Origin of the sequence: Paeniglutamicibacter quisquiliarum (assembly GCF_019084045.1) — a bacterium.
Taxonomy (GTDB): domain Bacteria; phylum Actinomycetota; class Actinomycetes; order Actinomycetales; family Micrococcaceae; genus Paeniglutamicibacter; species Paeniglutamicibacter quisquiliarum.
Genome location: NZ_JAHRED010000004.1, coordinates 115343 through 173013, shown reverse-complemented (window position 1 = coordinate 173013; position 57671 = coordinate 115343). Strand labels below are relative to the sequence as shown.

The following is a 57671-nucleotide window of genomic DNA, read 5'->3' as shown; positions in this document are numbered from 1 at the left end:
GCTGTGGGCGCGCTTGAGGCCAAAGCATCCCTTGTCGAACTTCGTTTCCCCGGGCGCGGAGGCGTGGATCAAGTCGCCGCTGGGGGCATAGGTCCAGGAGTGGTAGCCGCACACGAGGTTCCCCGTGGTCCCGGCCGACTCGGTCAGGACCCGCGCGCCGCGGTGGCGGCACACGTTGTGCAGGACATTCACGCCGCCCTCGTCGTTGCGCAGCACGATCAGTGAGTAGGGTCCGTAGTCGACCGTCACGTAGTCGCCCGGTTCCGGGAGCTCCGCGACGCTTGCGGCAAAGAGCCAGTGTTCGCCGAAAATGGCCTGCATGTCGATCTTGAAGATCGCCGGATCGGTGTAAAACGGCGCGTCAAGGGAATACCCTTCGCGCCGGAAGTCGAACAACTCGGCGATCTCGGCCAGCTGCTCTGCAGGCAATGACGAAGCGAGCTTGCCGCGTGAAGACAGGGGCACGTTCACTGAAGCAGACATGTGTTTACTCCTCGGAGGAATGGGGTGGCATGCGGGGTCGCGGATCCGGATGGTGATCCATGTCACCGAAATGCTGAAATCTTCTTAATCACGAGGGTAGGGATTGTCGCTCTGCAATAAAAGCGCAATATTTTGGGGATAATGATGCAGAATGGGTGCATGATCGACCCGCGACTCACCACGCTCAGAGTGTTTGCCCGGACCGGCACCGTCGGGGCAACCGCGGAACTCACCGGATACTCGCCCTCCGCGGTGTCGGCACAGCTGCGTGAGCTGCAGCGCGTGCTGGGCATGCAGCTGCTGACGAAGGACGGGCGGGGGGTGCGACTGACGGCCACCGGCAGGTTCCTCGTGACGGGCTCCGACGCGTTGATGACGGAATGGGAGCGGCTGCGGGCCGCGGCGCTTCAGGCCGGGGACCAGGTGCAGTCCCACTTCGGGCTCGGCGGATTTTCCACCGCGGCCGCCCAGCTGCTCGCGCCGCTGGCCGCGGCGCTGCGCACCTCGCGCCCGCAGGTGGAGGTGCAGGTGTTGGAGGCGAACCCGGACCGGTGCTTCGACCTGCTGGTCGCCGAGCGCATCGACCTGGCGGTCATCGTTGCCATGCAGTCCCAGACCTATGTCGAAGAAGACCCGCGCTTCGAGCAGACCACGTTGCTGAACGATCCCCTGGACGTGATCCTCCCCTCCGACCATCGGCTTGCATCGCGGGCAACGGTGACGCTCGAAGAGCTGGCGACTGAACCGTGGATCACCGAAGCCCCCGGGTCGACCTATCACTCCCTGTTCACCGCGGCCTTCACGGCAGTCGGGGTGACACCCCGGATTGCCCACGAGGCCGTCGAGTGGGAAACCCAGATCGCCTTCGTCGGCGCCGGGATGGGGGTGGGGCTGCTGCCGCGATTGGCGCCCCTGGGAAGCACGGAAAATGTGACGCGACTGCGCATCTCCGGCCAGGGACAGCCCTCGCGCAGAATCGTCGCCGCCGTGCGCAAGGGCAGCATCTCCTCGCCGCTGATCAAGGAATCCCTCGGTATCCTGCAGCGGCGGGCAAAGCGAATCCTCACCGAACGGCTGGAGGACGAAGTCTAGGACCACGCGACCCCCGACGCCGTGCCGCCGGTGAGCTGCCGGACGCCGGTGCCGACGGGGCAAGTCCTTCTGGTGGAGGCCGCCTGAAAATCCATGCGGACTAGGCCTAGAAACCCCTGCCCGCCGAGGCGCACCATGTGTGCATGAGCGAATCGTTTCTTGGGAACCCCGGGTATTACGCCCGATGCGCGAAGACCTACGACGCCATGATCGGCTCAAGGCTCTACAACAAGGTTTTCTGGGGCACCGACCCCCGGCAGTATTCAATCTTCGCCGCACAGGCGATCGGCTCCGGGCAAGGCCCGCTGCTGGAGGTGGCGGCCGGCACCGCACAGGCCACCGCGACGCTTCACGTGGCCAGCGCACGGGAGACGACGTTGGTGGACATGAGCGCCCCGATGCTGGAGCTGGCGGGCGAGTCAATCGCCCGTGCCGCCGGCGGCACGCTGCCCGAGCGGATCACCCTGGAATGCCGGGACATGCTCGCGCCCGGCGCGGACCGCCGTTACGAAACCATTCTGGGGCTGGGGCTGCTGCACCTTGTCCCGGACGTCGCCGCCACCGTCGGTGCGCTGGGGCGGCAACTCGAGGAACACGGGAAATTGTTCCTGGCCTCGTTGGTCAAGGGGTCGGCCCGGTCCAACGCCTACCTTGCGCTGCTGAAGGCCCACGGCGACATCGCGTGCATCCGGACCGCCAACGAGCTCTTTGACCAGGTGCGCGCCAGCGGGCTTGGACCGGTCACGCTGTCCCGGCGCGGGTCCATGGCCTACGTGGAGATTTCGCGCTAGCTGCGTCGGATCGGGCGGCGCAAACCGGCACCGAAGCCGCGGACGCCGCGCCGCTGAACTGCGGTATTCTGGCCGCAGAGGTGTTCAGCGTGAGGGAAAACGGGGCCTTGGAGAAGGGCCGTGAGAGTTTTACGCGGCGGGAATGGAAGGCCGCGCACGGGTACCTTGCGGCGGCGCTGGACGAGGCGCAGCCGGACGGATCAGACCTGTTGAAGCTGGCCATCGTCGCCTATCTGCTGGGCCGCGATGCGGAAAGCCGCGAAAGCCTCGAACGCGCATACCATTCCCACGTGGCCGCCGGACGGTTTTCCGAGGCGGTCCAGGCCGCATTCTGGCTGGTGCTGCAATTGGTCCTCGGCGGCGGCGCAGCCCAGGCACACGGGTGGATCGCCAGCGCCAGGCGGCTGTTGCCGCGCTGCCCGCCCGACTGCGCCGCACAGGTGCTGATGCTGGTCCCGGAGACCCTTTTCCGGCTGGAATCCGATCCCGGGTCCGCGCTCGCCGGGGCGACCACGGTGCTCGAGGCCGGGGAACGGCTGGGCGACGCGGACCTGCTGGCATTCGGCACCCTCGCGCGAAGCCAGGCCCTGATCCGGCTGGGACGGATTGCCGAGGCCCTGCCGCTGATCGACGAAGCCATGCTGGTGGTCACCCGCGATGCGGTGTGCCCGATCGCCGTGGGCATCGTCTATTGCGCCGTGATCTCCGAGTGCCGGAGGATCTTCGATGTGCCGCGGGCCCGGGAGTGGACCGATGCCCTGGGCGCCTGGTGCGACCGCCAGCCCGACTTGGTCCCGTACCGCGGGCAGTGCATGGTGCACCGTGCCCAGCTGTTGCGCCATCGCGGGGAGCTGGAGAGTGCAGCGGCGGAGGCAGCCCGGGCCGCGGACCGGCTGGCCCGGCCCCGGCACCCGGCATTGGGCACTGCCCACTACGAGCTGGGCGAACTCGAACGGATTCGCGGCGCGGCTGCGGAGGCAGAACAGCACTACGAGTTGGCGCACGGCTTCGGCGTCTCGCCGCAACCCGGATTGGGACTGCTGCGCCTGGCCCAGGACCGGGGTCGGGAAGCCGCTGCGGCACTGGAACGCGCCCTGGCCGAGTCCTCGGCCGCCACCGACCGGGCGCGGCTGCTTCCCGCGGCCGGGGAAGCGCTGCTGGCGGTCGGCCGGCTCGACCGTGCCACCGAGGTGGCCCGGGAACTGGCCGGAATCTCGCACTCCTTCGGATCGGTCCAGTTGCAGGCCGAGGCGCTGTGCCTGCAGGGAAGAATCCTGCTGGCACGAAAGCGTCCCGAGGAGGCACTGGCGCTGCTCAGCCGCGCGCGGGAGCAGTGGTCGGCACTGGACATGCCCCTGGAGGTGGCATTCACGCGGCTGCCGATGGCCGAGGCCTGCCGGTTGCTGGGGGACGCCGAGGGTGCCCGGATGGAGCTGGGTGCCGCAGGTGCGGCCATGCGCGAGTTGGGTGCCGTCGCCGCGACAGTCCGGTTCGACAAGGCGATGAAGGTCGATCCTGCAGCCGGGCCCGGGGTGTCGGAGGCATCGGCGCGGGGGAACGGCGGGCGGATTTCCGCTCGTGAAACCCAGGTGCTCCGCCTGGTTGCCACCGGGATGACCAACCGCAAGGTGGCCGAGACGCTGTTTCTCAGCGAGAAGACGGTCGCCCGGCACCTGAGCAACATCTACACGAAGATCGGGGTGGCGAACCGGGCAGCTGCCACCGCGTACGCCTATGACCGCGGCATTGCCGCAGGCGCCGGGAGGAAACGGGCCACGGACGGCGGAAGGCATGGAAACCCCTAGCGCGGCGGGCCGTTGTGCGACCCGGGGGCACCGCGGCCTGTCCAACGTCCCGGTGCCCCCGCAGCATGTGGCGGGTCTGGGTGCCGCCCTGCTGCTGGGCCGGAGAGGTGCGGCAGCAGGGCGGCATCCCACACCTCTCCGGGCAAGGGCCGCGGGGGTGGTGCTGGCAGGTACGGGCGTGCTGCTTGCCGTGACCGCCTGGCGGGCGGCACGCCCGGTTCAGTTGGCACACCCGCAGGCGCTGGTGGTCTCCGGGCCCTACCGCCACAGCCGCAACCCGATGTACCTCGCGTGGGTGCTGCTCCACGCCGGCATCGGCACCGCGGCGGGCAGCGGCTGGACAGCGCTGACCCTCCCGGCCGCCGCGCTGTTGGTGCACCGGGAGATCCTTGGCGAGGAACGCCGGCTTATCGAAGAATTCGGGAGCCTGTACGCGGACTATGCGGCCCGCACACCGCGCTACCTGCGCCTGGGCACTACACAGAACGACCCATTTGGCCGGGATGGGTGATTCGGCCGAAGCCGTCCACCCCCTCGCGCGTCTAGCCTCGGTACCAAGACCAATCGGGAACAAACCCAGGAGGACGTCATGGGCACCGAAACAGTTGACACGCTGGTGATCGGGGCAGGCCAGGCCGGGCTCGCCACCAGCTATTGGCTCAACCAGGCAGGCATCGGGCACGTGCTGGTTGACCGCCGCCAAACCCTCGGCGGCGCGTGGCAGGACCGCTGGGACAGCTTCCGGCTGGTCACGCCGAACTTCGCTCTCCAACTGCCCGGCATGCCGTACGAGGGGCCGGACCCGGACGCCTACCTGGGCCGTGATGCCGTCATCGAGCTGTTCCGCGGCTATGCCGGACGGATTCAGGCACCGGTGCGGCTGGGCATCGAGGTGACGGGGCTGGCGGTGGCCAATGGCGGCTTCCGCGTCGAAACCACTGAAACCGCGTTTGCGGCGCGCCGGGTGGTGCTGGCCACCGGCCCCTACCAGGTGCCGCGCCTGCCGGAGGTCGCGGCGGCGTTCCCCGGCACCGTCCTGCAGCTGCACAGCAACGGCTATCGGGAACCCGGCCAATTGCCCGCCGGCGCGGTGCTGGTGGTCGGGAGCGGGCAGTCCGGAACGCAGATCGCCGCCGAATTGCTGGCAGCCGGCCGCCGCGTGCACGTGGCGGTGTCCTCCTGCGCCGCCGCCCCGCGCAGCTATCGTGGCCGGAACCTGTACTGGTGGCTCATGCAGATACTGATCCAGGGCCCGAAGCTCGGCATGCAGGTGCCCACGGTGGAGGACCTGCCCACCCCGGCCGCCCGCTTCGGCTGCCATCCGCACCTGGTCGAGGATTCCCCGCGCCGCCTGGCCGAACGCGGTGCGGTGCTGCACGGGAAGGTCCGGGGGGTTGAGGGTTCCACGGTGCGGTTCGCCCAGGACGTGGCCGGGCAGGTGGCCTTCGCCGAGGCAGACTTCGACGTCCGCTTCCGGCCGATGTTCGACGCCTATGCAGCTGCCGTCGGGCTTGACCTGCCGCAGGAACCGCCGGACACCGGACACGGGCCGGTTCCGGAGGGGGAAGCCAGCGTGGATCTGGACGCGGAAGGGATTTCCGCGGTGGTGTGGGCCACCGGCTACCGGCTGGACTTCTCCTGGCTGGGGCTGCCGATCCTCGATGACTGGGGCTACCCGCTCCACCGGCGCGGCGTCACCGTCCAGCCGGGGCTCTACGTGATCGGGCTGCCGTGGCTGCATGCCGAGCCGTCGTCGGTGATCCCCGGGGTCGGCGCCGATGCCGCGCACCTGGTCCGGGAGATGGTCGAGGCCGGCTGACCGGCCGGCGCGGGGGGACTACCTCCTCAGCTCAAAGCGGTCGGCGTCCATGAGCTTGGCCCAGGCAGCGGCGAAGTCGAGCGCGAACTTCCCCTTCGCGTCGTCCGAGGCATAGGCCTCGGCCAGGGCGCGCAGCTCGGAGTTCGATCCGAAGACCAAGTCCACGCGGCTGCCGTTATAGCGGCCGTCGGTGGTGGAGAAGGTCTTCTCTTCGGCGTCCGGCGTCCATTCCAGGCCCAGCTCCAGGAGGTTCGCGAAGAAGTCGTTGGTCAGCGCGCCCGGGGTGTCGGTGAAGACGCCAAGGTTCGAGCCGTCCCAGTTGTTGCCCAGCACGCGCAGGCCACCGAGCAGCACGGTCATCTCCGGGGCGGAGAGGCCCAGCAGGTTCGCGCGGTCGATCAGCAGGTACTCGCTGGGCATCTTCAGGAGGCCCGAGTCGTAGTTGCGGAACGCATCGGCGACCGGCTCAAGCCACGCGAATTGCTCCGGATCGGTCTGTTCCTGGCTGGCATCCACGCGGCCCGGGGTGAACGGGACGGTGAGTTCGTGTCCCGCGGCCCGCGCGGCCTGTTCGACGCCCACGTTGCCCGCCAGCACCACCACGTCGGCGAAGGAGGTCTTGACCATGGAGCTGGCGTTGAACCGGTCGACGATGGCCTCGAGCGTGGCGATGACGTCCCTGAGTTGCGCGGGCTGGTTCACGGCCCAGGACACCTGTGGTTCCAGGCGGATGCGGCCGCCGTTGGCGCCGCCGCGCTTGTCGGAGGAACGGAAGGTGGAAGCGGCCTTCCATGCGGTGGAGACCAGTTGCCTCACGCTCAGCCCCGAGTCGGCGATGAGTGCCTTCAGCGCCGCGATCTCCGCGTCGCCCAGCGTCGCGGCCGGGGCGGCGGGGAGCGGATCCTGCCAAATGAGGTCCTCGGCCGGGACCTCCTTGCCCAGGTAGCGGGACTTCGGGCCCATGTCGCGGTGGGTCAACTTGAACCAGGCGCGGGCGTACGCGTCGGCGAACTTCTCCGGCTTCTCCATGTAGTCCCGGGAAATCGGGCCGTAGATCGGGTCAAGGCGCAGGGAAAGGTCGGTGGTGAGCATGCGCGGTTCGCGGCGCTGCTCCGGGTTGTGGGCCATCGGGACCGTGCCTGCGCCGGCACCGTCCTTCGGGCGCCACTGCTGGGCTTCGGCGGGGAGAGGAACATTTCCCACTCGTAGCCGAAGAGGATCTCGAAGAACTCGTTGTCCCAGCGGGTCGGGTGGTAGGTCCAGGTGACCTCAAGCCCGGAACCGATGGTGTCGTCGCCGTGTCCGCTGCCGTGGCCCGACTTCCAGCCCAGGCCCTGCAGCTGGAGCGGTGCGGCCTCCGGGTCGGGACCCTTGTGGGACTCGGCCTCGGCACCGTGGGCCTTGCCGAAGGTGTGCCCGCCGGCGATCAGCGCGACCGTCTCCTCGTCGTTCATGCCCATGCGGCGGAAGGTCTCGCGGATGTCGACGGCCGCGGCCAGCGGATCGGCCAGGCCGTCCGGACCCTGCGGGTTCACGTAGATCAGGCCCATCTGGACCGCCGCCAGCGGGGCCGCAAGGTCGCGGTCACCGGTGTAGCGCTCGTTGTCCAGCCACACCTTCTCCGGGCCCCAGTACACGTCGTCGTCGGCCTCCCACACGTCGGGCCGACCGCCGGCAAAGCCGAAGGTCCTAAAGCCCATGGTCTCCATGGCCACGTTGCCGGCCAGGATGATCAAGTCGGCCCAGGAAATGGACTGGCCGTACTTCTTCTTGACCGGCCAGAGCAGGCGGCGGGCCTTGTCCAGGTTGACGTTGTCCGGCCAGGAGTTCAGCGGGGCGAAGCGCTGCTGGCCCGACCCGCCGCCGCCGCGCCCGTCGTGGCTGCGGTAGGTGCCGGACGAGTGCCAGGCCATGCGCACGAAGAGCGGGCCGTAGTGGCCGTAGTCGGCCGGCCACCAGTCGTACGACGTGGTCATGGCCGCGGCGAGGTCCGCCTTCACTGCGTCCAGGTCCAGGGCCTCGAAGGCCTCGGCGTAGCTGAAATCCGCGTCCAGTGGGTTGGAGACCGGGGTGTTCTTGGCCAGGATCCCCAGGTTGAGCCTGTTCGGCCACCACTGGGCATTCGCGTTGCCGGGAATGGTGTGGGCGCCGCCGTGGGGAACGGGGCACTGGTCGCTCGTGGTTTCAGACATGGCTACCTTCTTAGGTTGACTTGTCGGGTTGGGGTACCGGGGCCCCGGCAGGCGGCTTAGGCATCGCCGGAGGAGCTTGGTGGTTGTCGCCCATGCAGGTACGGTGGCGGCTGGTGTTCCCGTGCCGTTGGCAGTCCAGCACGGCACCAAGGTGGAGCGCCCGCTTCAAGGAGCCGTACGCGGCCGGGCGTGGCTCCGGGCAGCGCTCCCGGTGGTCGGCAACGAGGACGGCATCGGCATTGGCACGAGGCTTGGCGCAGACCGCGGCGAGTCGCAGGGGCATCATGTTCATGGACGCCTCGCGCGACACTGGCTCGAGCTCAACCGGTCTTGTCATGCTCAACTTTTCCGCTGGTCTTCAACTGGCCCCGACGGGAGCGGTTTCGGACTGAATTATTTCGTGGAACCCCGCATCACGGCGTGCGGTCCGGGCGGGCGGGGCACCCACCAACAAGCCTAACTGCCACTCGTGCCATGCGCTACGGCTACAGCGGCGCGGTGGCGCCGAATGGCTGCACCCCCTTCCCCGGCAGGGGGAAAGAGGGCGGCGGCGAACGGGGCCCGGGCCTCGAAGCACGTCGGGAAACGCAGCAGTCCGCTGCGTTTCCCGGCGCGCGAAAGTTGCCTAACGCTCGCAGATTTCCTTGATTTCAGCGATGCACGGCTCGTTCTGCAGGCTGGTGGTGTCGCCCAGGGTGCTGCCCTCGAAAAGTTGGGTCAGCAGCCGGCGCATGATCTTGCCCGAGCGGGTCTTGGGCACGTCGGGAACGAAGACGATGTCGCGCGGCTTGGCGATGGGCCCGATCTGGGTTGCCACGTGGTTGCGCAGCTCGGCGATGAGGGCCTGCTGCCTGGCCAGCGCCTCGCCGGCCAGGTCCGTTCCAACCACCGACTTGTCGAAGGGCACCACGAACGCGGTGGCAGCGTGGCCGGTCTTGGCGTCGGCGGTCGGGCAGACCCCGGCCTCGACAACCGCCGGGTGGGTGACCAGGGCGGACTCGATCTCGATGGTGGAGAGCCGGTGTCCGGAGATGTTGATGACATCGTCCGTGCGGCCCAGGATCCAGATGTCCCCGTCGGCATCGAAGCGCGCGCCGTCCCCGGCCAGGAACCAGCCCTGCTGCGCGTACTTCTCCCAGTAGGAGGTGTAGTAGCGCTCGGGGTTTCCCCAAACGGTCCTGGCCATGGACGGCCCGGTCTTGGTCAGCACGATGTAGCCCTGCAGGTTTTTCTCCACCGTTTGCGCGGCATCGTCGACGATGTCCACCGCCACGCCCGGCAGCGCCCGGGTGCCGCAGCCGGGCTTGAACGCGGTGTCGTCCTGGCGCGGGGAAAGGATCGTCGCGCCCGTCTCGGACTGCCACCAGGTGTCGACCATCGGGATGCCGGACTCGGTGTCGCGCCCGATCTGGCCACGCAGCCAGCGCCACGCCTCCGGGTTCACTGCCTCGCCCACGGTTCCGGCCAGCCGGATCGAGGACAGGTCGTAGTCGGCCGGGATCCCCTCGGGGAACCAACCCATCAGCGAGCGCACCAGGGTGGGCGCGGTGTAGTAGCTCGTGACCCCGTAGCGCGCGATGATCTCGAAGTGGCGGCCCGGGTGCGGGGCGTTGGGCACGCCCTCGTAGATGACCTGGGTGACGCCGTTGGACAGCGGCCCGTAGATCTCATAGGTGTGCGCGGTGACCCAGGCCAGGTCGGCCGTGCACCAGTGGACATCGTCCTCGCGCTTGGCCGGATCCGGGTGGGAGAAGAGGAACTCGTGGCTCCAGGAGGCCTGCGTCAGGTAGCCGCCGGTGGTGTGGACCAGGCCCTTGGGCTGCCCGGTGGTGCCGGAGGTGTACATGATGAACAGCGGGGTCTCGGCGTCGAAGGCCTCCGGGGCGTGTTCGGTGCTCGCGGTGTCGACAGTCTCGTGCCACCACACGTCCCGGCCCTCGACCCAGTTGATGTCGGTGTGCCCGGTCCGGTTGATGACCAGCACGTGCTCGATCGCGTTGTCCCCGGAAACGGCCTCGTCGGCGTGCGCCTTGACCGGGACCGAGGTGCCGCGGCGGAACTGGCCGTCGGTGGTGACCAGGAGCTTGGCGCCGGTGTCCTCGACACGGAACTTCAGCGCCTCGGCGGAGAAGCCGCCGAAGACCAGCGAATGAACCGCGCCGATGCGCGCGCAGGCCAGGGTGATGACGATGGTTTCGATGAGCACCGGCAGGTAGATGACCACGCGGTCGCCCTTGCCAATGCCGAGTGCCTCCAGCGCATTGGCGGCCCGGGATACACGGTCCTGCAGGTCCTGGTAGGTGACGGTGGTCCTGTCCCCGGGCTCGCCCTCGAAGTGCAGGGCAACCTTGTCGCCGCGGCCGGCCTCCACGTGCCGGTCAACGCAGTTGTAGGCGGCATTGAGCTTGCCGCCCTCGAACCAGCGCAGTTCGGGGCCGCGCCTGGCCGCCTGGTCGACACCGGTGCTGGTGTGGATGGTGTGCCAGTCCTCGGACCAGCTCAGGCGCCGCGCGGCGGCGTCCCAGAATGCGAGCCGTTCGGCTTCGGTCAGGGAGGCTTCGTTGGCGATGTCAGTCGTGACGGGGTGCAGGGTTTCAGTCATTGTTTTCTCCATTGCTCCTGGCAGTAGCACCGGTCTCGGGGAGGTGCTTGTTGCGGCGTCGTGACGCCAGAAATCTGGGCCGCTCGAAACGGGTGGTTGGTTGCCCTTAGGCCCAGCGCCTGACTGCCCAGCGTTCAGCCAGGCCCACCAGTGCATCGGTGGCCTTGCCGATCACTGCCAGCAGGATGATTGCCAGAATCAGTCTGTCGATCCGGCCGTTGTTCTGTGAATCGGTGAGCAGGAAGCCAAGCCCCATGGAAGATGCGATCAGTTCCGCAGCCACCAGGAAAAGCCAAGCCTGTGCCAGGGCGAGCCGGAGGCCGGAAAATATGGCAGGAACCACGGCAGGCAGCTGGATGGTGGTCAGCAACTTGATCCCCTTGAGGCCAAAGGCACGTCCGGCCTCGATGAGGTTCTTGTCCACATGGCGTAGCGCCAGGTACACGGTGGTGAACACCGGGAAGAAGGCGCCGATGGCAATCAGCGTGATTTTCGAATCTTCACCGATCTTCATCCACAAGATCAGCAGGGGAACCCAGGCCAGCGACGGCACCGCACGAATGGCTCCAATGGTGGGGCCCAGCAATGCGTCGGCGAGCCGCGACAGTCCAACCAAGGCGCCAAATCCAAGCCCAAGCACCGCGCCAATGGCGAAGCCCACCAGGACGCGTTGGGTGGAGATGCCGATGTGCGTGCCAAGTTCCCCGCGCCCGATCAGGTCCACTGCGGCCGAGTACACCGACGTGGGGGATGGGAGCTGTGCGGAGGTGACCCAGCCGAGGGAGGTGGCGCTCTGCCACAGCACGAGGACAAGCAGCGGCACCAGTGCGCCGAGCCCGATGCGGCCCAGTGTCGAGCCCGGGATCCGGGGCCCGCTTGCACTGGCTGGCGTCGTTTCCTTGGTGTTGAGGGAAAAATCGGCAGACATTACGAACCCTTGACCTTCGAAGCGTCGGCCTTTTTGGCGAAGGAATCATCGATGAGGGAATCAAGAGCCGTGTCGACCTTGGCCTGGCTGGTGACATCGCCGGTCTCGACAAAGATCGGTCCCACGACCGTCAGGACGTCGACCAACTTTTGGCCGGGCACCGCGGAGACATCAAGATTGGAACGCTCGAGGATCACCTTGTCGGCAACCGGTGCTTCCAGCCCTGCCACGTCGGCCAGGATTGTCGCGGTTTCCTTCTGGTTCTTGGCGGCCCATTCGCGGGCCTTTTCGTAGGAGTCCACCACGACCTGGGCGATTTCCGGGGACTCCGCCAGGAAGGATTCGTTGGCGTTCAAGGCACCGTAGGTGTTGAAATCCAGGTTGCGGTAGATCAAGCTGGCGCCGTTCTCCTCCGCGCCGGCCATGATCGGGTCCAATCCACTCCAGGCATCCACGGAACCGTTTTCCAGGGCGGCGCGGCCATCGGCGTGCTGGAGGTTCTCCACGGTCACGTCATCCGGGCCGAGACCTGCCTGCTCCAGGGCCTGCAGCAAGAAGAAGTAGGGGTCGGTACCCTTGGTGGCGGCGACCGATTTGCCCTTGAGTTCGCTCACGTCCTTGATGGGTGAGTCCTTGGCAACAACCAGGGCGGCCCATTCCGGTTGCGAGTAGATGTCGATGGTCTTGATCGGGGAACCGTTGGACCGGGCCAGCAGGGCGGCGGAACCCGCGGTGGATCCCACGTCGATTGCCCCCGCGCGAAGCGCTTCGTTGGCCTTGTTCGAACCGGCCGACTGCACCCAGTTGACGGTGACGCCCTGTTCCTTCAGCGAGGCTTCCAGCCATCCCTTTTCCTTGAGCACCAGGGACAACGGGTTGTAGGTGGCGAAGTCGATGTTGAGGGTCGTGGCTTCCGCAGCGCCCGAGCCCTCGCCGGCGCAACCGGTCAGCAACGCGGTGGCGGCAACCAGCGCGGAGGTGGCAATGAGAGTGCGGCGTGAGAAAAGGTTTCGGTTCATGGGTGAATTCCTTGAATGGGTGAACGCACGACAAGAAGGACGCTCGTTCAGAAGATGCGAGTGGTGTGAAGTGACGGTGCTTGGGTGCCGGTTTAGTGGCGGTGTGCGTCAACGCCGAGCGATGCAAGAAGTGAGCTGCGCATTCGGCCGAGGCTTTCATCGTTGCGGTTTCGCGGACGTGACCCCGGGACCGTGAGGAGCTGGGTGACGGTTGCGGCTGTTGCGCCGTCCGGGCGTCCCAATACGACGATGCGGTCGGCTAACTGCAGTGCCTCGTCAACGTCGTGGGTGACCAGCAAGACCGTGGTCGGGTACGCGCTGTGGATGTCCAGCAGGAGATCCTGCATCTTCAAGCGGGTCAATGCATCCAGGGCGCCGAACGGTTCGTCCAGGAGCAGGACGCCGGGGCGTCGGGCCAGGGCCCGGGCGAGCGAGACGCGCTGGGCCATGCCGCCGGAGATTTCCCTCGGGCGCAAATCGCTGTAGGCATCGAGTTCCACGAGTTCGAGCAGCTCTGCGATGCGTGCCGCACCGGTGGTGCGGTCGGTGCCCGCCGGAAGGCCCAAGGAAACGTTGTTGGTCACGGATTTCCATGGCAGCAGGCGTGGCTCCTGGAACGCCACCGCACAGCGGGTGTCCAGTCCGTTGACAGCGGTGCCGTCGATCAGGACCTGCCCGGCGGATGGCTGGTCCAGCCCGGACACGGATCGGAGCAATGTGGACTTGCCGCAGCCGCTTGGGCCGAGGATTGCCACGACTTCTCCCGGGGTGACCTCGAGGTCGACATCGTGCAGCACCTCGCGACCGCCGAAGCTGCGGCCAACGCCCTGGAATGTCACGCGAAGCGCGTTGCTGGAAACACTTGTCGGTGCGACAAACGTCGGGTGGTCAAGCGTGGAAGTCATGATCTCTCCATCGGACTGGCGGTAGCACCGGCCTCGACGAGGTGGTTGCTGCGGCGTCATAGAGCCAGATCTCTCGGCCGCTCGGGATGGGTTATGACCTCCATCAAAGTCGATGCGGCGTCATAGGAGCAAGCCCGCCGTAATGTAACCGAATGTTCGACGAGGTGGAATTTAATGACCATGCGTCGAATTATCTACGGAAATCTACGGGACTTTCGATCATTCAACTTGTGGTGCTTTGGAGGTTTCGGGCAATCGGATCCGGTCTGGGGATCGTCCGTGTGGACCCCGGGATCTCGCGCACATGCTTGCCAAGGGTCGTGTGGGTCATTTGGTTCCGCGGCCTCCAACCGTGCACCCACCGTCGTCGAACGAATGGCTGGTGGAATGCCGGTGCGCCGGTGCTTCGCCCCTGCCCCGGCGGGCAGCGAATCCCCTTTTGCCCTGTGACGCAACCGTCAATTGTGACGAAGCGGGTTGTCACCGCTTCGCCGAGGCGTGTAGAAATATGACCAACAACCATCCAGAGCGGCCGAGAGATCTGGCTCCATGACGCCGCAGCAACCCCTCCCCTTAATTGGGCGGTAGGTGCTCACGCCAGAACCGATGGAGAGAATTCATGGCTGTCGATTCCTTTGCACATGCACACGCTGTCGAAGCGGACCCCAACATCTTTGGTGCCGTCAACCTCGACGCATTTACCGGCGACACCCCGGCCCGGCACCTGCTCAAGCTCACTCCGGGCGTTCCCCGTAATGGGCACTATGACGAGTTGGCCGCGATCTTCCGCCCGGTCTTCGCCAGGATCGCCTCCGGGGCCAGTGAGCGCGACGCCAACCGGACCCTGCCCTTCGAACCGGTTGGCTGGCTGAACCGGGTGCGGTTCGGGGCGCTGCGCATCCCCGTCGCCGAGGGCGGCTACGGTGCCAGCGTGTCCGACTTGTTCCGCCTGCTCATCGAACTGGCAGAAGCCGATTCCCAGGTGGCACATCTGTGGCGCTCGCACATCGGCTTCGTCGAATCCGTGTTGCAGCTGGAAGACGATGCCTTGCGCCACCGCTGGGTCGAGCGCATCGTGGCCGGACAAATTGTCGGCAACGCCTACACCGAGCGCGGCGGAAACCGGCTGGGCACCCTGAACACGACCATCGCCAAGCAGGGCGAGCGCTGGATCCTCAACGGCGAAAAATACTATTGCACCGGCACGATCTACGCGGACTGGGTGGCAGTCGCCGTGGCGCACCCCGCCCGTGCCGGCAGGCAGATCGCCGTGGTTTCCACGCAGCATTCCGGCGTCAAGATCCTTGACGACTGGGACGGATTCGGGCAGCAGCTCACCGGCACCGGCTCAACCACGTTCGAGAATGTCCCGGTGGACACGATCCTTCCCGACGAGCAGCAGGTCAACGACCCGGAATCCGCCATCTTCCAATTGGTGCTCCTCGGGGTCCAGGCGGGAATCACGCGCGCCGTGCTCAACGACATGCGCTCCTCGGTCCAGGCCCGCACCCGAAGCTTCAGCACCGGGACCGGTGTTCCGGTGCGCGAAGAACCCCAGGTACTGCAATTGGTCGGAGAGGTCTCCGGCACCGCATTCGCGGTCGACTCCATCGTCCTGGCCGCCGTGGCGGAGATCGAGGTCGCGCTGGCCGATGCATCGCTCAGCCCGGCCGAGCGGTTCGCGGTGTGTGAACTCGCCGCGGACAGGGCCCAGGCGGTCGTCCAGCCGCTGGTGCTCTCCGCGGCGACCAAGCTCTTTGACGGACTGGGTGCCTCGGCAACCGCCAAGGGATGCAACCTGGACCGGCACTGGCGCAACGCGCGCACCGTTGCCACCCACAACCCCGCGATCTACAAGTCTCGCATCATCGGCGACTACGAGGTCAACGGCACGGCGCCCCAGCAGCTCAACGCCATCGGCGACGTGGGTGCCACCCAGGCAACCGGCATCCCGTAGAACAACACGAGCCCCACATCAACTTGATCCGCACAACACCGGATCCGCAACTCCCAACACCTCGCGAAGGATAAACATGAGCACGACTCCCGCCCCACGCCAGATCCGCTTCAACGCCTTCGACATGAACTGCGTCGGACACCAGTCCCCGGGACTGTGGAAGCACCCCAAGGACCAGTCCGCCAGCTACAAGGACCTGTCCTACTGGACCAACCTGGCCAAGACCCTGGAAAAGGGCAAGTTCGACGGCATCTTCATCGCCGACGTGCTGGGCACCTACGACGTCTTCGGCGGCTCCAACGAGGTGCCGCTGCGCACCGGCGCCCAGGTCCCGGTCAACGACCCGCTCATGCTTGTCTCCGCGATGGCCGCCGTGACCGAGAACCTCGGCTTCGGCGTCACCGCCAGCACCTCCTACGAACACCCGTACCCTTTCTCCCGCCGCCTGGCGACCCTTGACCACCTGACCAAGGGCCGCATCGGCTGGAACGTCGTGACCGGCTACCTGCCCTCCGCCGCCCGGAACATGGGCCAGGAAGACCAGCTTGAGCACGACGAGCGCTACAACCACGCCGACGAATACCTCGAGGTCGTGTACAAGCTGCTCGAGGGTTCCTGGGAAGAAGACGCCGTGGTTCGCGACGCCGAGCGCGGTGTCTTCACCGACCCGGCCAAGGTCCACGAGATCAACCACGAGGGCAAGTACTTCAAGGTCCCGGGCATCGCCATCACCGAGCCCAGCCCGCAGCGCACCCCGGTGATCTTCCAGGCCGGAACCTCCTCGCGCGGCATGCAGTTCGCCGCGGCAAATGCCGAGGCAGTCTTCGTCACTTGCCCCACCAAGGACATGCTCAAGGCCACGGTCACCAAGATCCGCGACGCCGCCGAGGCGGCCGGCCGTGGACGCCACGACGTGCGCATCTACACCATGCAGACCATCATCACGGACGTGGATTCCGCCGCCGCGCAGGCCAAGTTCGAGGACTACAAGTCCTACGCCGACATCGACGGCGCCCTTGCGCTGATCTCCGGCTGGATGGGCGTGGACCTGTCGACCTACGGCCCGGACGACGTTATCGGCGACAACGTGAAGTCCAACGCCATCCAGTCCACCGTGTCGATGTTCCAGCAGGCCAGCGGCGATTCGGGCAACCCGTGGACGATCCGCCAGCTGGCCGAGTGGGTGGGCGTTGGCGGCTTCGGACCGATCACCGTCGGCTCGCCGACCGAGGTCGCCGACAAGCTCATCGAGTGGGTCGAGGACACCGACGTGGACGGGTTCAACCTGGCCTACGCCATCACCCCGGGCACCTTTGAGGACATCGTGGAGTTCATCGTTCCCGAGCTGCAGGCACGCGGCGCCTACCCGACCGAATACGTCGAGGGCACGCTGCGCAACAAGCTCTTCGGCAAGGGCGACCGCGTCCAGGACTCCCACCGCGCGGCGAACTACCGGTTCTCGAACGCCGAGGTCAAGTAGCCGGGAGTAACTCCCGCACGAGTTTCGGGCGGCGGCGCACCATGAGGTGCGCCGCCGCCCGGGCCGTTTAAGGGGCCGTGAACGTTCGGGACGGCCGGCAGCCTGAGACCAGGAAAGAGAGTCAGCCGCCATTTGCCCAGTCGATGAGTTCCGGGGCATGAATTTGTGCACATTATCAACATGACGCCCCGGTGAAGCAAGGCCAGGATTTTTTGCGCTTCACATTCAGTCTTATGACGTTCCGTGAAGCAAAAACGACACCTGAGCAGCTCTCTACGTCGATTTGTTTCATGGTGAGCCGCATTCTGTTGGTTCTGTCGAAGATTCTGCGACACACTGGAATTGTTCGAGGGCGGGAAGCGCCCCCACGGACGCACACCATCCAGAGCGGCTGAGAGACCTGGCTCGTTGACGCCGCAGCAACCACTCCCCTCATGGGGATCCGGTGCTACCGCCAGGACCGATGGAGATAGCCAAACTCTGCGCGGTCCGCCGAATGCTGTCATGTCTTGGACAGGTATTCGACTGATTAGCCATGTCGCGGCGTTCCTCGGGTGAACCGAGAAGGAATGAATCATGGGCAACACCAAACCACCTGCGAAGCGACGCCTTCGCGCCGGCCTCGGCGTCAAGATCCTTACCGTGCTTTCCGTGGCCACGCTGGCACTCAGCGCCTGCGGATCGGGAACCCAAACAGCGGGAAATGCAGCCGGCCCGGTAAGCAACGATCCCGTCCAGGGCGGAACCTTCGTGTATGCGGAAGTAACCCCGATCAACAACTGGCAGACCCAGGCCGCACGCTTCTACGAGAAGGCCAATGTGCTCAATAGCGTGTTGGACCGACTGACCTATTTCGACGCGGCAACCGGAAAGCTCGTTGGCTGGATAGCGTCGGATTTCACCGCCAACAAGAACCAGACCGAGTTCACCTTCACCATTCGTGACGGCGTGAGTTTCTCGGACGGAACGGCGCTCGATGCCAAGGCCGTCAAGGAAAACCTGGACGCCCTGGGCAAGGGCATCAAGAGCGCACAGATCGCACCCAACGTCGACTTCGCCGCCTTCAAGTCCGCCGAGGTCGTAGGAAAAAACCAGGTCAAGGTCACGCTCAAGACCCCCGACGCCAACTTCCTGCGTGCCACATCGTCGGTCACCTCGGGCCTGGTTTCCCCTGAAACCTTGACGTTGGACAATGCCGGCCAGTCGGCCATCGCCAACATCGTCGGCTCCGGACCGTTCGTCTTCGAATCCGAGAAGACCGATGAAGAAGTCACCTTCGCCAAGCGCGCGGATTACAAGTGGGCGCCTGAATCAGCGGCAAACCAGGGCGCCGCATACCTGGACAAGCTCGTGGTGAAGTACCTGCCCGAGGTGGCGCACCGTGCCGGAGCGGTCCAAACCGGCCAGGTCGACCTGGTCCGGGGACTTCAGCCCGTGGACGAGCAAACCCTCGCGGGCAGCGGCGACCAGGTGCTGCCGGCCAAGGGAATTGACCTGACCACCAACATGGCGGCAGTGCGCATCGGCAGCGGCAAGCTCGCCGACACCAAGGTGCGCCAGGCGCTCCAGGTCGGCATCGACCGCCAATCCATCAAGGACACGGTGCTGTCGGACAGCTACGTCATCGCCGACTCCGTGCTGAACCACGCGGCCCCCGGGTTCATCGACCTGTCCGCGGATCTGGGCTACAACCCGGAGAAATCCAAGGCGTTGCTCGACGAGGCAGGCTGGGTTGTCGGAGCCGACGGAGTACGCGAAAAGGGTGGGCAGAAGCTGGAAATCACCATCACCAGCTCCAACAACTCCGTGGTCATCAAACCGGCCTTTGAACTCATCGAGCAGCAATGGCGGGAAATCGGCGTCAAGCTCATCAACCGTGCGGCCGACAACACGTTCCTGACCACGGCCATGATCGATCCCAACATCGAGTTCTTCGGAACCCGCCAATTTGCCTACGGCGGACTGGGACCGGTCTTCGGCCCGGAAAACAACACCCAGACCCTGAACGCCGACAGCGAGCTCAACGCGCTGTTCGCCAAGGAACGTTCGGCCACCAGCGAGGCGGAGCACAAGGAACTGGTTGCCGAGGAACAGCGCCAGCTGGTCAGCGAAAAGGCCCTGTCCCTGGTCCTTTGGGACGAAGTCCAGGTCTACGGCGGCAACTCGGATGCGCACGTGGAATTCACCTCCGGCACCGCCCCGATTTTCCAGGGCGCCTGGAAGACCGGAAAGTAGCAACCCCATGGCCGCTTACATCGCGCGACGCATCGGACAAGCTTTGCTGGTCATTTGGCTTGCCTACACCCTGGTCTTCCTGGCCGTGCAGCTGCTCCCGAATGACCCAGTGACGATCTTCCTGTCAGCGGATGCTGCGGCCAATCCGGAAACCATCGCGGCCATGAAGGCGCAATACGGATACGACCAGCCGCTGTTGATTCAGTATTTCAGCCAATTGGCCGGTCTCTTCCGGGGTGATTTCGGATATTCGCTGGCCTCGGGCCAGCCCGTTGCAGAACGCATCGGTGCGGTGGCCGGGTCGACCTTGGTGCTGGCTTCCAGTGCCTTCGTGACTGCCGTGGTGTTTGCGGTTCTGCTGGTCGCTTCGGCCACGTTGGCACGTCGGACGTGGTTGAAGCGGCTCATCATCAACCTGCCGCCGCTCTTCGCGGCAGTTCCCGTGTTCTGGCTGGGCCTGGTGCTCCTGCAGCTGCTCTCCATCCAACTCGGCGTCATGTCGCTTTTCCCGGATGGTTCGTTCGCCTCGATTGCCGTCCCCGTCCTGGTCCTGGCCGTCCACGTCTCTGCCCCGATTGCCCAGGTGCTGCTCAAGAGTGTGGACAACGTTTACGCCCAGCCATTCGTGGACGTGTTGCGTGCCAAGGGCGCTTCGCCGTCATGGATTTTCTTTCGCCACACCCTCAAAAACGCTGCGGCACCGGCCATGACCATCAGCGGGATAACCGTGGGAACGCTGTTGGCCGGCTCGGTCATCACCGAGACTGTGTTTGCCCGGTCCGGCCTGGGCCAGGTGGTGCTTCAGTCGGTCACCGCGCAGGACGTGGCGCTGGTCCAGGGACTCGTGCTGATCACCGCCACGGCCTTCGTTGTCGTGAACCTGGTTGTTGACCTGCTTTACCCGCTATTGGATCCACGGATCCTCAAGAGTGGAACGCACGGGGCACCGCGCGCACTCGTGGCCTAGGAACGAACGGAGAAGAATCCATGAGCATCAAGCTAGAGGAACCGTTGACGAAGGTTGCCGTGCAGCAGTCCGCCCCGGCCGGCACTCTTGCGCCGGTGGAGATCGTGCCATCTTCCAAGAAGAAATCGGGAGCGCTTAGTTCGCCCGTATTCTGGCTGACCTGCGCCCCACTGATCATGGTCCTGGGGTGGGCGTTGGTCCCTTCGCTGTTTAGCGGACTGGACCCCATTAGCGGCGTCCCGGCCGAGAAATTCCAGGCGCCCGGGTTCGCCCACTGGTTTGGCACCGACCACTTGGGCCGCGACGTGTTTGCCCGGGTGGTTCACGGCACCAGCCAAACGCTGTTGACCGCGGGACTGGCGGTGACGATCGGGCTCGTCGCGGGGACCGGGCTGGGGCTGCTGGCGGCAACCGCAGGCCGGGCGGCCGACGCCGTCACCATGCGCCTGATCGATGTCTTGCTCGCTGTCCCGGGCTTCCTGGTCTCGCTGATCATCGTCACGGCATTTGCCCCCGGTCCGATTTCCCTGGGAATCGGCGTGGGCATCGCCTCCATTGCGTCGTTTGCACGCGTGGTGCGTTCCGAGGTCCTGCGCGTTCGCAGCCTGGACTACGTGGAAGCCGCCTTCATGAACGGCGGCACGTATTGGTCTGTCGTTTTCAAGCACATCCTGCCCAACTCCTGCGGCCCCGTTCTGGCCCTTCTGGCGGTGGACCTCGGCGTGGCGATCCTCGCGATTTCGGGCCTCGGCTTCCTCGGATTCGGCTCTCCGCCTCCGACCCCTGAATGGGGTCTGCTCATTTCCGAGGGACGGCAGTACCTCGCTTCGGCATGGTGGCTCACGACCCTGCCGGGCGTGGTCATCGTCGTCGTGGTCATCCTGCTCGCCGGTCTTGGCCGACAGCTTCACAAGATCTTCCGTTTTTAGTCAGGGGAACAGCATGAGCACCATCGACTCGGCACCCACATTGCTGGACATTCGTGGGCTAAGCATTCAATACGGCACCGGCGATGAATCGGTCATCGCCGCAGACCACCTCGACATCGCGCTCAAGACCGGCGAAATCGTTGCACTGGTTGGCGAATCCGGCTCCGGCAAGTCCACGCTGGCAAAGGCCATCATCGGATTGCTGCCGGAATCGGCAAAGGTCCTGGGCGGAACGATCGACCTTGCCGGCGACAACCTCCTGAACCATTCGGCCAAGGAACTGGAAGCCATCCGCGGACGGCGCATCGGCATGGTGCCGCAGGATCCCGGAGCCTCCCTCGATCCGGTGAAGACCGTGGGGTCCCAGGTATCCGAGGTTTTCCGCCTGCACCCGCAAGGGCGCAAGCGCACCAAGGCGGAGTTGCGCCGGGAAGTCCTCAGGCTGCTGGAACTGGTCGGGATCGATCGCCCGGAACAGCGCCTGGGACAGTACCCTCATGAGCTCTCGGGCGGGCTGAAGCAGCGGGTGCTCATTGCCATAGCCTTTGCCCTGGAACCCGAGCTGCTGATTGCCGATGAGCCAACATCCGCATTGGATGTCACGGTCCAACAGACGGTGCTCGAGGTATTTACCAAGCTCGCCCGGGAACTCGGAACCGCAGTCATTTTTGTGACCCATGACTTGGCCGTGGCCACGGACATCGCCGACCGCATCGTGGTCATGCAGCACGGCCGGATTCGCGAGGATCGCCCGGTGCGTGAAATCCTGCATGCCCCGGAAGATGCCTATACCCAGATGCTGCTTACCGAGGCCACTGCCACGGGCAAGGGCGCACAAACCACCGGGCCTGAAGGCGCCATCGAGATGCCGGCCATTGAGGTCCGTGGCCTGACAAAGATCTATGGCAACGGAAAAGCTGAACGAGCAGCGGTGGACAACGTTTCCTTCGCAGTCCGCCCCGGAACCACTTTCTCATTGGTCGGGGAGTCCGGCTCCGGAAAATCCACGACCGCGCGCATGATCATGCGCCTGCTTGAGCCCAGCGCCGGGACGGTAAAGATCCACGGACAAGATGTCACCCACGTGCGCGGAGCCGGCAAGCGCGACCTCTGGCGCAGCCTGCAATTGGTGTACCAAAACCCGGATTCGGCACTGGATCCGCGTTATTCGGTGTCCCGGATCATCAGCGAACCGCTGGAGAACTACAAGGTTGGGTCAAGGAACGAACGCAAGATCAGGGTGGCCGAGCTGTTGGACGCGGTCAACCTGCCCTCGCGCATGGCCTCCCTCGGCGCGAAGGAACTTTCCGGAGGACAACGGCAACGCGTGGCAATCGCCAGGGCCTTGGCCCTCGGCGCCAAGACGTTGGTGCTGGATGAGGCCCTTTCCGCACTCGATGTATTGACCCAGGCGCAGATCCTGGCGCTGCTGGAAGACCTCCAGGTCAACCAGGGGCTGTCATACCTCTTCATTTCCCACGACCTGCACGTCGTCGAGCGCATTTCACACGACGTGGGAGTCATGCGACAGGGGACGCTCGTCGAAGTGGGCCCGGCCTCACAGGTCTTCGGGAACCCCTCCAGCGAGTACACCAAATTGCTTTTGGACTCGAACCCCGGACAGTTGCTGCGCGAGATGGCAAACCGCTAAATCCCGCCAACAAACTTTTGAAACTCATGGATGCAAAGGAAGAAAAATGAGTGCAACGCACGTGCAGGAACGAACCGAAGAAGCCCGTTACGCGGAATTGAGTGCACGCTTTGCACCGGTGTTCGGCCGGATCGCCGAAGGCACCGTGGACCGGGAAAACAACCATGTGCTGCCCTTCGAACCCGTGAAATGGCTCAAGGAAGCCGGCTTCACCACGCTGCGCGTCCCGGCCGCGCATGGCGGGGACCCGGTCAGCCATGAACATCTCTTCCGGTTGATCGTGGAACTTTCCGCCGCGGATTCCAACGTCGGCCACTTGCTCCGCTCCCACTTCGCCTTTGTCGAAACCATCGCCCTGCAACCGGAGGAATTCCAGCTCCGTTGGTTCCCGCGGGTGCTCGCCGGCGAGATCTTCGGCAACGCGGCCACCGAACGGGGCGGCAATGCGTTGGGCACCACCAACACCAAGCTTCGCGAGGAATCCGGGCAGTGGCTGCTGAACGGGGAAAAATACTACACAACCGGCTCCATCTTCGCCGACTGGGTGGTTGTCATGGCCAGCACCGAGGGCGTCGAAGGCCGGCAGTACGCCATCGTGCGCGCCGATGACGCACGGGTACGGATCCTTGACGACTGGGATGGCTTTGGCCAGCCGCTGACCGGCACCGGCACCGCAATCTTCGACGATGTTGTGGTCCCGTTCGAAGACATCATCCAGCGCAAGGTCTCCTCCACCCTCGAGCCGGCCTTCTTCCAGATGGCCCTCCTGAGCGTCCTGGCCGGGATCGGGCGTGCGGCACTGGCAGACGCCGCCGAATTGGTGCGCACCCGCACCCGAACCTTCAACACCGGATCAGGTGAACTCTTCCGGAACGACCCGCTGATCCAGGAAAAGGTCGGCCGCATCGCAGCGGCCGTCTACGCGGCGGATTCGATCGTTACTGCCGCCGCCCGCGACCTGGATGCCGCGGTGGACCAGTCCCTGGGCCTGGACCCGACCGCTGCCTTCATCCGCGCGGAAATTGCCGTGCAGCAGGCCCACGTGACGGTCCCGAAGCTGGTGCTGGATGCAACCAGCGAACTCTTCGACGTCACCGGCGCCTCGTCCGTTTCACGCGGAAAATCCCTTGACCGGCACTGGCGCAACGCCCGCACCGTCGCGACCCACAACCCGGTCGCCTTCAAGGCCCGTTCGGTGGGCGACTACTACATCAATGGCACCATTCCCACCGGATTGCACTCGATCGGTGAAGCCACGGACACGAAATCGGAGAGCAAGTAAATGGGTACTTTTGACGTTCGTCCGCGCCTGCTGCTGAGCGCATTCCTGATGAACACCTCCAGCCACATCCTGGGTGGCCAATGGCGCCACCCTAAAGCGCAGCAGCACCGCTTCAATGAGCTGCAACTGTGGGTCGACCTGGCCAAGCAGCTTGAGGACGCCAAGTTCGACAACCTGTTCTTTGCCGACGTCGTGGGGCTTTACGGCAACCACGAGGGCGGCTGGGCCTCGATGGTCCGCAAGGGCATGCAGGTTCCGTCCCACGACCCGCTCGTGCTGCTCTCGGCCCTTGCAGCAACCACCAGCGACATCGGACTGGCCATGACCAGTTCCGTGGTGCAGGCCGCTCCGTTCCAGTTTGCGCGCCAGCTCTCCACGCTGGACCACCTTTCCAACGGCCGCGTCGCATGGAACATCGTGACCAGCGTCCTGGAGAACTCGCACCGAAACTTTGGTGCGGCCGGCCTGACCGCCCACGACGACCGCTATGACTGGGCCGAGGAATACGTCGAGGCGACGTACAAGTTGTGGGAAGGTTCCTGGGAGGATGGCGCGGTTCTGGCCAACAAGGAAACCGGCGTCTTTGCCGACCCTGCCAAGGTCAACAAGATCCACCACCAGGGAAAACGGTATTCCATCGAGGGCCCGCACCTTGCCTTGCCGAGCCCGCAACGCACGCCGTTCCTGTTCCAGGCCGGATCGTCCGCCCGCGGGCGCCAGTTTGCCGCGGAACATGCGGAGGCAACTTTCCTTTTTGCTCCGCACCCGGAGTATGTGGCCAAGCAGGTGGGCAAGATCCGCGAGCTGGAGGCCGCCGCAGGACGCGCCAAGGGAGACGTCAAGGTCTTTGCAGGCCTGTCATTTGTCGTGGGAAGCACCGAGGCCGAAGCCAAGGCCAAGGAGGCCGACTACGACGAGTATCTGGACCTGGATGCGATCATCGCCCACATCGGTGGCGGGATCGGGATCGATCTGGGCGGACTGGACCTGGACACGCCCTTGGGCGACGTCCAGACGGAAGGCGCACGTGGCGTCCTCGAAGCGGCCATCGCATCGGTGCCCGGAGGGAAGCCAACCATCGGCGACCTGGCCCGCTACCGTGCCAAGGCCCAGCAGATCGTGGGAACCCCCGAGCAGATCGTTGACGAGATCGAGCGCTGGCAGGACGCCGGAATGGATGGACTCAACATCATGAACCAGGTCCTGCCGGGCTCCTACACGGACTTCATCGACGGAATCCTGCCCGAGTTGCGCGCCCGCGGGCTTGCGCAGACCGAATATGCCCCGGGGTCCCTGCGCGAAAAGGTGTTCGGACGAGGAGCCCGTCTCGAAGAGACCCACCCGGCGGCGCGCTTCCGCGGGGCCTTCACGGAGTACTCGGCGGCCAACACCGAGGAAGCGCTGGAGCGCGCACTCTAGATTGGCCGGCCACAGGTCGGCACCGACGTGTAGGGGAGTCGAAGGGTCAAATGATGCCTCGACTCCCCGGGTCGTTGCTCAGCCAACGCGGTTTTCGGGACAAGCCCCGGATTGTGGCGGTAGCGTGTGGGTATGAGCTCCGAACATGGCCAGCGGCACGTGAACGACCCGGCAGTGATTCGCCGGCTCCTGCAAACCCCTGGACGGTGGGCAGTGGTGGGACTGACCAACAATCCCGGCCGCGTGGCACCAGGGGTCTCACGGTTCCTCCAGAACCAACTGGGCATGGAGATCGTTCCGGTGTCCCTGAGTGGCGAAAGCGTCCTGGGCAACGACGGGTACAAGCTCCTGGCCGAAATCCCCGGACACATCAACGTCGTGGACTGTTTTGTGAATTCGCAAAAAGTCGGTGACATTGTCGACCAGGCCATTGCCGTCGGTGCTGACGCCGTCTGGCTGCAACTCGGTGTCATCGACGAGGCTGCAGCCAGACGGGCCAAGGACGCCGGGCTTGATGTCGTCATGGACACCTGTCCGAAAATTGAGTACCCCTACCGGTAGACGCTGAACGCCCAAAACTATTTCACCGTCCGGTATGGACGCGGTTCACGACCTGTGGCTAAACTGACCGCATTACAAGCAATACAAATTGGGTGCTGGGGCCCCAATAATTGCTGGGGGTGGTTCGAACTTGGGGTTTGAACTGAACTGACGGATCGGGTGGGACCGATTCGTAAACAGCGCTTATTGCGTGGTTGCCGTGCCCCCTTGGGGTAATTGGGGTAGCTAAAGTGTTCGGCAAAATTGGGGTTAATGCTGCACGGAATCAATTAAGAGGTCGTCGCTTTGCGCGCCGAAACTCCTTTTTGGAAGCCATTTGGAGGAACGGAATTGTCCGTTCAAGCGTGGCTGCCAGCGCGACGACAGCGCTCGTCGCGACGATGATGTTTAGCGGCGGTGGATTCAATCCCGCCGCGGCATCACCGTCGGACAACAAAGACACCGGTGTGGAGCAGGCGCTGCTGGATGCTGTTGAGGGCAGCGAAGCGAGCGCCGGATCGAACACGGCGAAGGCGAAGACCGCAACTCCGGAAGAAGTGGCCGCCGAAGCACCTCTCCAGGGCACCGAACCGTCCGAGGACGAAGAGCTTGAAGCGGCACAGGAGTCGGCGGCCCCCACGTCAGAAGCTCCGTCGACGAGCAAGTCGAATGATTCAAGGAAGCCGGCGACCCCGAGTGCCGAAGCCCCTACGAAGTCCGAAGAGAAAACCACCGGGGAACCAGCGGAAGCGTCGGCAAGTGAGCCGAATTCTGCCGTGGCCAAGGACGAGCCCGTCGTTGCGGCGGTGGCAGGCGTTTGCGACACGAACATCGGCAAGGGCAAGGTCGACTCGTTTATGCAGCGGGCCGGCGACGCCTCCTTCGCCAACGGCAACCTTTCCTCGGGCATCTACGAGGGCGGCTATGTTGACCAACGTGTGCAGATGGGCAACATGCAGCCGGGCGAGAACGAATTCGTCTTCAACTACCGGGTGCGCACTGCCGGCAAATGGGCCTATGACTTCATCGACCAGTACTCAATGACAGGCGGAACGATCACCAAGACCGAGGTGATCGAGGGATCGGGCAGTGACCGCGAGGACACCGTCAAGCTCACGTTTGATGCGACGGCCTCCTCCGTAACCCTCTACTTCAGTGTCCATGTAGCCTCCGAACTGGACCATGGGCCGGGCGCGGGAGCCTCCGCCATCAGCGGATCCTCATATCACGTGACCTTGGTGTCGTTGAATTGCGCGACCGCGGGGAACCGTGCGAACCAGGTCTCGGCGAGCGACGTCCAGGCCGGTTCCGTGACCATCATCAAGGACGCCACCCCGGCAGACGGCACCGACTTCGACTTCACACTGAGATCCGGCACGACCGAAGATTCCGTGAATTTCCAGTTGGATGACAGCGCCGGATCCAACGCCGGCGCGGACCTTGCAGACCGCCTGACCTACACGGTCGCACCGGGCGGGGTAACAGTTTCCGAGAACGCACTTCCGGCGGGATGGAACCTCACAAACCTGGCCTGTACCGGTGTCACACCGTCGATCGACACCTCGGCACGCAACGCGTCTTTCATGCTGGCCGACAACGCCCAGGTCACTTGCACCTTCACCAACGGCAAGACGACATACAAGGACCTCGAAGTCACCACGACCGCAGCGGCCACGTTCGACCGCGACTACGACTGGAGCATCGAGAAGAACCTGGCCGCTGGCCAGCCCGCCACCGTCACATCGTCCACCGGTAACGTCGCCGTCAACTACAGCGTGCTGGTCGATGCCAGCGCCCCGCAGGACAGCAACTTCGCCGTTGACGGTGTCATGACAGCGGTGAACGGAAACGACAGCGCCATCGGTGGAGTGACGCTGGCCGCCAGCATCCCCGGGGCCGTCTGTGCCATCGAAACCTCCGCGGGCACTGCAGTAACGGGCCCCGTCTCGGTCCCTGCCGGAACCACGACGTATAAATACACCTGCGAGATGCCGGCCGGAACCACCGAGGCCTCCACGGGAACCAACACCGTCACCGCGACGTGGAACGCAGCCTCCTACTACGGGACCGATGGCAGCGCCGGCGCCACCAAGGCCTTCACCTTCGCGGGCGTGCAGCCCACGGTGACAGATGAATCGGTGACCGTCACCGACAGCAAGTTCAACCTCGCCACGCTGCCCGGCGGCAACGTCGTCGTGGCCGGGCAGGCGCCAAGGACGTTTGACTACGCCATTGCCTGGCCCGGCATTGCGGGCGAATGCACGACCTATGACAACACGGCAAAATACACCGAGAGCGACGGCGGAACGGCAAGCGATACCGCCACCGTCGATGTCTGCCTCGGCGCGGACCTGGTCGTCACCAAGAACGTTGTCGCGAGCTTCAACCGCTCCTACCTGTGGGAGATCGACAAGACTCCGGTGAATGGTGCCGGCCCGTACACCACCGATGCCAACGGAGACGTCCTCGTTGACTACAAGGTAACGGTCAAGCCGAAGGACCCGGCGGACAGTGCCTGGGCCATGTCGGGAGACATGACGGTGAGGAACCCGAACAAATGGCAGGACATCACCGCCACCCTGAGCGACACCGTGGATGTCGGAGGCGGCGCCGTATGCACCGTGACCGGTGCGGCGGGGACGAATCCCGCAGGCGACGCAGATCCGAACACCGAAGGGTTCCAGGCAGTCATCCCCAGGGACTCGGTTCAGGCGTTCGCCTACAGTTGTACCTTCGAATCCCTCCCAAGCTACGAGGGCATCAACACCGCCAAGGCCACGTGGGACGCCGTGAAGGCCTCCACAGCCCAAGCGGAATCCACGGGGACCGCCGAGGTGACCATGGGCACCTGGACGCAGACGCCCCTGAACAACGTGGTGACAGTGAAGGATGACCACCACGCCTTCGATCCGGCATGGACCATCACGTGGACCGAAGGGATGGGCGCACAGACCCGCGATTACACGGCCAAGTGGACCGTTCCGGAAACCTCTGCCGGCAAATGCGTGCCGTTCACCAACACCGCAACCGCGGCCGGCGCCCATGACTTCGCCGTCTCGGACAAAGCCACCATCAAGGCGTGCCGCCCGGCCGGTCTCAGTGTCAACAAGACCGTCGATGCGGGATACGACCGCACCTACCTCTGGGACATTGCCAAGACGGCGGTCGGTCCCGACACGCTCAACACCGGGGCCGACCACACGGCCGTGGTCGACTACGACATCACCGCCACCAGCAAGGGGTACAAGGATGATGCCAAGACGCTGAACGGCGAGATCACCGTGACCAACCCGAACACGTTCGGTGGCGACGTCGAGGTCACCGTGGGGGACACCACCACGCTCGCGGACGTTGCCTGCACCGTGGATCAAACGGCCGATACCAACCCGGATGCCGACGGCGTCCAGGTCCTCGTTCCGCAGGCCACCGTGTCCGGAGAAGTTTGGGTCAATGGCAAGAAGAAGGTCGCCTACAACTGCGATGCCGGTTCAGTGACCGAGGCCAACTACACCGGCCAAAAGAACACCGCAACCATCACCTGGAACGGTGGCCAGGCCAGCAGCCAACCTGTCGACATCGCCTTCGGGCTCAAGGGAGCCACGGACGAAACGGTCGAGGTCCTCGACCAGTTGATCGATCCGGATTCAACGCCCAGGAACCTGGGCACGGTTTCGTGGTCCGACATCCCGAACGGCGACTGGGCCACCTGGTCCAAGACGTTCAAGGACGAGATCACCCATGCGGCAACGCTTGGCGAATGCACCCCATTCACCAACAAGGCCTGGGTCGAACTCGGTGGCGACGGGACGAATCCGTCTGCCGAAGCCACCGTCACGGTCTGCGACCAGGCCGGGCTGCAGGTTTCCAAGACGGCCAACGCTTCCTTCGACCGCCTGTACAAGTGGAACGCCACGAAGGACGTCGACAGGACGGAGCAGACGGTTGCACCGGAGGGGCAGGCCGTCTTCAACTACACCGTCACGGCAGTGCCAAACGGCTTTGAGGACTTTGGCGAAACCTTGGACGGCAAGATCACTTTGACGAACCCCAACCAATTCGAGGCCGGGGCGATCACCGCAACCCTCACCGACACGGTGGACATCGCCGGGTTGAGCTGTGAGATCCGGGCCACGGACATCGACCCGAACAAGGCAGGCCTCCAGGTCCGGGTGCCTGCGGGCACCGGCGGCAACCCGGGCAGCGTGGTCCTGGACTACGAATGCACCGGTGTCCCGGCAACCTACACGGGCACCAACTCCGTTGATGCCACGTGGAAGGACGCCGCCGGCACCAACCGGACCGCCACGGCCTCGGTCGAGGTCGAGTACGTGCTGGACACCGAGTACGACAAAAACGTCTTGGTCTTTGATGACAAGGTCTTCGAGACGGAATACCCGGAGCTGTTGGGCCAAGCAGCATGGAACGAGGAAAAGGACCCGACGGAGTTCACCTACGACCTGATGTACACGGGAACCCCCGGAGCATGCGCGGAGTACACGAATACGGCGATTGTCACCGAAGACGGTTGGAACCAGGCGACCCTGGATTCGGCCAGCCGGAAGGTCACTCTCTGTGTTGAGCAGGACCTGGAGGTCACCCAGGACGTCACCGCGAGCTTCGACCGCGACTACGACTGGACGATCGAGAAAGTCGCCGACAATGCCTCCTTCAATGTCGACGGCGACGGAAAGGTCACGGCGGGCTACAAGGTGGCCGCCACCAAGATCGGGCACACGGATTCGGGTTGGCAGCTCGGTGGAACCATCGCCGTGCACAACCCCAACGACTTCGGTTCCATCACGGCCAACGTCGAGGACACCCTGGACCTTGACGGCGTGCTGTGCACCATTGCGGACGGCAAGGCCGTAGAGATCGCCGCGGGCGACACGTTGGAGCTCAGCTACGGCTGTGACGTTGCGGCGGGAGTGGACGAGTCCGACTACACCGGCGCCATCACGAACACCGCAACGGCCACCTGGGGTGAAGGCCGCAGTGCCTCGAGCGGCCCGGTTGCCGCCGATTTCAAGATGGCCACGGAAACCGACACCCACATCACGGTGACCGATGACAGGTACACGGGGAACGGGCATGTTTTGGGGACGGTGACGTTGGACGAGTCGCCAAAGACCTTCAGCTACGACGTCGACTGGGAGGCTGCCGCAGGCAAGTGCACCACCTTCACCAACACCGCCGTGATCGACGGCGACGCGAACCACCCCGCGGGCAACGAATCATCCGCCGATATCGAGGTGTGCGTTGAAAAGGGCCTGACCGTGGTCAAGACCGTCGAAGCCGCATTCACCCGCGACTACGACTGGAACCTCGACAAGACGGTGGACCAGGCCAAGTTCACCGTCGATGAAAACGGCAAGGCGACCGCCAACTACAGGGTCACCGCGACGCAGGGGGGACACGAAGACCAGGACTGGACGATGTCCGGATCGATCGACGTGTTCAACCCGAACCGGCAGGGCGAGCTGAGCGTCGGCATCGCCGATGCCACCACCGTTCCCGGCGCCACCTGCACCGTGGCCGGCGGGGGCACGGACGTCGTGGTCCCGGCGGCAACCGTCGTTGACGGCATCGTGACCAGCGGCAAGGCCACGGTCGGCTACGACTGCGTGCTGGCCGAGCCGCTCACCGAGGACGACTACGAAGGCCACACCAACACCGCCCTCGTCACCTGGAGTGGCGCGGACGGCAAGGACCGCAGCGCCGAGTTCGTCGCCGACGTCCTGTTCACCCGGGACCGGGCCAAGGACATCGACGGGGAAGTGACGGTGCTCGACGACAAGACGGCACCCGGCTCGGTCCACGAGCTGGGAACGGCAACCGCGGGCCAGCCGCCGCAGGAATTCACCTACCAGGTGGAGCTGGCGGGTCGGGCGGGCACCTGCACCACATACACCAACAGCGCGGTCCTGGGGGAAACCACGGGGACCGACGAGGCCGACAACACCGCCACGGCGGACGTGGAAGTGTGCGCCAAGGCGGGACTGGAGGTTTCCGACCCCGCCGAAGCCACCTTCGACCGCGAATACCTGTGGAAGCTGGACAAGGACGTTGACCGCGCCGGGGCCGACATCGGCCTGGACTCAACGGCGACGTTCGACTACACGGTCACCGCGACGCCCAACGGCTACGTGGATTCAAACCACCAGGTGGCCGGCACGATCACGCTGGGCAACCCCAACCGGTTTGCCGGCGGCGACATCACCGCCACGCTCACCGGCGGGGTCGACATTGCCGGCGTCACGTGCGCCATCGATGCCACAGACGCCGACCCGGACAGCGACGGGTTCCAGGTCCTGGTGCCCGCCGGCGCCAACGGCACGGCCAACACCGTGACCCTTGCATACACCTGCACCGGGACCCCGGAAAACGGGGACCATGCGGGCGAGCACACCGTCACCGCCACCTGGGCAACCGTCCAGGGCGGGGACGCCTCCGCCACGGCCTCGGCCGAGGTGCTCTACGAGCAGGTGGGTTCCGCGAATGCCGACCTTGAGGTCTTCGACGACAAGGCCGCAACGGTTCCGCAGCCCGTGAAGCTGGGCACCGCCGACTGGAACGCCGATTCGGTGCCCACCGAGTTCACCTACCAGGTGATCTACCGGAACCCGAACCCGGATGCCCTGGACGGCACCTGCACCACACATGAGAACACGGCAACCAGCGTTGCGACCGACGATGCAAGTGCATCGGTCGAGGTCTGTGTGAGGGTCGGCGCCCCGACGGTCGCCAAGACCGTCACCGGCACCCGGCAGAATGCGGACGGCAGCTGGGAGATCACCTACAAGCTGGAGGTAACCAACGACGACGCATTCCAGGGCCGCTACTCGTTGAGCGACACCTTGTCCTTCGGCGGCGGCATCGAGGTCGCCGACGCCTCGTGGACCGGCCCGGAGGCCGGTGACGGCGATGCATGGGACCTGGAGACAACGAACCACACCGAGGTCCTGGCCACCAACGCGCCGATCGACGCGAAGGAGACCCACACCTACCTGGTCAGCGCCACCGCAAACGTGGCCACCGGGGTCATCGGGTCCGCGGCAGGGGACTGCGAGCTCGCCGAGGGCGAGGACGGCACCGGGTTCCTGAACACGGCGACCCTCACCGCCAACGGCCGGGACAGCGAGGTCGCGGCCTGTGCCGCACCGGTCGCCCCGACGTTCGACAAGCAGGCCGTTGACCTCATCCAGCATGAGGACGCAGACGGGAACTGGGACGGCACCTGGGACGCGAGCTACAAGCTCACCGTCAGCAATCCGGGCACGCACGGGCAGGACGTTTTCTATACGCTCTCCGACACTCCGGCCTTCGCGGACGGCGTGCTCGTCAACGAGCGCACGGCCGGCTCCGCGGACGTGGCGGTCAATGCGGGCTGGAGCGGCGCGGACCCCGCAGATGACGTGGTGGTCGCCGGCCAGGTGCTGGAGGCCGGCGAAGTCCACACCTTCACGGTGGTGCTCAATCTCCGCCTCGCCTCCGCCATCACCGACGCGGACCGCACCTGCGGCGAGGACGGGCACGGCCTGTTGAACGCCGGCGAAGTGGGTTCCGGCAACGAATCCGCCACCGGGCAGGCATGCCTGGAGATCCCGGCACCGGGCAGCAACGTCGTCAAGACCGCCGAAAGCGCCGTGGAGAACGCGGACGGCAGCTGGGACGTGAACTACACGGTCGTCGTGAACAACACCTCGGACGTGGCAACCCGCTACGACCTCACCGACACGCTGCGCTTCGGCGAGGGGCTCACCGCCACCGGCGCCGATTGGAGCATGGACGGCACGGATGAGAGGGGCAGCTGGGCGGACCCCGGCAGCGAACCGGGCACGGTGCTCGCCGCGGACCGCACCCTGGAGGCCCGCGACTCCCACACCTACCGGGTGCATGTTCTCGCGACCCTGCGGGACGGCGTGATCGGATCGGCCGCGGACAGCTGCCCGTCCGCGGAGGGGAACGCCGACGGCGGCTTCCTGAACGAGGCCACGCTGAGCGCCAACGGCAAGACCAGCCATTCCCGGGACTGCGTGGAACCGGTGAAGAACCCGCGCAGCTACTCGCTGGTGAAGACCGCCGATCCGGCCAGCGGCGCCGTGGTCTGGCCCGGTGACACCATCACCTACACCCTCACGGTGCGCAACACCGGCGAGTTCGTGTACACCGGGGCTGTGGTCACCGACCAGATGGCCGGCTGGCAGCAGGCGGCAACCCTGAACGAAGGCAGCCTGAAGGCCAGTGGCGGCGAGTTCGCCCTCGAGGGCAGCCGGCTTCTCTGGACCGTCGGGGACCTGGCCGTCGGGGAGGCCAAGACGCTTTCCTACTCCGTCACCGTGAACGACGGGGCCTGGGACGCGGTCCTGGTGAACGTGGCCACCGGCAGCGGGGACGTCCCGGAATCGAAGACCACGCACCGGACTCCGGTACTGGTCAAGCAGTCCAACCCCTCGCCACGGAACCCGGTGCAGGTCATCCAGACCCCCGTCCCGGTCCGGCCTGCAGCCGTGCTGCCACCGCGCAGGCCGGTGGCGACGCTGGCCGACACCGGCGCCCCCGACTCCACCCTGTGGGTCCTGGGATCCGGGGCCCTGCTCATGCTCCTCGGCGCGGCATTCGTGGCAGTGGCGCGCCGCCGCAAGGGCGAGGGGAACTAACCACAGGAAACAATGACGTTCGCGGTCGGCCGCTCGCTACTTGGGGGAGAGTGGCCGGCCGCGAACCCCCATGGACCGGCCGGTCTTGCCATACCCCCCAGCGGGCGGGACCGGCCATTTTTTCTGCCCGCCGGGCTTAGGATGGGCAGCGTGGAATACGAATCATGGCGCTCGATGCTGCTCTCGATGCCCGGTGCCTTCGAGGACTTCCCCTTCGGCGAGGACGCAGCGGTGTTCAAGGTCGCGGGCAGGGACCGCAACCGTGCCAAGATGTTCGGGCTGCTGATGCACCGGGGCGGGACGATCAACCTGAACCTCAAGTGCGATCCGGCGCTCGCCGAGCAGTTGCGCGCAGCCAACGCGCAGATCACCCCTGGTTACCACATGAATAAAAAGCACTGGAACACCGTGGTGCCGGGTCTGGATGCCGAAACCATGCTGGCGATGATCGAGGATTCCTACGACCTGGTCGTCGCCTCGCTGCCGCGCGGGGAACGTGAGGTTCTCAACTGGAAGGGCCTGGTCGGTCGCGGCTAATCCGGCGGTTGGGTAGGCTCGGAAGCATGTACTTCATCGTCGTAAAATTCCAGACCAAGCCCGACTACACCGACCAATTCATGGATTTGGTGACCCCGTTCACCGAAGCCACCCGCAAGGAGCCCGGGAACCTCTGGTTCGACTGGTCCCGCAGCGTCGAGGATGCCAGCGAGTTCGTCCTCGTCGAGGCGTTCCTGGACGATGAGGCGGCCGGCACCCACGTGAACTCCGCGCACTTCAAGGCCGGACTCGAAGCCATGCGCCCTGCCCTGGTCGCCACCCCGAAGATCGTCTCGCGCAAGGTCGAGGGCGACTCCTGGGGCGAAATGGGCGAATTGCAGATCGGCTAGCTCCCGCCTTGTTCGAACCACTGAGGCGCAAGCTGCAGCAGACCTTCTCCGCCCAGGAACACTACGATCCGGTGTGGGAACGCGAACTGGACCGCGGGGACGATGCGGGATACTTCCCGCACGACTCCGCGGTCTGGGTGGTGCACGGCGGGATGAGCCCGATCGCCGCCGGAATCCGGGCGCTGCTCACCCAGGCCCTCCACCCGGGGGCGCTGGCAGGGGTGGCCGAACACTCGAACTACCAAAGCGATCCGCTGGCCCGGCTTGCCGGCACCATCCGGTGGATCTTCACCCTCACCTATGGCGACACCGTTGCGGCCGATGCCGCCTGCGCCTGGGTGGCCCGCCGTCACGAACCCGTCACCGGCAGGTACACCGCCGGCACCGGGGAGGAACGCGAGTACGCGGCCAACGACCCCAGCCTCGCGGCCTGGGTGCATCTGGCCTTCGCCGACGCCTTCCTGCGCAGCCACGAGATCTTTTCCGGCCCCGTTCCGCAGGGCGCCGACGCCTATGTGCGCGAGTGGGCCAAGGCAGGTGAACTCATGGGCGTGGCCAACCCGCCGCGCAGCGAAGCCGAACTGCGCGAGGCGATTGCCGGATACGAGGACCGCGGCGAACTGGCCGGCGGGCCCAGGGTCGAGCAGGTCGTCTCCTTCCTGAAGAGCCCGCCGCTGGATCCCGCCGTGCTGCCCGGCTACAAGTTGCTCTTCGCCGCGGTGGTTGCCACCCTGCCCGAAAACCACCTGCGGATGCTGGGGCTCCGGCGGCCGTCCGTGGGACCGGTGCAACTGCCGGCCCGCCTCGGCGGAAAGGCGGCGCTCGGGATGGCGGGCCTGGCGCTGGCCAAGCATGGCCCTGCGGAACTGGCGGCACGCCGCAGGCTTTTCCGCCTCGGCGTTCTCAATGACCTGAGCTATCCGGATCCCGGCATCACCGACTCCGTCCCGGCACCCGCCGGCTACCGGACGCTTCAAGTGCGCGAGCGCGTGGGGCAGGGCGCGGCGGCCTTCGATGCGCTGGCCGCGGGGATCATGTCCTGGAAGCTGCACGAGGGCGCGGGGCTGCGCGTGCGCGCCGACACCCCGTCCGTCCAGCCGGCCAGCCGCGTCCGGCTCGGCGCCGGCTTCGGGCCGGTGCGCATCGAGGCTCCCTGCCGCGTCGTGCGGCTGATCGAGTCCGAGACCCGGCGCGGATTCGCCTACGGCACCCTGGCCGGGCACCCGGAGACGGGCGAGGAGTCCTTCGCCGCGGTGCTGGAGCCCGACGGCGCGGTGTGCCTGGAGCTCAAGGCAGTCTCGCGGCCCTCGCCGGGGATCTACCGCCTGGGATCCCCGGTGACGGCGGCCGCCCAGTCGATGGTCACGGACCGCTACGTGGCGGCGGCCCGGAGGCTCGCCGGCGGCAACTGAGCAAGCCGGCCCGGACGCGTCTGGCGGATCAACTTTCGTAGACTGGAAGCCACACACACGAACAGCTGGAGGTTGGGATGTCGGAAACGACGGTGGACGGGCTGCTGGCCGAGCTGGCGGCGCTCGAGGACCCGAAGATGCGCGCGGTGAACGAGAAGCGCGGCGACGACCACGGGGTGAACCTGTCCAAGCTGCGGGCCGTGGCCAAGCGGCTGAAAACCCAGCAGGAGCTGGCCGTGGAACTCTGGGCAACCGATGAGACGGCGGCGCGGCTGCTGGCGCTGCTCATCTGCCGGCCCAGGGCCTTCGGCCGCGAGACGCTGGACACCATGCTGCGCGAGGCAGGCGCCCCGAAGGTCCACGACTGGCTCGTGAACTACGTGGTGAAGAAGAGCCCCCACGCCGAGGAGCTGCGCACGGCCTGGATGGCCGACGCCGATCCCGTGGTGGCAAGCGCCGGCTGGGCGCTGACCAGCGAGCGGATCGCGAAGAAGCCCGGGGGCCTTGACCTGCCGGGGCTGCTGGATGTCATCGAGGCGCAGATGAAGGACGCCCCGGAACGGCTGCAGTGGGCCATGAACCAGGCCCTGGCCACGATCGGGATCGAGCATCCCGCGCTCCGTGCCCGGGCGCTTCAGATCGGCGAACGCCTCGAGGTGCTCAAGGACTACCCGACGCCGCCGAACTGCACCTCGCCCTTCGCGCCGGCCTGGATCAACGAGATGGTTCGCCGCAAGGAAGGCTGAGCGCGCGCAAAACATGGGGCAGTGGCCCCATGCGCCGCGGACGCGGGGTTCATAGGCTGTGGAAAGCAGACCAAGGAGACCGCCGTGAAAGACAAAACACCGCAGCACTACGCGCACCTCGCCGAAACCCACGCGACGCTGCCGCCGGGTGATGCCGAACGCCTGGCGGGTTATGCGCTCATGGGCCTGCCCTTCAGCAGCGGGCACTATCTGGCCTACCGGCGCTTCCCGCACAGTTCGTTCGGGCCCGGCTACCGGTCGGTGTGGCTGCGCCGGCCGGGCGGGACGTGGAGCATTTACGCCGACGTCTCGCCGGAGACCAGTTGCGCTCGATTCTTTGGGGCGGCCGTGGACGAGGCGGTGCTCGCACCGGTATCCGCCCGCTGGACGGGGCCCGCAAGCCTGGAGGTTTCGGTTCCCGGGGTGCTGGACTGGCAGCTGGAGCTGGCCTCCACCCCGGCCACGAAGCTGCTCGGGGCGGTGGCCGGTGCCATGCCCGACGCGCTGTGGCGCAGCGATGGACTGCTCGGTGCCATGGGCAGGGCCATGGGACCGGTGTTGCGCGCCGGGAGGCTAGGACTGGCCGGGAGAGTGCCCAACGGGCAGTCCTTCCGTGCACGCCCGATGCGGGTGTGGATGGTCCGCGCGTCGGTCGCCACCATTGACGGGGTAGACGCCGGGGTCCCGCGGCCGCTCCCGGTCCAGGAGCATCTCGCCGACGCCTGGCTGCCGCAGCGCGGCGTGTTCGTGGCCGACACCAGTCTCGTCTTCCCCTCTACGGCACCGGTGCGGGTTGCGGCCGTAGAATGAAGGCGTGGCGGATCAGGGCGCGCGCGGCTTCGACCGGATTCCCGCGGGCCCGGGGTCCGCGGGTTCGGGCCCGCGGGCCGGGGCAGGAGCCCCGCGCCGCAGCGAACTGCTCGCCGCACTCTCACTGGCCATCGACCTGGGGCTCGGCCAGCCCATGGAACACATGATGCGCGCGACGCTGCTGGGCTTGCGGATCGCGGAACTGCTCGGCGTCGACAAGAGCACGCGCGAGCGCATCTACCACGCGAACCTTTTGGCCTGGATCGGCTGCCACGCGGATTCCTTCGAACTTGCCGCGCTCTTCGAGGACGACATCGCCTTCCGTTCCGACTACTACCTCATCGATGCACACGGCCTGCCCATGCTCTCGCTGATGCTGCGCCACACCGGTTCCCGACATGCCGGCGCGCAGCGGGCATTGGATCGTGCGCGGTTCGCGATCGGGGCGAAGACCGCGGTCAGGGACCTCATTGCCTCGCACTGCACCTCGGCCGGCCAGCTGGCGGCGCGGGTGGGGCTGGACGGGAACCTGCCCTCGATCCTCGCGCACACCTTTGAGCGCTGGGACGGCCTGGGCCTTCCCGCGGGGAGATCCGGGGCGCAGATCCCGCTGGAGATGCGCATCGCGCAGCTCGCCGACGCGGCCGAGGTCTTCCTGCGCACCGGCGGCATCGACGCGGCGGTGGCCATGGTTGCCGCCCGCCGCGGCACCCAATTCGACCCGGAGATCGCCGATCTCTTTTGCGCACGGGCCCCGGAACTGTCCCGGGGCCTGATGCTCTCCGATCCCTGGCCCGCCGTGCTGGCCTCCGCCCCGGCCGATGCGCCGCTGGATGTCGCCGGGCTCGATTCAGTGCTGGAGGCCATGGGAGATTTTGCCGACCTGAAATCCCCGTGGACGACGGGGCACTCGCGGGCGGTGGCCACGCTCGCCGCCGGGGCCGCCGGCCGCCTTGGCCTGGGCCCGGCGGAGACCGTGGTGCTGCGCCGAGCCGGCTGGGTCCACGACCTGGGCCGGATGGGGGTGTCCAACGCGGTGTGGGACAAGCCGGGTCCGCTCTCGGCGGTGGACCTGGAGCACCTGGCCATGTACCCGTTCCTCACCGAACGGATCCTGGCGCGGGTGCCCGGCATGCGCCGGGTGGCAGAGGTTGCCGGCGCCCACCGGGAACGGCTCGACGGCTCGGGCTACCCGCAGGGGAGGACCGGGGCGGAGCTGGATCCGGCCCAGCGCCTGCTCGCCGCCGCCGAGGCCCATCAGACCTACCTCGAGCCGCGGCCGCACCGGGAGGCGTTGGGCCCGCGGGCGGCAGGTGAGCGGCTCCGCTCCGAGGCCGCGGCAGGCAGGCTCGATGCGTCGGCCGTTGATGCGGTGCTCGCCGCCGCCGGCACGCCATTGGCACGCCGGCGGCGCTCCGCCGGCCCGGAGGGTCTGACCGGTCGGGAAATCGAGGTGTTGCGCCTGCTCTGCCGCGGCATGGACAACCGGCAGATTGCCGCGGCGCTGGTCATCGCCCCGAAGACCGCGCGCAACCATGTTGAACACATCTACCTGAAGATCGGGGCATCAAATCGCGTGTCGGCCACGCTCTTCGCGCTCGAGCACGGGTTGTGGGACCGCGGACAAGGCAAGGCCCCGCGGTGAAACCACCGCGGGGCCGTCATCCGGCGGACCCGGCCGCCGGACTCAGTACTTGTAGGACTGGCCGCCGTCGATCGGGATGACGGCCGCGTTGATGAAGCCGGCATCGCCGGAAAGCAGGAAGGCGACCAGCTGGCCGACCTCCTCGGGCTTGCCGAAGCGCTTCATCGGGTTGGGCTCGACGAACGCCTGGCCGACCTGTTCCCAGTTTTCGGGGTCGATCTGCTTAAGTGACCCCTCGACCATGGGGGTCATGATGGCGCCCGGCGCGATGGCGTTGATCTGGATGCCGTGCTGGCCGTATTCGATGGCGGAGTTGCGGGTCAGGCCCACCACGCCGTGCTTGGCCGCGGCATAGCCGGACTGGTTGCCCACGCCGCGGATGCCGCCGACCGATGCGGTGTTCACCACTGCGCCGGAGCCCTGTTCGCGCATGGCCTTCAGGACGTGCTTGAGCCCGTAGAAGACGCCGGTGAGGTTGATTCCCACGACCTTGCCGAACTCCTCCGAGCCGAAGTCCTCGGTGGGGTTCTGCTTGCCTTCGATGCCGGCGTTGTTGAAGAAGCCGTCGATCGAGCCGAAGCGCGCCAGTGTTGCGGCGACGTAGTCCTGGACCTCGGGTTCGTTGGCGACGTTTGCCGTCAGGGAGAGGATCTCCGTGTCCGGGGCAACCGCGCGGATTTCCTTTTCGGTTTCCTGCAGTCCGGCGGCGTTCAGGTCGACCAGGGCCAACCTGCCCTTTTCCTTGGCGATCTGGATGGCGGCCGCCCGGCCCAGGCCCGAGCCTGCGCCGGTGATGATGACTGTCTTTTCCTCGAACCTTTGCATTTGGGTATTCCTTTCGGTGGATCTGGCGGGGATAACCGCCCATATACATGCAAACGCATAGACCTGCCGGAAGATTCCCTTGCGACAGGTCTATGCGGTATCCGAAGAAATTCACGCCCGGCCAAGGTGCAGTTCCCGCGGTCATGGGTTGCGGGAACTGCACCGGGAGGCCGTCCCGGGACGATCGGCCGGTACGGGTTTGGGTCAGGCCGTGGCGGTCTTGGGCGCCCCGGAGTGGATCTGTTCGAAGAACGCTGCGAGCTCCTCGGTGGCCCCCAGCGGGAGCACGTTGGCCACGTACTGGTCCGGGCGCACGACCACCATCACGCCCTCGCGGGACAGGCCGCGCTCGTCGAAGATGTCGGCGCCGGGAACCGTGCCGTAGACCTTTTCGTAGTCGGTGAGACTGAACGGGCCGACCTCGGGCTTGAAGACCGCGGGGACGGCGTTGATGTCGATGTCCTCGTGCTTCTGCTGGTAGATGACCTTCACGTCGAACCATGCGTCGGAATCGAGGCCCTCGGGGGTCGCGGCCAGCGGCGACTGCGGCGCGGTGGACAGCCACTGGGCCAGCTCCGCCACCGGGGAATCGGCCCCGGGGGCGGCGGGATCGGCGAAGACGTAGATGCGCCAGCGGCCGTCGGCGGTCGCGTGGTGGCCCAGCTGCATCGGGTTGGTGTCGCAGACGCGCGAGGCCATGGCCGACTTGAAGCGCTTGCCCACCGGGAAGCCGGCGGCCAGCTTCTGGTGAGTGGCCTCGCCGGTCAGCATGGAGGGCGCGTACTCGGTCATGAACCCGGCCGGGAACTCGGCGGTTCGCACGTAGAAGTCCTCGAGGTCCGAGGGGTTCTCGAAGTCCTCCGGCTTCTTGGCCATCATCGTGGACCATTCCTTGTCGAAGTCGATGAGGTTCTTCGCCACGACCTGGCGCTCGGCCGAGTAGGTGGACAGCAGGGACTCGGGGCTGCGGCCCTCGAGCACGTGGGCGAGCTTCCAGCCGATGTTGAAGCCGTCCTGCATGGAGACGTTCATGCCCTGGCCGGCCTTGGCGCTGTGCGTGTGGCAGGCGTCGCCGGTGATGAAGACGCGCGGGTTGCGGGTGCCGCGTTCCTCGGGCAGCACGTCGTCGAAGCGGTCGGTGAGTCGGTGGCCGACCTCGTACACGCTGCTCCAGGCCACGTTGCGCACGTCGACCGTGTAGGGGTGCAGGATCTTGTTGGCCTTGGCGATGACCTGCTCGATGGTGGTCTTGCGCACCGCGCCGTTGTCGTCCTCGGGCACGACGCCCAAATCGACGTACATGCGGAAGAGGTGCCCGCCCTCGCGCGGGATGTGCAGGATCGAGCCGCCGTCGTGGGACTGGATGGCGCACTTGAGCCGGATGTCCGGGAAGTCGGTGGAAGCCACCACGTCCATGACGCCCCAGGCATGGTTGGCCTGGTCCCCGGCCAGGGTGCAGCCGATCGACGCGCGGACCTTGGAGCGGGCGCCGTCGGCGCCGACGACGTACTTGGCGTTCACGATGCGCGTGGTGCCGGTGTCGGGCCCGGCGCTGCGCACCAGGGTGACCTTGACCGGGTAGTCGCCGGTCTCGGCGACCTCGAGCGTCTGGAAGTCCCAGCCGTAGTCGGGCACCAGCCGGGTGGGGGAGTTGTGGGCGACCTCGGCGAAGTAGTCGAGCACGCGGGCCTGGTTGACGATCAGGTGCGGGAACTCGCTGATGCCCACGGTGTCGTCCAGGGCGCGGCCGCCGCGGACGATGTTTTCGGGGTTCTCGGTGTCCGGGCGCCAGAACGCCATCTCGGTGATCCGGTAGGCCTCGGCGGTGATGGCCTCGGCGAAGCCGAAGGCCTGGAAGGTCTCGACGCTGCGGGCCTGGATGCCGTCGGCCTGGCCGATCTCCAGGCGGCCGCCGCGGCGCTCCACCAGCCGCGTGGTGATGTCCGGGAACTGGGAGAGCTGGGCGGCGGTGAGCATTCCGGCGGGACCGGAGCCCACGATGAGCACGTCGATGTTCTCGGGCAGCTCCTCAGGACGGTTGATGCCGACGCCGGCTGCTGGCTTGATACGCGGGTCACCGGATACGTAACCGTGGTGGTGGAACTGCACGGGCTTTCCTCACTTCGTCGAGTTCTGTCTGCGGCCGCCGCACCGTGTTCTATATTTGAACACTGGATTCTATAGTCGAACTTTGGCCTGTGATGTAGAACTCTACGGCAAAGGCGTCGCAGCTCACAAGTGCCGGTGGCGGGTAACGCAAAAGACCCCGTGCACCGTTGGGTGCGCGGGGACTCGCGGACCTCGACTGGTCCGAGAGCAGGGACTTGCCAAGGGGCTTAAGCAGCTGCGGGGCGCCGGGGAAAAATCCCCGACGCCCCGCAGCCTTTGGACGTGCCTAGCCGAAGTACTTCGGCAGCGTGGCCTCGTGGGCCTCGCGCAGCTCGGCCAGGTCCAGGTTGAACTGGCCCTGGATTTCCAGCGAGGTGCTCGCGGCGTCAACCACGCCGAGGCGAACCACCGGGAACTGGCGTGCGGTGGCCATGTCGTTGAAGCGGACCTCTTCGGAACGCGGAACCGCGACGATGGCGCGGGCCTGCGACTCGGAGAAGAGCGCGGTGAAGGCGTCGACGCCGTCGCGCTCGCACAGGTCATCCAGTGCCACGCGGGCACCGACGCCGTAGCGCAGCGCCATTTCGCCCAGGGCCGCGCCGAGGCCGCCCTCGGAGAGGTCGTGGGCCGAGTCGATCATGCCATCGCGCGAGGCGTTGATCAGGATCGCACCCAGGGTCTTCTCCGCTGCCAGGTCGACCTTCGGCGGCAGGCCGCCGAGGTGTCCGCGGATGTTGGCGAACTCCGAGCCGTCAAGCTCGTCGAAGGTGGTGCCCAGCAGGTAGATGGCCTGGCCGTCGGCATCCGCGCGCCAGCCCGAGGGGGTGCGGCGCTCGACGTCGTCGAACTTGCCCAGCATCGCCACGACCGGGGTCGGGTGGATCGGGGTGGATCCGGTCTGGTTGTACAGCGAGACGTTGCCGCCGGTGACCGGGACGCCGAGCTCAAGGCAGGCGTCCGAGAGGCCGCGAATGGCCTCTGCGAGCTGCCACATGACATCCGGGTCCTCGGGGGAGCCGAAGTTCAGGCAGTCGGAGACGGCCATCGGCACGGCGCCGGAGGTGGCGACGTTGCGGTAGGACTCGGCCAGGGCGAGCTGCGCGCCGTGGTACGGGTCCAGGAAGGTGTAGCGGCCGTTGGCGTCGGTGGCCAGGGCCACGCCCAGGCCGGTTTCCTCGTCAACGCGGATCACGCCGGCGTCGTCCGGGGCCGCCAGCGCGGTGTTGCCGCCGACGTAGCGGTCGTACTGGTTGGTGATCCAGGACTTGTCGCACATGTTCGGCGAGGCCATCAGCTCGACCAGGGCGGCCTTCAGCTCATCTCCCGTGGCAGGCAGGTTCGCTCCGGCTTCCGAGGACTTGAAGGTGTCGGCCTGCAGCGCATCCTGCCACTCGGGGCGGGCGTACGGGCGGTCGTAGAGCGGGCCGTCGTGTGCCACGGTGCGCGGGTCGACGTCGACGATGACTTCGCCGTCCCACTTGATGATCAGCCGTCCGGTGTCGGTGACCTCGCCGAGCCAGGAGTACTCCACGGCCCACTTGTCCATGGTCGCCTCGAAGGCCTCGATGTTCTCCGGGGAGACCACGGCCATCATGCGTTCCTGCGACTCGGACATCAGGATCTCGCCCGGGGTCAGGGTCGGGTCGCGCAGCAGGACGGAGGTCAGTTCGACCTCCATGCCGCCGTCGCCGTTGGAGGCAAGCTCCGAGGTGGCGCAGGAGATGCCGGCGGCACCGAGGTCCTGGATGCCCTCGACGAGGGAACCCTTGAAGAGCTCGAGGCAGCACTCGATGAGCACCTTTTCGGCGAACGGGTCGCCGACCTGCACCGCGGGGCGCTTGGAGGGCTTGGTGTCGTCGAAGGACTCCGAGGAAAGGATCGAGGCGCCGCCGATGCCGTCGCCGCCGGTGCGGGCGCCGAAGAGCACGACCTTGTTGCCCTTGCCCGATGCGTTGGCCAGGCGGATATCCTCGTGGCGCATGACGCCAACGGCCAGCGCGTTGACCAGCGGGTTGCCCTGGTAGACGGAGTCGAAGACCATTTCGCCGCCGATGTTCGGCAGACCCAGCGAGTTGCCGTAGCCGCCGATGCCGGCGACCGCACCGTGGATCACGCGTGCGGTGTCCGGGTGGTCGATCGCGCCGAAGCGCAACGGGTCCATCACGGCGACCGGGCGGGCGCCCATGGAGATGATGTCGCGCACGATGCCGCCGATGCCGGTTGCTGCACCCTGGTACGGCTCGATCATCGTCGGGGAGTTGTGCGACTCGATCTTGAAGGTCACGGCCCAGCCGTCGCCCAGGTTGGTCACACCGGCGTTTTCGCCGATGCCCACGAGCATGTCCTTCTTCATTTCCTCGCTGACCTTGTCGCCGAACTGGCGCAGGTGGTTCTTGGAGGACTTGTAGGAGCAGTGCTCGGACCACATGACCGAGTACATGGCCAGTTCCGCGGCGGTGGGGCGGCGGCCCAGGACCTTGACGACCTCTTCGAACTCGTTCTGCTTCAGGCCGAGCTCGGCCCAGGGCAGTTCGGTCTCCGGGGTGGCCGCGGCGTTGGCCACGGTGTCCATGTTGAACTTCTTCTGCTCGGTGGTCTGCTCTGCGGCGCTCACTTCTGGCCTCCAACAAGGTGGGTCAGGACGGAGGTGAAGAAACCCAGTCCGTCGGTTCCGGTGTGGTCGGGGCCGAATCCGGCCTCCACTGCGTGCTCCGGGTGGGGCATGAGGCCCACCACGTTGCCCGCGGCATTGGTGATGCCTGCGATGTTGCGGCGCGAACCGTTGGGGTTCCAGCCCACGTAGCTGAACGCCACGCGGCCCTCGGCCTCGAGGGCGTCAAGGGTCTTTTCGTCGGCCACGTACTGGCCGTCCTGGTTCTTGAGCACGATGGTGATTTCCTCACCCTTCGCGTACTGGTTGGTCCAGGCGGTGGCGTTGTTTTCCACGCGCAGGACCTGGTCGCGGCACAGGAACTTCAGGTGATCGTTCTTGATCATGGAGCCCGGCAAAAGGTGCGATTCGGTCAGGATCTGGAAGCCGTTGCAAATGCCCAGGACCGGCAGCTTGGCGTCCGAGTTCGCGGCGTCGATGATCTTTGACATCATCGGTGCGAAGCGGGAGATCGCGCCGGCGCGCAGGTAGTCGCCGTAGGAGAAGCCGCCGGGAATGACCACGGCGTCGACGTCGGCCAGGTCGGCATCGGCGTGCCACAGGGACACTGCCTCGGCGCCGGCCAGGCGCACGGCGCGGGCGGCGTCGCGGTCATCGAGGGTGCCCGGGAAGGTGACGACGCCGATGCGGGCGCCGGACAGCGCGGCGACGGGCGTCGAATAGTCGCCGATCAGGGGAAGTTCGGTTGCGCTCATTAGTCTGCGACAACCTCGACGTTGACAACGTCCTCGATGACCGGGTTCGAGAGCAGCTTTTCGGCCGCTTCGCGGGCCTGGGCCAGAATCTCCTCGGTGACCTCACCGTCAACGGTCAGTTCAAAGCGCTTGCCCTGGCGAACCTGGCTGAAAGCGGTGAAGCCAAGGCGGGGAAGTGCGCCGACGATGGCCTTGCCCTGCGGGTCAAGGATTTCGGGCTTGGGCATAACATCAACAACGATCCGGGGCATCCGGGTTCTCCTGTGCGCGAGGGGTGGTTAATCGCCCGCGGACGTGCCGTCTCACGCCAAGGGTGGGGGCGCTCCGCGAGCTTGCCTGCCCAGTCTACCGGCACGGGGTGCTTCCACTGGTTTTGTGTCGGGTTGCCACCGGCCCTGGAGGGCAGGCTGCCTCCCGTTAATCCGTCGATCCAAGTGCCATTAAGCTTGTTCAATGGAAAAAGATACGCGTTGCCCCTGCAATTCCGGGGAAACCTACGAATCCTGCTGTGGCCGATATCACCGGGGGTTCGCTGATCCGAACGCCCCCGCGTGGCCGGGAACCGCCGTGGCGCTGATGCGCTCGCGCTTCAGCGCCTTCGCCCTGGGCCTTGACGAATTCCTGCTGGCAACGTGGCACCCGGAAACGCGTCCGGACGAGCTGGAACTGGACGAAGCGATCGTCTGGGGTGCCCTGGACATCATCCGCACCGAGGCCGGAGGGCCCTTCGACACCCGCGGCGTCGTCGAGTTCGAGGCACACTACCGCCTGCTGAACCAGTCGGGTTCCCAGCGAGAGGTCAGTCAATTCGTGCGCGAGGCCGGCCGCTGGTACTACGTCGACGCCGCGGAGTAGGACCCGGCGGAGAATGATTTGTTGAGCAGGCCTGTTGGGGGACACTCGGGCGGCAAGATCGTGTTGACGGAGTTCACCAGCTAGCCCCGGAGCCCCGGCTTGTCCGGTTCGCCCGCGCCTACGTTCCCCGGTATGCCGAGGGGACGAGGTGTTCAATGGCAATGCGTGCTGCCTCGGCAATGAGGGTGTCATCGTGCGCGGCGTCCGGTGTGGCTCGGGTGGAGAGAACTGCCATGCAAATGGGGTGGCCCGCCGGCGGGTAGACGATGCCGATGTCGTTTCGGGTGCCATAGGCCCCCGCGCCGGACTTGTCGCCAACCGTCCACCCTGCGGGAAGGCCCGCGCGGATCAACTTGTCACCCGTTGCGTTCCCGGCCAGCCAATTGTTCAGGATCCTCTGCTTGTCTGCCGGGAGGGCGTCCCCGAGGGCGTACCGCCCGAGGCTGCCGGCCAGGGCCCGCGCCGTGCTGGTGTCACGCGGATCTCCCGGAATGGCGCTGTTGAGCGCCGTCTCGACACGGTCCATCCGGGTGACGGTATCGCCAAGGTCCCGCAGCTTCCGGTTCAACCCCTCCGGCCCGCCCAGGGCGTCGAAGAGCAGGTTTCCCGCGGTGTTGTCCGAGCGGCGGGCGGCCGCGTCACACAGCGCCCGCATCGTCATTCCCTCTTTGACGTGGTTCTCCGTGACGGGGGAGTACTCCACAAGGTCCCCGCGCGTGTAGTGGACGACCTCCTCCAACTCCGGGACGCTGCGTTGGCCGAGCACGGCGGCGGCGGCCAGCGCCTTGAACGTGGAGCAATATGCAAAGCGCTCATCGGCCCGGAACGCCACCGACGCGGCGGTGCGCGAATTCACGGCGTAGATCCCCAGCCGTGCACCATACCGGTTTTCCAGCTCCCTGAACCCGGAATCACGGTCCAACGAACCCGGCGGTGCCTGCGAGGTCGGTGTCGATGCCCGCGCCGGCGCGCCCCCGGCCAAGGGGACGACCGCCGTGGACAACAGCAAGGCACGCCGGGAGAACGCGCCGGAAGAATGGGAGGCCATGCTTCAGGCTTCCATGCCCGGGGCGGGCCTGGCAACCCCTCCCGGGCCATGAATGCCCAAGCCATCGTGATCTGGCCCGACGCCCGGTGACGCCGAGTCCCGTCTACTGGTCCAGGGTGACGGTGCGCAGGTCCAGGCGGCGCAGCACCCGGTCCACCAGCTCGGGGTCGTTGCCCGGCTCGTTGCGGGCCCTGAGCATTTCCCCGCGGGCCGCATCCAGTGCCTCGCGCTGCACGTCGTCCATGACCGTGAGGATCTGCTTCAGGCGCAGCATCTTCTCCGGGTCGGCCTCGAAGTCCGCCTCGAGGATGGTGTGCAGGGAGGAGATGCGCCGGGCCAGCGCGTCGCGGCGCTTCTGCGGCAGCTTGGCCGCGGCCGGGGACCGCTTCATGGTCTCCAGGGCGACCTTTTCCGCGCGGCGCGCCAGCGAACGCTGCCGGCGCTCCTCGGCGGCGTGGTCGTTGGGCAGCTTCAGCGAGCGCATCAGCGCCGGCAGGGTCAGCCCCGGGAGCACCAGGGTCACGATGAGCACGGCGCAGGCGGTGGCCACGACGAAGTTCCGGCCCTCCAGCGGCTGCCCGTCGGCCATGGTGGTCGGCAGCGCGAGGGCCAGGGCGAGGGTCGCCAGGCCGCGCATGCCGCACCAGGACAGCACCAGGACCTCCTTGAGCGAACCCGGGGTCCTGGACTGGCGCTCGGTTCCGCCGATCTTGTACATCGCCATCATCCAGATGAAGCGCACCAGCACGACGGTGGCGCAGATGGCGGCAATGCCCGGGATGAAGGTCAGCAGGTTCTTGCCCTCGTCCTGGATGATGTAGCGCATTTCGATGCCGACCAGGCCGAAGGCGACGCCGGTGGTCAGCAACTCCACCACGTCCCAGAAGGCGGTGCGGGTCAGGCGCTCCTCGGAGTCCTGCGGGCGCGCCCGGCGCCCGAGCTCGAGCGCGGTGACCACCACGGCGACGACGCCGGAGAAGTGGACCTGCTCGGCCAGCAGGTATACGGCGTAGGGCGCCACCAGGGTGGCGGCCGAGCGGGCCACCAGGTTCGGGACGAAGCGGTTGAGCGTGCCGATGCCCCAGGCCATGGCCAGGCCCAGCACGATGGCGCCGGCCGCGCCGATGAGGAACTTCGGCACGACGTCCCAGCCGACCTCGCCCCCGCTCGTGGCCGCGGCGACGGCGGCCTGGAAGATCACGATGGCCATGGCGTCGTTGAACAGGCCCTCGGTCTGCAGCACGGTGACCAGCCGGCGGCGCATCTTGACCTTGCTGGCGATGGCCTCCACCGCGACGGGGTCCGGCGGGGCGACGATGGCGCCCAGCGCGATGGCCAGCGGCAGGGCCATGGCCGACACCATGAGCCAGGCGACACCGGCAACGGCGGCGGTGGTCGCCACCACCAGCAGCACCGCCAGCAGCACCAGCGAGCGCCAGCGCAGCCGGAAGATCGACCAGGAACTGCGCTGGGCCGCTGCATAGAGCAGCGGCGGCAGGAAGAGCGGAAGAATGAGCTCCGGGTCGATGTGGACCTCGGGGATGAACGGCAGGAACGCCGCCGCGGCGGAGAAAAGCAGCATCAGGATGGGGTAGGGGAGGCGGATGCGCTCGCCCAGCCCGACCACCAGCACCGTCCCGAACAGCAAGCCGACCAGCAGCAGCAGGAATTCCATGGGTGTCGCCTCGCTCTTTCGTGTTGCCCCAAGTTTTTCACAACTCGGTTTCAGCGAGGTTAAGCGCCACGTGTGTGCCCGCACGCACAAGGGGCGGGGACCGGTTTCCCGGCCCCCCGCCCCCTGTGTGGCGTGTTGCCTTGTTCTCGTGCCGCGCTTCCTAGCCGATGCCGATGGCGCCGACGAGCACGCCGACACAGAGCATCACCAGGGAGACGACCAGGGCGCGCCAGAGAACCTTCTTGTGGTGGTCGCCCAGGTCGACCTTGGCCATCGAGACCAGCAGCAGGATCGCGGGCACCAGCGGCGACTGCATGTGGACCGGCTGGCCGGTGATCGAGGCGCGCGCCATGTCCACGGCGGGAATGCCGTAGTGGGCGCCGGCCTCGGTGAGCACCGGCAGGATGCCGAAGTAGAACGCGTCGTTGCTCATGAAGAACGTGGCGGGGATCGAGATGATGCCGGTGAGGATGGCCAGGTACGGGCCCATCGAGGTCGGGATCACCTCGACCAGCCAGGCGCTCATCGCATCGACCATGCCGGTGCCCGAGAGCACGCCGGTGAGCACCGCGGCGGCAAGCACCATGGAGACCACGGCGATCACCGAGGAGGCGTGGGAGGCAATCATCTTGGCCTGGTCGGAGATCTTCGGGAAGTTCACCAGCAGGGCCACGGCGGTGCCGATCATGAACAGGTAGGACAGCGGCATCAGGTCCAGGATCAGCAGCACGAAGATGGCCACGGTCATCGAGAGGTTGAACCAGAACAGCTTCGGGCGCAGGGTCTCGCGGGTCGGGTCCAGGACCGTGCCGTTCATGGTGGCGGTTTCGGTGCCGTCGCCGCGCACCGCGACCTTCTCCAGCAGGGCGACGCCGCGGCCGCCGGCCGGGGTCTTGGTGCTGGCGGAATCGCCGGTGCCGGACGTGCCGCCGGCCATGACCGAACCCGGGCCCCAGCGCAGCGGGTCCTCGCGCTGCAGGCGCTTGCGCTCGGAGATGCCCATGGCCCAGGCGAAGCCGAAGACGACAACCAGACCGATTGCCAGTGCCGGGATCATCGGGACGAACACGTCCGAGGCATCCACGTGCAGGGCGGCGGCGGCGCGGGCGGTCGGGCCGCCCCAGGGGACGATGTTCAGCGTGCCGTTGGTCAACCCGGCCACACAGGTGAGCACCACCGGGCTCATGCCCAGGCGCAGGTAGATCGGCAGCAATGCGGCGGTGACCACGATGAAGGTGGTGGAGCCGTCGCCGTCCAGCGAAATCAGGCCGGTGAGCAGCGCGGTGCCCATGACGACCTTGGCCGGGTCGTTGCCGACCAGCTTCAGGATGCCGTCGACCAGCTTGTCGAAGAGCCCCACGTCGATCATGATGCCGAAGTACATGATGGCGAACATCAGCAGGGCGGCGGTTCCGGACATGGACTTCACGGCGTCCATGACCATGTCGCCGAGTCCCAGGCCGGCGCCGGCGAACAGGCCGAAGACGGTTGGCACGATGATCAGCGCCAACAACGGGGTCATGCGCTTGGTCATGATGAGCGCCATGAACGTGGCGACCATCAGGAACCCGAGTGCTACCAGCATGGGGGTCTCCTTCTAGGGTGTTGCGAATTACGCGAGTGAGGGGAGTCGGTGCCTGTGGGGGCCGGAAGCGTTGGCCGCCCGATGCACCGCGGATATACACGCTACGTGGTGCGCATCACGCCGGTGTGGTTGTGCCCACAAAGCGCCGTTCTTCCCCTAAATCCTTTTTTGCTCATAAAGCCCACCGGGGTCCTAAACTGTTTGCATGCCCCAAGAGCCAAAGCCCTCCCGCGGCTTCGCCGCCAGGATCATGAGCCTGCAGTTCGCGGTGGTGGGATTGATGATCCTCGCCGCCGCGGCCGGTGCCATGTGGGTCACCGTCGAGCGCGTCAACGAGCAGGCCCAGGAGCGCGCCCTGGCCATTGCGCGCACGCTGGCCGCCGACCCCGAGATCCGGGCGCAGGTCAAGGGCTACGCCGAAGACGGCTCGCTGGACGCCGGGGCGTTGCGCGCCGGGTACGTGCAGCAGGCGGCGGAGGCGGTGCGCGTGCGCACCGGCGCCTTCTTCGTCGTGGTCACCGAGGACCGCGGGATCCGGCTGGCGCATCCGACCCCCTCCCAGCTGGGCCAGCGGGTCTCCACCGATCCCGTCGCGCTCTCGGGCCAGGAGTCGGTTTCCCGCGAGCACGGGACGCTGGGCGAATCGGTGCGCGCCAAGGTGCCGGTCTTCGCCCCGGAGGCGGACACCGTGGTCGGGGAGGTCAGCGTCGGGGTCGGGGTGCAGGAACTGGCGGCGCGGCTGCGCACCGCCGGCATCTGGGTGTTCGGGCTCGGGCTTGCTGCCCTGGGCCTTTCCGCGGCGTCGACCCGCTGGCTGGTGCGCCGGCTCAAGGCCCAGACCCTGGGACTGGAACCGGCCGAAATGGCGCAGCTGCTGCGGGACCGCGACGCGGTGCTCTACGGGGTGGCCGACGGCGTCATCGGCATCGGCCCCGACGGCCGGGTGAGCGTGCGGAACCGCGCCGCGCGGATCATGCTGGGGCTGCCGCACCGCCACGAATCGGCCGACATCATCGGGCTGCCGTACACGCGGGCCCGCTTGCCCGCGCCGCTGGTTGCGGCCATCGGCACCTGCGACGGCGCCACGCTGCGCCTGGAAACCGAGCACGCGGCGCTGGTGGCCACGGTGCACCCGGTGCGGCGCGACGGCATCGACCTGGGGCAGGTGGTGCTGCTGCGCGACGTGACCACCATCGAGACCCTCGGTTCGCGGCTTGACGCGGTGGAGACCATGGCCTCGGCCCTGCGCGCCCAGCGCCACGAGTTCGCCAACCGGCTGCACACCATTTCCGGGCTGCTGCACCACGGGGACGTGGCCGAGGCCCGGGACTACCTCGGCGAGGTCATCGCCTCCGGGCCGGTGCGCGAGCCGGTGCAGAACCTCGAGGCCATCGAGGACACCTACCTGCGGGCCTTCCTCGGGGCCAAGGGCGTCCAGGCGTACGAGCGCGGCGTGGTGCTGCGGGTGGGGGATGCCAGCGCGCTCTACGGAAGCCTCATCGACGCACAGGACGCCACCGCGGTGCTGGGAAACCTGATCGACAACGCGCTGCGTGCCGCGGTCCAGGGCCCGGCCCCGCGCTGGGTCGAGGTCGACCTGCTCTCCGAGGGCACCACGCTTCACCTTGCGGTCGCCGATTCCGGGGCGGGGGTCGAGCCCGGGCTCGACGTCTTCGCCGAAGGCGTCAGCACCGGGGCCCTGCCCGGTTCCCCGGAACGCGGCCAGGGCGTGGGGCTGCCGCTGGTGCGCCGCCTGGCCCGCACCCGCGGGGGCGAGGTCTGGATCGCCGACCCCGGGGGCGCCCGCGCGGACGCCGCGGCACCCGGGGAAACCGAACATCCCGCCGCCGGCGCGGTCTTTGCCGCCCGCCTGCCCGGGGTGCTGTCCACCGATGCGGGATCTCCCGAAAGGACCAATGCACGATGAACGAGAACGCCGACTACAAGGTCCTGGTCGTCGACGACGACTTCCGGGTGGCTGCGCTGCATGCCGGCTACGTCGACGAGGTGCCGGGATTCCGCGCGCTGGCTCCGGTACACGACGCCCGCATGGTGCCCCGCGCGGTAGCCGAGGGGAAGCCGGACCTGCTGCTGCTAGACGTCTACCTGCCGCAGGGCTCGGGGCTTGACCTGCTGGCGAGTCTCGACGTGGACGCCTTCGTGCTCTCGGCGGCCACCGAGGTCGACGCGGTGCGCACCGCCATCCGGCGCGGCGCGCTGGGGTACCTGGTCAAGCCCTTCGACCCGAAGGTGCTCGCCTCCAGGCTGCGGGCCTATGCCCGCTACCGCCGGCAGCTGGACACCGCCGCCGGACTGGACCAGCAGGCCATCGACCGGGCGCAGCGCACCCTGCTGGCCGGTGAGGAGGCCGGTTCCGCAGTGGCGACGCCCACCGAACAGGCCGTGCTCGCGGCGGTCGCGGCCGCGGGGGAGCCCGCGACCGTCATGCAGGTGGTCACCGCGGTGGGGATTTCCCGCGCCACCGCCCAGCGCTACCTGGCCAACCTGGTCCAGGCTGGATCGCTGCGCCTGGAACTGGCCTACGGCAGCCGGGGCAGGCCCGAGCACCGCTACCTGGCGCAGGACTGAACCGGGCGCCCTATTGCAGTGACCCGGTCGGCTGGTCGACCAGCAGGGGCAGTGCGGCGGTCCAGTCGGAGATCCCGCAGCCGTCGCGCAAGTCGAAGTTGCGTGCCACGGCGCGGCCGCCAAGGGTGCCGCTGACCTGGGCAACGGCGGGGCCGCCGTATTGCTGGGTGCACATCCGGGTGGCGTTGGCCGCCGGCGGGACGAGGAGCTGGGGGCTGGCGTCCAGCAGCGCGCAGGCCGCCGCGGCGCGCGGATGTTCGCCCTGTTCCAGGGCCAAGGGTCCGTTGCACAGCAGGTGGTAGCGCGCGCTTTCATCGGTGCCGTTGGCCCGGATCGAGATCTGCAGGTCGGCGGTCGGCGCCTGGCTGGAGGACGGCGAGCCCGGCGACCCGCCGGGCCCGCCGGCATCGGCGCATCCGGCGAGGACGGCGCCCGCGCCAAACAGCATCGCCGGGACGATCAACCTCTTGCGTTGCCGCATACTTGCTCCACCGATCCGGTGCCGTGCCGCGGCCTGCTGGCGGCGGTCTGCCTTAAGTCTGTGGCAGCGGCACGGATTGGGCAACGGCCAAAAGCCGCTCGCGCAACACCTGTGCCCGGTCGGCAAAGTCCTTTTGGAGCCGCACGTACTCGGCCTTGCCCGAGGGTGTCTCGATCGCGATGGGCCGGTGCCCCCAATCGGACAGGTCGTAGGGCGAGGCCTGCATGTCCATCGTGCGGATGTCCCACGCCAGGTCGAAACAGTCCATGACGAGGTCGCTGGGCACCGCGGGGGTGAGTTTGTAGGCCCACTTGTACAGGTCCATGTTGGCGTGCAGGCAGCCCGGCTGCTCCAGGTCCCGCTGGGTCTCGCGGGTCGGCTGCAATTCATTGAGCGGCACGGCCTGCGGCGTGTAGAACCTGAACGCGTCGAAGTGCGTGCAACGGATCTTGTGTTCCTCGACCACCGCGTCGGTCCCCGCGGCACCCAGGCGCAGGGGCAGGTATTCGTGCCGGATCCCGTTGTCTGCCGACTTGTAGGCCATTGCCCATTCGTGCAGGCCGAAGCAGGCGAAGTTGGCGGCTCGGGCGGCCGTCCCGGCCAGAATGACATTGGCGAAGCGGATGGCCTCGGTGCGGGCCTGCGCAAACGCCTCGAGGTCGACCGTGTAGCCGCGCTGGCCGGTCTCGGGATGCAGCACCTCGCGATAGAACTTCCAGTTCTCGCGCTCCCTGGCGCTGTCCCCTGAAAGCACCACTCCGGGACCCGGATGCCAACGATAAAGCTGTCCGGGTTTCTGGGTGTAATAGGTAAAGAGGAAGTCCTCGATCGGGTGCTTCTGGCGTTTCATCCGGCGCTCGGTGAACGGCTCGCCAAAGTGCTTCGCGCGCGCCTGATGGGCGGCGGCAAGCGGCAGCCACTGCTCTTCGGGGAGCCAGTCAAGCGGGGAAGGGAGCATCCAATCATTATCGCCGGGCTGGCCGGGAAAGCCTTAATTCTCGGACTAAACCAAACTATGGAACGAACTTTGTCAAGACCTCCACGCAGCATTGTGGATAACCGTAAAGTGTTGTTGACGTGCTCGTTTGGAGAAAATGTCTTTGTTTTTCGCCCTTCTTTTTGAAGATTTTCGAGCGTAGAATGGAGGTATGTTCGATGAATATCCAAGTGGAGCTTCCAGAGGCGAACCTCCCGACGAATACTTTCCGAATCTACCCGGCAGCGGTCGCCCGCCGGTTCCGGGACGAAGCCACGAGGATGACCTGGCGTTCTTGAGATATGTGCGCGACGGATTGGCCGCCCTCGATACGGGTGGCACCGCCAAGGAGCATCACGAGAAGATCGCCCTGGCCGAGGAGGTCAAGGGCGCTGCGGCCGGGGCCCAGGTCATGGCCGCGACGATGCTCGAGGCGGACGTCGTGGCCCGGCGGACCGAAGCCGGGGTGAGGGAAAACAACCCGTCCTATGGGGTCGGGGCACAAGTCGCCTTGGCGCGGCGCGAATCACCGGAACAGGGCAGAGCATTCCTTGGCTTCTCCGGCCGCCTGATCGCAGATCTGCCTTTCACCCTCATCGCCTTGACTCGCGGCAAAATCGGCGAGGCCCAAGCACGGAACATTGACCGTGAAACTGAGAACCTGCCCTCGGCGCAGCGTGGTGAGATCGATGCTGCCTTGCTGCGCGATCCGGAAGGTCTGAAGGGCCTGTGCGTGCGTGCAGTCATTGACCGGGTCCGTCGGCTCGCCTACGAGTACGACAGTTCCGACGCGCTGACGCGCCTGGAGGAAGCCAAATCCCGCCGGTACTTGGCGGTTTTCCCGGCCCGGGATGCGATGATGCAGGTCGCTGGGATGCTCTCGGTTGAGGACGGGCTGGCGATCCGCCAAGCACTCACTGCCGAAGTGGAGAGGCTCAAATCGGCCGGCGACGAACGAACACGATCCCAGATCATGGCAGATGTCGCGGTGGACCGGATCACCGGCAGGTCCCGCGCCGAGGGCACCAGACTTATGGTGCACGTGGTGATGACCGATCGGACCCTGTTCCAGGGTGGAAGTGAACCGGCTTTCCTGGAAGGCTACGGCACCGTTCCTTCCACTTGGGCCAGGATCATGGTCGGCGGACGCGACCCGCAGGACCGGGAACGCCGTCGCGCACAGGTGTCGCTGAAGCGGCTCTACACCCACCCTGACACAGGGGCCCTGGTGGGCATGGATTCAAGGTCCCGCCAATTCCCCAAGTCGCTCAAGGACCTGATCCGCATCCGTGACCAGTATTGCCGCACCCCCTACTGCAATGCGCCGATCAAGAACTTCGACCACGTGGTCCAACACAGCCGCGGCGGACCGACCAGTGAGGCCAATGGGGCAGGGCGATGTGCCAGCTGCAACCAAACCAAGGAACAGGACGGCTGGGAAGAGCAGGTGGTGGACACCGGCGGGCGGCACACGATCTTGATCACTACCCCCGCCGGGGCCCAATACACATCCACTGCCCCGCCATTGCCCGGCACCGTCGGCTAAGTGCCGCCACGCTTTTCAACGCGGCACCACGCCCACTACCAAAAACGGTCCGTGGCACCGAAGACACGCGCATCTGCATGTCTTCGGTGCCACGGACCGCGTGGCGTTAAGGGGTGTCGGCCCTAGCGGCCGGTGCCACCGTAGACGGTAGCCTCGTCCTCGGCGTCCAGGTCGAATGCGGCATGGATCGCACGCACCGCGGCGTCGAGCTTGTTGGCGTCGGTGACGATGGAGATGCGGATTTCCGAAGTGGAAATCATATCCACGTTCACGCCTGCCTGGTGCAGGGCCTCGAAGAAGGTGAACGAAACGCCTGGGTTCGAACGCATGCCGGCGCCGATGAGGGAGAGCTTGCCAACGTTC

At 66.6% G+C, this 57671-nt stretch carries 42 protein-coding genes, 2 pseudogenes and 3 riboswitches (2 of these 47 running past the window's edge); of the genes and pseudogenes, 26 read left to right on the top strand and 18 right to left on the bottom strand.

Features of this window, described 5'->3' with window-relative positions; all coding sequences use genetic code 11:
* Positions 1 to 483, bottom strand: partial view of an aromatic ring-hydroxylating oxygenase subunit alpha gene (locus KRR55_RS09595; RefSeq protein ID WP_217388863.1) — the 5' end (the start) only. 822 nt of this gene lie to the left of the window's left edge; only the first 483 of its 1305 coding nucleotides appear in the window; the start codon lies at positions 481 to 483; its stop codon lies beyond the left edge, outside the window.
* Between the two features lie 159 nt (positions 484 to 642).
* Between KRR55_RS09595 and KRR55_RS09590 the strand changes: the two genes are divergently transcribed.
* The 5 genes from KRR55_RS09590 (at position 643) to KRR55_RS09570 (ending at position 5990) form a co-directional block, all read left to right on the top strand.
* The gene (locus tag KRR55_RS09590; RefSeq protein ID WP_217388862.1) at positions 643 to 1575 is read left to right on the top strand and encodes a LysR family transcriptional regulator; all 933 of its coding nucleotides are present in this window, start codon (positions 643 to 645) and stop codon (positions 1573 to 1575) included.
* A 143-nt stretch (positions 1576 to 1718) separates the two neighbouring features.
* Positions 1719 to 2366: a methyltransferase domain-containing protein gene (locus KRR55_RS09585; RefSeq protein WP_217388861.1), complete on the top strand. Its 648-nt coding sequence runs from the start codon at positions 1719 to 1721 to the stop codon at positions 2364 to 2366.
* An 89-nt stretch (positions 2367 to 2455) separates the two neighbouring features.
* On the top strand, positions 2456 to 4171 hold the full coding sequence (locus tag KRR55_RS20660; RefSeq protein WP_217388860.1) for a LuxR C-terminal-related transcriptional regulator: 1716 nt from the start codon (positions 2456 to 2458) through the stop codon (positions 4169 to 4171).
* Entirely contained in the window at positions 4158 to 4682 is a 525-nt protein-coding gene (locus KRR55_RS09575) for a methyltransferase family protein (RefSeq protein ID WP_217388859.1), read from the top strand. The genes KRR55_RS20660 and KRR55_RS09575 overlap by 14 nt, the downstream gene beginning before the upstream one ends.
* A gap of 78 nt (positions 4683 to 4760) precedes the next feature.
* Positions 4761 to 5990: a flavin-containing monooxygenase gene (locus KRR55_RS09570; RefSeq protein ID WP_217388858.1), complete on the top strand. Its 1230-nt coding sequence runs from the start codon at positions 4761 to 4763 to the stop codon at positions 5988 to 5990.
* 18 nt (positions 5991 to 6008) lie between these two features.
* Here the strand turns inward: KRR55_RS09570 and katG are convergent.
* From katG to KRR55_RS09540, 6 genes and pseudogenes are all read right to left on the bottom strand, one after another.
* A pseudogene (katG, locus tag KRR55_RS09565) lies at positions 6009 to 8182 on the bottom strand (catalase/peroxidase HPI).
* A 10-nt stretch (positions 8183 to 8192) separates the two neighbouring features.
* On the bottom strand, positions 8193 to 8519 hold the full coding sequence (locus KRR55_RS09560; protein ID WP_217388857.1) for a hypothetical protein: 327 nt from the start codon (positions 8517 to 8519) through the stop codon (positions 8193 to 8195).
* 288 nt (positions 8520 to 8807) lie between these two features.
* Positions 8808 to 10784, bottom strand: coding sequence for an acetate--CoA ligase (acs, locus tag KRR55_RS09555; protein WP_217388856.1), 1977 nt, complete (start codon positions 10782 to 10784; stop codon positions 8808 to 8810).
* 106 nt (positions 10785 to 10890) lie between these two features.
* Entirely contained in the window at positions 10891 to 11712 is an 822-nt protein-coding gene (locus tag KRR55_RS09550) for an ABC transporter permease (RefSeq protein WP_217388855.1), read from the bottom strand.
* Complete coding sequence (locus tag KRR55_RS09545; protein ID WP_217388854.1) at positions 11712 to 12731, bottom strand: aliphatic sulfonate ABC transporter substrate-binding protein; 1020 nt, start codon at positions 12729 to 12731, stop codon at positions 11712 to 11714. The genes KRR55_RS09550 and KRR55_RS09545 overlap by 1 nt, the downstream gene beginning before the upstream one ends.
* A gap of 92 nt (positions 12732 to 12823) precedes the next feature.
* Entirely contained in the window at positions 12824 to 13636 is an 813-nt protein-coding gene (locus KRR55_RS09540; protein ID WP_217388853.1) for an ABC transporter ATP-binding protein, read from the bottom strand.
* Between the two features lie 4 nt (positions 13637 to 13640).
* Positions 13641 to 13729, bottom strand: a riboswitch (SAM riboswitch).
* 423 nt (positions 13730 to 14152) lie between these two features.
* A riboswitch (SAM riboswitch) is annotated at positions 14153 to 14249 on the top strand.
* 6 nt (positions 14250 to 14255) lie between these two features.
* Between KRR55_RS09540 and KRR55_RS09535 the strand changes: the two genes are divergently transcribed.
* The 16 genes from KRR55_RS09535 to KRR55_RS09460 all read left to right on the top strand — a co-directional run bounded on the left by KRR55_RS09535 (position 14256) and on the right by KRR55_RS09460 (position 40253).
* Entirely contained in the window at positions 14256 to 15593 is a 1338-nt protein-coding gene (locus KRR55_RS09535) for an acyl-CoA dehydrogenase family protein (RefSeq protein WP_217388852.1), read from the top strand.
* Positions 15594 to 15669: 76 nt separating this feature from the next.
* The gene (locus KRR55_RS09530) at positions 15670 to 17073 is read left to right on the top strand and encodes an LLM class flavin-dependent oxidoreductase (protein ID WP_217388851.1); all 1404 of its coding nucleotides are present in this window, start codon (positions 15670 to 15672) and stop codon (positions 17071 to 17073) included.
* Between the two features lie 375 nt (positions 17074 to 17448).
* Positions 17449 to 17543, top strand: a riboswitch (SAM riboswitch).
* A 106-nt stretch (positions 17544 to 17649) separates the two neighbouring features.
* A complete protein-coding gene (locus KRR55_RS09525; RefSeq protein WP_217388850.1) occupies positions 17650 to 19308 on the top strand; it encodes an ABC transporter substrate-binding protein in 1659 nt (552 codons plus the stop codon).
* Between the two features lie 7 nt (positions 19309 to 19315).
* Positions 19316 to 20275 carry an ABC transporter permease gene (locus tag KRR55_RS09520; RefSeq protein WP_217388849.1) on the top strand — a complete coding sequence of 320 codons (960 nt, stop codon included), beginning with the start codon at positions 19316 to 19318 and terminating at the stop codon, positions 20273 to 20275.
* A 20-nt stretch (positions 20276 to 20295) separates the two neighbouring features.
* A complete protein-coding gene (locus KRR55_RS09515) occupies positions 20296 to 21204 on the top strand; it encodes an ABC transporter permease (RefSeq protein WP_217388848.1) in 909 nt (302 codons plus the stop codon).
* Positions 21205 to 21217: 13 nt separating this feature from the next.
* Positions 21218 to 22855: a dipeptide ABC transporter ATP-binding protein gene (locus KRR55_RS09510; RefSeq protein ID WP_217388847.1), complete on the top strand. Its 1638-nt coding sequence runs from the start codon at positions 21218 to 21220 to the stop codon at positions 22853 to 22855.
* Positions 22856 to 22901: 46 nt separating this feature from the next.
* Positions 22902 to 24137 carry an acyl-CoA dehydrogenase family protein gene (locus KRR55_RS09505; RefSeq protein ID WP_217388846.1) on the top strand — a complete coding sequence of 412 codons (1236 nt, stop codon included), beginning with the start codon at positions 22902 to 22904 and terminating at the stop codon, positions 24135 to 24137.
* Positions 24138 to 25556: an NtaA/DmoA family FMN-dependent monooxygenase gene (locus tag KRR55_RS09500; RefSeq protein WP_217388845.1), complete on the top strand. Its 1419-nt coding sequence runs from the start codon at positions 24138 to 24140 to the stop codon at positions 25554 to 25556. It abuts the gene before it with no gap.
* A gap of 132 nt (positions 25557 to 25688) precedes the next feature.
* The gene (locus tag KRR55_RS09495) at positions 25689 to 26117 is read left to right on the top strand and encodes a CoA-binding protein (RefSeq protein ID WP_217388844.1); all 429 of its coding nucleotides are present in this window, start codon (positions 25689 to 25691) and stop codon (positions 26115 to 26117) included.
* 344 nt (positions 26118 to 26461) lie between these two features.
* Positions 26462 to 34753, top strand: coding sequence for a DUF7927 domain-containing protein (locus tag KRR55_RS09490; protein WP_217388843.1), 8292 nt, complete (start codon positions 26462 to 26464; stop codon positions 34751 to 34753).
* A gap of 141 nt (positions 34754 to 34894) precedes the next feature.
* On the top strand, positions 34895 to 35290 hold the full coding sequence (locus KRR55_RS09485) for an MmcQ/YjbR family DNA-binding protein (protein WP_217388842.1): 396 nt from the start codon (positions 34895 to 34897) through the stop codon (positions 35288 to 35290).
* Between the two features lie 26 nt (positions 35291 to 35316).
* Positions 35317 to 35640: a putative quinol monooxygenase gene (locus tag KRR55_RS09480; protein WP_217388841.1), complete on the top strand. Its 324-nt coding sequence runs from the start codon at positions 35317 to 35319 to the stop codon at positions 35638 to 35640.
* 8 nt (positions 35641 to 35648) lie between these two features.
* Positions 35649 to 37052 (top strand): DUF1990 family protein, encoded by a 1404-nt coding sequence (locus tag KRR55_RS09475; RefSeq protein ID WP_217388840.1) that lies wholly within the window; start codon positions 35649 to 35651, stop codon positions 37050 to 37052.
* Positions 37053 to 37129: 77 nt separating this feature from the next.
* Complete coding sequence (locus KRR55_RS09470; protein ID WP_217388839.1) at positions 37130 to 37798, top strand: DNA alkylation repair protein; 669 nt, start codon at positions 37130 to 37132, stop codon at positions 37796 to 37798.
* An 84-nt stretch (positions 37799 to 37882) separates the two neighbouring features.
* On the top strand, positions 37883 to 38608 hold the full coding sequence (locus KRR55_RS09465) for a hypothetical protein (RefSeq protein ID WP_336245082.1): 726 nt from the start codon (positions 37883 to 37885) through the stop codon (positions 38606 to 38608).
* Between the two features lie 4 nt (positions 38609 to 38612).
* Positions 38613 to 40253 (top strand): HD domain-containing phosphohydrolase, encoded by a 1641-nt coding sequence (locus tag KRR55_RS09460; protein WP_336245081.1) that lies wholly within the window; start codon positions 38613 to 38615, stop codon positions 40251 to 40253.
* A gap of 42 nt (positions 40254 to 40295) precedes the next feature.
* On the opposite strand, the gene KRR55_RS09455 is transcribed toward KRR55_RS09460, so the two are convergent.
* The 5 genes from KRR55_RS09455 to purS all read right to left on the bottom strand — a co-directional run bounded on the left by KRR55_RS09455 (position 40296) and on the right by purS (position 46804).
* Positions 40296 to 41078: an SDR family oxidoreductase gene (locus tag KRR55_RS09455; RefSeq protein ID WP_217388838.1), complete on the bottom strand. Its 783-nt coding sequence runs from the start codon at positions 41076 to 41078 to the stop codon at positions 40296 to 40298.
* A 204-nt stretch (positions 41079 to 41282) separates the two neighbouring features.
* Entirely contained in the window at positions 41283 to 43187 is a 1905-nt protein-coding gene (locus tag KRR55_RS09450) for an FAD-binding monooxygenase (RefSeq protein WP_217388837.1), read from the bottom strand.
* A gap of 286 nt (positions 43188 to 43473) precedes the next feature.
* Positions 43474 to 45759, bottom strand: a complete 2286-nt coding sequence (gene purL / locus KRR55_RS09445; RefSeq protein ID WP_217388993.1) for a phosphoribosylformylglycinamidine synthase subunit PurL — start codon at positions 45757 to 45759, stop codon at positions 43474 to 43476.
* Positions 45760 to 45797: 38 nt separating this feature from the next.
* On the bottom strand, positions 45798 to 46553 hold the full coding sequence (gene purQ / locus KRR55_RS09440; protein WP_217388836.1) for a phosphoribosylformylglycinamidine synthase subunit PurQ: 756 nt from the start codon (positions 46551 to 46553) through the stop codon (positions 45798 to 45800).
* On the bottom strand, positions 46553 to 46804 hold the full coding sequence (gene purS / locus KRR55_RS09435; RefSeq protein WP_168151981.1) for a phosphoribosylformylglycinamidine synthase subunit PurS: 252 nt from the start codon (positions 46802 to 46804) through the stop codon (positions 46553 to 46555). Before purS ends, purQ begins: the two co-directional genes overlap by 1 nt.
* 202 nt (positions 46805 to 47006) lie before the next feature.
* Between purS and KRR55_RS20655 the strand changes: the two are divergent.
* Both KRR55_RS20655 and KRR55_RS09430 read left to right on the top strand, forming a co-directional pair.
* Positions 47007 to 47069, top strand: a pseudogene (locus KRR55_RS20655) (SEC-C metal-binding domain-containing protein); the annotation flags it as partial.
* 51 nt (positions 47070 to 47120) lie between these two features.
* Positions 47121 to 47408 (top strand): YchJ family protein, encoded by a 288-nt coding sequence (locus KRR55_RS09430; RefSeq protein ID WP_336245091.1) that lies wholly within the window; start codon positions 47121 to 47123, stop codon positions 47406 to 47408.
* A gap of 118 nt (positions 47409 to 47526) precedes the next feature.
* Here KRR55_RS09430 and bla read toward each other — a convergent pair whose 3' ends face one another.
* From bla to KRR55_RS09415, 3 genes are all read right to left on the bottom strand, one after another.
* The gene (bla, locus tag KRR55_RS09425) at positions 47527 to 48456 is read right to left on the bottom strand and encodes a class A beta-lactamase (RefSeq protein WP_217388834.1); all 930 of its coding nucleotides are present in this window, start codon (positions 48454 to 48456) and stop codon (positions 47527 to 47529) included.
* 103 nt (positions 48457 to 48559) lie between these two features.
* Positions 48560 to 50131 carry a Na+/H+ antiporter gene (locus KRR55_RS09420; protein WP_217388833.1) on the bottom strand — a complete coding sequence of 524 codons (1572 nt, stop codon included), beginning with the start codon at positions 50129 to 50131 and terminating at the stop codon, positions 48560 to 48562.
* 160 nt (positions 50132 to 50291) lie between these two features.
* A complete protein-coding gene (locus KRR55_RS09415) occupies positions 50292 to 51716 on the bottom strand; it encodes a CitMHS family transporter (protein ID WP_217388832.1) in 1425 nt (474 codons plus the stop codon).
* Between the two features lie 205 nt (positions 51717 to 51921).
* Between KRR55_RS09415 and KRR55_RS09410 the strand changes: the two genes are divergently transcribed.
* The gene (locus KRR55_RS09410; RefSeq protein WP_217388831.1) at positions 51922 to 53643 is read left to right on the top strand and encodes a sensor histidine kinase; all 1722 of its coding nucleotides are present in this window, start codon (positions 51922 to 51924) and stop codon (positions 53641 to 53643) included.
* The gene (locus tag KRR55_RS09405; RefSeq protein WP_217388830.1) at positions 53640 to 54305 is read left to right on the top strand and encodes a response regulator transcription factor; all 666 of its coding nucleotides are present in this window, start codon (positions 53640 to 53642) and stop codon (positions 54303 to 54305) included. The genes KRR55_RS09410 and KRR55_RS09405 overlap by 4 nt, the downstream gene beginning before the upstream one ends.
* 10 nt (positions 54306 to 54315) lie before the next feature.
* On the opposite strand, the gene KRR55_RS09400 is transcribed toward KRR55_RS09405, so the two are convergent.
* Positions 54316 to 54786 carry an SSI family serine proteinase inhibitor gene (locus KRR55_RS09400; protein ID WP_217388829.1) on the bottom strand — a complete coding sequence of 157 codons (471 nt, stop codon included), beginning with the start codon at positions 54784 to 54786 and terminating at the stop codon, positions 54316 to 54318.
* A 52-nt stretch (positions 54787 to 54838) separates the two neighbouring features.
* The gene (locus KRR55_RS09395; RefSeq protein ID WP_217388828.1) at positions 54839 to 55744 is read right to left on the bottom strand and encodes a 3-methyladenine DNA glycosylase; all 906 of its coding nucleotides are present in this window, start codon (positions 55742 to 55744) and stop codon (positions 54839 to 54841) included.
* 322 nt (positions 55745 to 56066) lie between these two features.
* On the opposite strand from KRR55_RS09395, the gene KRR55_RS09390 reads away from it, so the two are divergent.
* On the top strand, positions 56067 to 57308 hold the full coding sequence (locus tag KRR55_RS09390) for an HNH endonuclease (protein WP_336245090.1): 1242 nt from the start codon (positions 56067 to 56069) through the stop codon (positions 57306 to 57308).
* A 122-nt stretch (positions 57309 to 57430) separates the two neighbouring features.
* Here the strand turns inward: KRR55_RS09390 and KRR55_RS09385 are convergent, their stop codons facing one another.
* Positions 57431 to 57671 carry the end of an aspartate kinase gene (locus tag KRR55_RS09385; RefSeq protein WP_217388826.1) on the bottom strand. The gene runs 1046 nt beyond the window's last position, so the window shows 241 of its 1287 coding nt (coding positions 1047-1287); the start codon falls outside the window, past its right edge — the gene reads right to left on this strand; the stop codon is at positions 57431 to 57433.

Bases quoted from the DNA above. Each gene is read 5' to 3' on its own strand.
- KRR55_RS09590 (WP_217388862.1), top strand. From the start codon at position 643: ATGATCGACCCGCGACTCACCACGCTCAGAGTGTTTGCCCGGACCGGC.
- KRR55_RS09585 (WP_217388861.1), top strand. From the start codon at position 1,719: ATGAGCGAATCGTTTCTTGGGAACCCCGGGTATTACGCCCGATGCGCG.
- KRR55_RS09575 (WP_217388859.1), top strand. From the start codon at position 4,158: ATGGAAACCCCTAGCGCGGCGGGCCGTTGTGCGACCCGGGGGCACCGC.
- KRR55_RS09570 (WP_217388858.1), top strand. From the start codon at position 4,761: ATGGGCACCGAAACAGTTGACACGCTGGTGATCGGGGCAGGCCAGGCC.
- KRR55_RS09560 (WP_217388857.1), bottom strand. From the start codon at position 8,519: ATGACAAGACCGGTTGAGCTCGAGCCAGTGTCGCGCGAGGCGTCCATG.
- acs (WP_217388856.1), bottom strand. From the start codon at position 10,784: ATGACTGAAACCCTGCACCCCGTCACGACTGACATCGCCAACGAAGCC.
- KRR55_RS09550 (WP_217388855.1), bottom strand. From the start codon at position 11,712: ATGTCTGCCGATTTTTCCCTCAACACCAAGGAAACGACGCCAGCCAGT.
- KRR55_RS09545 (WP_217388854.1), bottom strand. From the start codon at position 12,731: ATGAACCGAAACCTTTTCTCACGCCGCACTCTCATTGCCACCTCCGCG.
- KRR55_RS09540 (WP_217388853.1), bottom strand. From the start codon at position 13,636: ATGACTTCCACGCTTGACCACCCGACGTTTGTCGCACCGACAAGTGTT.
- KRR55_RS09535 (WP_217388852.1), top strand. From the start codon at position 14,256: ATGGCTGTCGATTCCTTTGCACATGCACACGCTGTCGAAGCGGACCCC.
- KRR55_RS09530 (WP_217388851.1), top strand. From the start codon at position 15,670: ATGAGCACGACTCCCGCCCCACGCCAGATCCGCTTCAACGCCTTCGAC.
- KRR55_RS09525 (WP_217388850.1), top strand. From the start codon at position 17,650: ATGGGCAACACCAAACCACCTGCGAAGCGACGCCTTCGCGCCGGCCTC.
- KRR55_RS09520 (WP_217388849.1), top strand. From the start codon at position 19,316: ATGGCCGCTTACATCGCGCGACGCATCGGACAAGCTTTGCTGGTCATT.
- KRR55_RS09515 (WP_217388848.1), top strand. From the start codon at position 20,296: ATGAGCATCAAGCTAGAGGAACCGTTGACGAAGGTTGCCGTGCAGCAG.
- KRR55_RS09510 (WP_217388847.1), top strand. From the start codon at position 21,218: ATGAGCACCATCGACTCGGCACCCACATTGCTGGACATTCGTGGGCTA.
- KRR55_RS09505 (WP_217388846.1), top strand. From the start codon at position 22,902: ATGAGTGCAACGCACGTGCAGGAACGAACCGAAGAAGCCCGTTACGCG.
- KRR55_RS09500 (WP_217388845.1), top strand. From the start codon at position 24,138: ATGGGTACTTTTGACGTTCGTCCGCGCCTGCTGCTGAGCGCATTCCTG.
- KRR55_RS09495 (WP_217388844.1), top strand. From the start codon at position 25,689: ATGAGCTCCGAACATGGCCAGCGGCACGTGAACGACCCGGCAGTGATT.
- KRR55_RS09485 (WP_217388842.1), top strand. From the start codon at position 34,895: ATGGGCAGCGTGGAATACGAATCATGGCGCTCGATGCTGCTCTCGATG.
- KRR55_RS09480 (WP_217388841.1), top strand. From the start codon at position 35,317: ATGTACTTCATCGTCGTAAAATTCCAGACCAAGCCCGACTACACCGAC.
- KRR55_RS09470 (WP_217388839.1), top strand. From the start codon at position 37,130: ATGTCGGAAACGACGGTGGACGGGCTGCTGGCCGAGCTGGCGGCGCTC.
- KRR55_RS09455 (WP_217388838.1), bottom strand. From the start codon at position 41,078: ATGCAAAGGTTCGAGGAAAAGACAGTCATCATCACCGGCGCAGGCTCG.
- purL (WP_217388993.1), bottom strand. From the start codon at position 45,759: ATGGACACCGTGGCCAACGCCGCGGCCACCCCGGAGACCGAACTGCCC.
- purQ (WP_217388836.1), bottom strand. From the start codon at position 46,553: ATGAGCGCAACCGAACTTCCCCTGATCGGCGACTATTCGACGCCCGTC.
- purS (WP_168151981.1), bottom strand. From the start codon at position 46,804: ATGCCCCGGATCGTTGTTGATGTTATGCCCAAGCCCGAAATCCTTGAC.
- bla (WP_217388834.1), bottom strand. From the start codon at position 48,456: ATGGCCTCCCATTCTTCCGGCGCGTTCTCCCGGCGTGCCTTGCTGTTG.
- KRR55_RS09420 (WP_217388833.1), bottom strand. From the start codon at position 50,131: ATGGAATTCCTGCTGCTGCTGGTCGGCTTGCTGTTCGGGACGGTGCTG.
- KRR55_RS09415 (WP_217388832.1), bottom strand. From the start codon at position 51,716: ATGCTGGTAGCACTCGGGTTCCTGATGGTCGCCACGTTCATGGCGCTC.
- KRR55_RS09410 (WP_217388831.1), top strand. From the start codon at position 51,922: ATGCCCCAAGAGCCAAAGCCCTCCCGCGGCTTCGCCGCCAGGATCATG.
- KRR55_RS09405 (WP_217388830.1), top strand. From the start codon at position 53,640: ATGAACGAGAACGCCGACTACAAGGTCCTGGTCGTCGACGACGACTTC.
- KRR55_RS09400 (WP_217388829.1), bottom strand. From the start codon at position 54,786: ATGCGGCAACGCAAGAGGTTGATCGTCCCGGCGATGCTGTTTGGCGCG.
- KRR55_RS09395 (WP_217388828.1), bottom strand. From the start codon at position 55,744: ATGCTCCCTTCCCCGCTTGACTGGCTCCCCGAAGAGCAGTGGCTGCCG.